Origin of the sequence: Amycolatopsis ponsaeliensis (genome assembly GCF_030182635.1) — a bacterium.
In the GTDB taxonomy this organism is placed as follows: Bacteria; Actinomycetota; Actinomycetes; order Mycobacteriales; family Pseudonocardiaceae; genus Amycolatopsis; species Amycolatopsis ponsaeliensis.
In genome coordinates, this window is record NZ_JAPZLD010000003.1 from 279,294 (window position 1) to 334,774 (window position 55,481).

Genomic DNA, 55,481 nt, shown 5'->3' on the forward strand with positions numbered 1-55,481 from the left:
GAGACGGCTTCGCTGTCCCCGGGCGACAACCAGGCATTGGTGGACCCGGCGGCGACTGCTGCTGTTTCTTCCGAGGTGAGCGACGCGGTGAAGTCGGTGTTCTCGTACGACTACGCGAACCTGGCTCGTACCGAGCGGGCGGCGTCGGAGGTGCTGACGGGCGAGGCGGTCGGCCAGTACCGCGCCCAGTTCGCCTCGGCACGGACCCGGGCCACTTCGGAGAAGCTGGTCCGGACGACGACTGTGCGGGCGGTCGGGGTGCGGACGTTGGTGGGTGATGATGCTTCGCTGTTGTTGTTCCTGGACCAGCAGACGGTGACCCAGGGCGGGGGAGCGCCGTCGTCTTCCGTGGCTCAGCTGGCGGTGACGGCGAAGCGGATCGACGGTCACTGGAAACTTGCGACGCTCACGGCGCTTTAGGACGTTCAGGTTCCTCGGTTTTCAAGATACGGCTTCGCCGGGGCGCGGGAAATCGGCGCTTCGTGTTGTTGCTTACCGCTCGGTGCGGGAGCGCCGATTCCCCACGCAACGGTGCCCCTGCCGCGCCGCCGCTTCCACCTGATCGTGTGATGAACATGCGTGCGACTGCCGGTAATCTTGTTGTGTGGACAGCGAAACGGTGTGGAAAGCAGATGCGGTGGCCCTGGCCGACCGCATCTCCGCGCTGCTCACTGTTGTGCGGTCTGCCGAGGCTGAGATCGGTTCTCTGCTTGTGGAGATCGAGTCTCGCGGTGTGATGGAACTCTTCGGATATCGCTCTGTTGCTCGGCTTTTCGAGCACCTCGCCGACGTTCCCAAGTCTGCCGCGGAGAACGTGGTCAAACGAGCCCGAGCCCTCACTCCTGGCCGCAACCTAGACGGAACCCCCATCCCCGCTGTTGCTCCCGCCACCGGCGCTGCTGCCCTGGATGGCCGGTTGAGCACGCCGATGATCGACACCATTGTTGGTGTAGTGACTCAACTTCCGCCCGCGCACCGCGACGAAGCCGAGCAGCACCTGCTGTCGTTCGCCGAGGATGCCGGGCACAAGCAGGTCGCGGCGTTGGGTGCCCGGATCGTGGCCCATCTCGACCCCGACGGTGCCGAACCCGACGAGGCTGAACCGGCCACTCCCAGCCGTGAACTGTCGTTGCGGCGCAAGAGAACCGGGTTCTGGGAGCTGAACGGCCGGTTCGACGACGAGACCGGCGCTCGCGCCAGCGCTCTGCTCGACTCACTCGCGCAACGTCGCACCAGTGACGAGGGCCCGGACTTGCGCTCCCCGCTGGAACGCTACGGCGACGCCTTCTCCGACGCGATCGACCTGGCCCTCAACTCCCCGGAGTTGCCGCTGCAGGCCGGCGAACGAGCCCACGTGATGATCGCGGTGTCGCTGGAGGACTTGAAGTCCGGCATCGGCACGACAATCCTCGGCAACACCGGCACCACGCCCAAGGCCGGTGCCGGCCGGGCCATGTTCGGCGAATCCGAGGCCATGGCCAAGGCTGGTGCCGGCCGGGCCACCCTCGGCGACCCCCAGACCACGTCCAAGCCCAGCTTCGGCACGGCCGCCCTCGGCAGCACCGGCACCATGCCCAAGACCGGTACCGGTTGGGCCACCCTCGGCGACCTCGGCACCATCTCCGCAGCCGAAGCCCGCATCCACGCCTGCGACTGCATGCTCATCCCCGCAGTCCTCGGCACCAACAGCGAACCCCTCGACCTCGGTCGCCAACGCCGCCTCATCTCCACCCCACTCCGCCGCGCCCTCTACCTCCGCGACCGCGGCTGCGCCTTCCCCGGCTGCCACCGCCCACCCCGCCACTGTCACGGCGACCACGTCCGGCATTGGGCCGACGGCGGCCCCACCGAGCTGGGCAACCTGGTCCTGATGTGCGCCCACCACCACCGACTCCTGCACCGCTCCGGCTGGCAAGTCCGCATCGCCACCGACGGCCTACCCGAATTCCTCCCACCGGCATTCCTGGACAAACGCCGAAAACCCAGGCGTAACAACCTCCACCAACCCCTGCCATTCGCAGCATGAAACGGGAAAGGCCCGCAGCCCACCGGCTACGGGCCTATACCCACGTCCGGATCCGCGGCAGGCAAGTCTGCCAACGCATTGGTCCAGATCGCGCCGTTGCGGTGCCCGACCTGATCGGCAGGCTCAGGGGATCGCCCTGGAGGAGCAGGCCACGGCGCCGCCCACCCGGTCGGGCCGGGTGCGAGCGGGCCGGCAGGGCGACCCGGCTGGATGAGCTGAGGGAACATCGGTGCTGGGTCGGGTGGAACGAACACCTCGTCGACCGGGACGGCCCAGACGATCCGCCCGGGCGTGTCCGCGGTGGTCAGCGGGCGTTGCCGCACGGAGTCATCAGCCGTCCCAGACCGCCGCGCCCTGCCTCAGCACCTCGACGTCCGACTCCGACGCGACCGGCCACATCTCCACCACGTACCGGTAGTGCTCCCCGTACTCATGGTCGTTCCAGTCGACCGGCGGCGGCCCGGCCGGTACGTACGAAACCCGCGCCCGGTACCGCCCCGGCAGCACCGAAAAGAACTTTTCCTGCGACGGATAGTCCGCAGGCCCGGAAATCACGACCTTCCCGCTCGGAACCGGAAGATCCGCTTCCACGACGTGCTCGGCGTCGGCCGCCAACACCGGTGGCGACGGAAGCAGCGTGATCGACGACTCCACCAGGTCCGAACGCGCCGTGGCGATCGCCAGGCCGCCCGGTTCCGCCCCGATCCGGTGGGATTCCACGGCGCTCGCGGTCCAGCCGCTGCCGTCCAGCCGGGAACCGGAGTCGCGCAACGAGAACTGACGCTGGTCGGCGTGGACTACCAAGTGCATTCCAACCACCCTAGCCAGGCCCCGCCCCGAAATGGTATCGACGCCGGGTTTAGCGTTGACGCCATGACCACTGCTTCCGTCGACGTCGACACGGCCCGCCGCGACTACGCGGCCCTGGTCGACCGCGGCCTCTCCCTCGACATCACCCGCGGCAAGCCCTCCCCGGAGCAGCTCGACCTCGCGAACGGCCTGCTGACCCTCCCCGGCGACGGCACCTTCAAGGCCGAGGACGGCACCGACGTCCGCAACTACGGCGGCCTCAAGGGCCTGCCGGAGCTGCGCCGCATCTTCGCCGGCGCCCTGCAGGTCCCGGCCGAGCAGCTGCTCGCCGCGGGCAACTCCAGCCTCGAACTGATGCACGACGCCGTCGTCCAGGCGCTGCTGTCGAAGCTCCCCGGCGCCGAGCGCCGCTGGGCCGACGAGCCGACCCTGAAGTTCCTCGCCCCCGTCCCGGGCTACGACCGCCACTTCGCGCTCACCGAGCGCTTCGGCGTCGAGCTGGTCCCGGTGCCGATGGCCGACGACGGCCCCGACATGGACGTCGTCGAGCGGCTGGTCGCCGAGGACAGCGCCGTCAAGGGCATCTGGTGCGTGCCGAAGTACAGCAACCCGACCGGCGTCACGTTCAGTGACGACGTCGTCCGGCGGCTCGCCACCATGACCACCGCGGCGCCCGACTTCCGGATCTTCTGGGACAACGCCTACGCCGTGCACCACCTGACCGACGACGAGCCGGCGCTGGCCGACGTCCTCGCGCTGGCCACCGGGGCCGGCCACGCCGACCGCGTCTTCGTCTTCGGCTCGACCTCGAAGATCACCTACGCCGGTGCCGGCGTCGGCTTCTTCGGCGCGTCCGAGGCCAACCTCGCCTGGTGGGTCGGCAACATCGGCAAGCGCACCATCGGCCCGGACAAGGTCAACCAGCTGCGCCACGCCCACTTCCTGAAGGACGAGGACGGCGTCCGCGCGCACATGCGCAAGCACGCCGAGGTCATCGGCCCGAAGTTCGCGGCCGTCGACCGCATCCTCACCGAAGAGCTCAGTGACCTCGCCTCCTGGACCAAGCCGACCGGCGGGTACTTCGTGTCGCTGACCGTGCCCGAGGGCACCGCGAAGGAGGTCGTGCGGCTGGCGAAGGAAGCCGGTGTCGCGCTGACCCCCGCCGGGGCGACCCACCCGCACGGCGACGACCCGGCCGACGCGGTCATCCGCATCGCGCCGACCTTCCCGGTGCTCGCCGACGTCGAGGAGGCCGTCCGCGCGCTCGCCGTCTGCGTCCGGCTCGCCGCGGCCGAACAAGCCTGACCTGCGGAAACGAAATCGGGAAGAACTTTTTTCCGATTTGACCGAGCCGGGGGCCGTCCAGGTACGTATGACCGTTGGGTGAGGTGGACGAACTCGTCACGAGAGGACGTCCCCCGGTGTTCGGAAAATGCTACACACAGCAGCTCGTCGAGCGCAGCGCGGAGAACGCGACCGACCGCCGCCGCTTCCTCAAGGCTGCGGGAGCGGCGGGGCTCGGCGTCGCGGGTGCCGGCGCGCTCGGTACCGCGCTCTCGCTGGGCCTCGGCTCGGCGGGCGCGACTTCGCAGTACCCGGAACAGAACGCGCAGGACGCCGCCGCCAGCGACGCCGCGGTGCTGAACTTCGCGCTCAACCTGGAGTACCTCGAGGCGAACCTGTACTCGTTCGCCGTCTACGGCTACGGGCTGAACGAGAAGTACGTCAACGGCGTCGGCAACCTCGGCAAGGTCTCCGGCGGGCACGCCGTGAAGTTCAAGAGCGAGCACACCAAGCAGATCGTCCAGGAGATCGCCGGCGACGAGGTCGCCCACGTCACCTTCCTGCGCAAGGCGCTCGACAAAGCCGCCGTCGCGCAGCCCGAGATCGACTTCCAGAACAGCTTCACCGCCGCCATGCAGGCCGCGGGCGTGATCAAGGAAGGCCAGACCTTCGACCCGTTCGCGAGCGAGAACAACTTCCTGCTCGCCGCGTTCCTGTTCGAAGACGTCGGCGTGTCCGCCTACAAGGGCGCGGCGCCGCTGGTGAACAACAAGACGTTCCTCGACGCGGCGGCGGGCATCCTCGCGGTCGAGGCCTACCACGCGGGCATCGTGCGCGGGCAGCTGTTCGAACGCGGCCTCGGTGACATCACGAACAAGATCTCCGACGCCCGTGACAGCCTCGATGGCAAGGCCGACGACGACGAAGGCGTGCTCAAGGACGGCAAGGCGAACCTCGTCCCGGCGGACGCCAACGGCATCGCGTTCGGCCGGTCCGCCGACCGCGTGCTCAACATCGCCTACCTCAACCCGGACAAGGTCTCCTCCGGCGGGTTCTACCCCCGCGGCCTCAACGGCGACATCGCCACCAGTGGCGCCAAGGAGTGAGCGCCGCGTGCCGCCGTCACGGTAACGTCGGGGACGGCGGCACGCGGAGTTCACGAGGGGGCACGGGGTGCGAGTTCTGGTCGCGGGTGGCGGCATTTCCGGCACGGTCACGGCGATGGCGCTGAAGCTGGCCGGACACGATCCGGTGGTCTTCGAGGCCTACCCGGCCGGCGGGGACGACATCGGCGCGTTCCTCACGATCATGCACAACGGCATGGACGCCCTGCGCGCGATCGGCGCCGACCGGCCGGTGATCGACAGTTCGTTCGCCGCCCACGGCGTCGAGCTGGTCCTCCCGACCGGGGAGACCGCCGGAAGCCGTGAGTTCGGCACCGAAGGCCTCGACGGGCCCCGCACGATGACCCGAGCGGCGCTCTACCGCGTCCTGCAAGCCGAATCCGCGCGCCGGGGTGTTCCGATCGAACGCGGCAAGCGCTTGGTCGGCGCGAAGCCGGACGGTACCGGCGTTGCCGTCGAATTCGCCGATGGCACCGCCGAAACGGGTGACGTGGTGGTCGGCGCGGACGGGTTGCACTCGGTGGTCCGGAAGCTGATCGACCCGGACGCCGACGCACCGCGCTACACCGGCCAGACCGTCGTCTGGGGTTACACACGTGCGCCGGGGCTGCCGTCGGCGGCCGGGATCTACCGCATGGTCCGCGGGAGCAAAGCGGCCTTCGGGTTCACGACCGCCCCGGACGGCGCGACGTTCTGGTTCGCCCGCATCCCCGACGCCGAGCGCTCCCGCGAGGCGATCGCGGCGGTGACCCCCGAGGGGTGGCGCGAGTTCGCGCACGCGGCGTTCGCCGGGGAACCGTTGCCCTGCGCGGACATCATCGCCGCCACCGGCGACGAGGTGTTCGGAGGCCACTCCTACGACGTCCCGCGGACGCGAATCTGGTCGACGCCGGAAATGGTGCTCGCCGGCGACGCCGCGCACGCCGCGGCCCCGGCCGACGCGCAGGGTGCGTCGATGGCGATCGAAGACAGCGTCGTCCTCGCGCAGTGCCTGCGCGACCTGCCGGACCCGGCATCGGCGTTTGCGGCGTACGAAGGACTTCGGCGCGAGCGCGTCGAGAAGCTGGTCGCATCGAGTTCGGGCCAGGACGTCGGCGAAAAGCCGGGCTGGATCTACTTGCACCACATCGACTGGAACGCGAAGGTCACCGCCTAGCGCTGGGTGCCGCACGAGTCGCGGACGACCAGTTTCGTCGGCAGGCGCACCGGGTCCGGCGCCGTCCCGGTTTCGATCATCGCCAGCAGCGCGCCCGCCGCCGCGGTGCCGAAGCCCGGCTTGTCCTGGGCCACCGTCGTCAGCGCCGGGTCGACCAGGGAGGCCACCTCGATGTCGTCGAACCCCACCACGGCCAGGTCGGCCGGTACCCGCAGCCCGGCGACGCGGGCCGCCAGCAGGGCGCCGACCGCCATCTCGTCGCTGGCGGCGAACACCGCCGTCGGCGGGTCCTTGCGGGCCAGCAGCCGCCGCATGCCGACGAACCCGCTCTCGCGGTAGAAGTCCCCGGTGACCACGAAATCCTCGCGCGGCGGCAGCCCGGCCTCGGCCAGCCCGCGCCGGTAGCCCTCGGTGCGGGCCACGGCGGGCGCGTTGCCGCGCGGGCCGGTGATCGTCGCGATCCGGTCGTGGCCGAGCGCGGCCAGGTGCCGGACGGCTTCCGCCGCGCCCGCCGCGTTGTCCGAGGTCACGTAGGTCGCCCGTGGCCCCGACAACGCCACGTCCAGTGCGACGCACGGCAGCCCGGACTGGGCGAACGCGGTGAACGCCTCGGCGTCGGTGCCGCTGTCGATCAGCACCAGCCCGGCCAGGTGGTGGCGCCGGGTCATGCTCACGTACGCGATCGGGTCGGCCAGCGACACGCCGGGGTTGCGGTCGCGGGCGTCGTCGCTCGTCGCGAGCATCAGCAGGTGGTAGCCGTGCGAGCTGAGCGCGGACTTGAGGCCCAGCAACAGGTCCTGCAGGAACGGGTGCCGCCAGCCGGGCCGCCGGTGGTCGGTGTCCCAGACCAGCCCGACCATCGCCGATCGCTGCCGCGACAGGGCCCGCGCCGACTCGTTCGGCGAGAAGTCGAGCTCCCGCGCGACGCGCTCGACGTTCTCGCGGGTCGCCGGGCTGACCGTCGCGGGGCGGTTGAAGACGCGCGACACCGTCGCGACCGAAACCCCGCAGAGCTGGGCGATCTCGCGCGCGGTGACCATGGGGACCTCCGATGCTGTAACCGGTTACATTCCTAGCACATGATCTCTGGCTGGGAAAACCTGTAAGTACGTTATCTTTTCGTTACTTGACGAAACCCTACTGGGAGCGCTCTCATAGGTCCCGCGTTTTCCGATCGGCCCGCAGAACAACGGAGATCTCATGCGCCCGAAAACGACAACCCGCCGTTTCCGCCTGATCGCCGGGGCGGTGTGCGCCGGCTTGGCCGCGGTCACCGCGTTGAGCGCCTGCGGGAGCGGCGACGCCGGCGCCGGCGGCAAGGTCAAGCTCAGCCTCGGCCTGTTCGGCAACTTCGGCTACACCGACCTGATCAAGGAGTACCAGGCGGCGCACCCGGACATCGAGATCACCGAGCGCACCGCGGCCTACTCCGACCACCACAAGAACCTCGCCGCGCACCTGGCCACCGGAGGCGGCGCCGCGGACATCGAAGCGATCGACACGGGGTACGTCGCCCAGTTCAAGGCGACGCCGGACAAGTTCGTCGACCTGAACACCGTCGGCGGCGACAAGCTCAAGGACCGCTGGCTGGGCTGGAAGTGGTCGGCCTCGCTCGCCAAGGGCGGGCAGCAGATCGGCTACGGCACCGACGTCGGCGGCCTGGCCATCTGCTACCGCCGTGACCTGCTCCAGGACGCCGGCCTGCCCGCCGACCGCGACGCCGTCTCCGCGCTCTGGCCGACCTGGCAGGCGTACTTCGAGGCGGGCAAGCGCTTCCAGGCCAAGGCGCCGAACGGCGTCAAGTGGATGGACGGCGGCCCGACCGTGCTCAACGCGATCTTCGGCCAGGCACCGGTCGGCTACTACGACCAGAGCGACCAGCTCGTCGTCGACAGCAACCCGGCGCTGCGCACCGGCTGGGACCAGGTCGTCGACGCCGTCAAGGCGAACCTCTCCGCGGGCCTGCTCTACAGCACGCCCACCTGGAACACCGGCTTCACCCAGGGCCAGTTCGCCACCGTCACCTGCCCCGCCTGGATGATGACCAAGATCAAGGACCAGGCGCCGGACACCTCGGGCAAGTGGGACGTCGCGAGCGTGCCCGGCGGGGGCGGCAACTGGGGCGGCTCGTACCTGACCGTGCCCAAGCAGGGCAAGCACACCAAGGAAGCCGCCGAGCTCGCCGCCTGGCTGACCGCGCCCGAGCAGCAGGCGAAGGTCTTCACCAGCGAGGGCCTGCTGCCCTCGACGCCGTCGCTCTACACCGACCCGAAGATCACCGCCTACACCAACCCGTTCTTCAACAACGCGCCGGTCGGCAAGCTCTTCACCGACGCCGCCAAGAAGCTGAACCCGCAGTACCAGGGCCCGAAGGCGGGCGACGTCCAGACGGAGTTCGGCAACGCGATGCAGCGCGTCGAGCAGGGCAAGCAGGACGGCGCGGCGGCCTGGCAGCAGCTGGTCGGTGACGTCGCGAAGATCAAGTGATGGCAGCGGTCAAAACGCTGTCCTTCGCCGACCGGCGGCACAAGTGGGACGTCAAGCTGTCGCCGTTCGGCTTCATCAGCCCGTACTTCCTGATCTTCGGCGTCTTCGGGTTGTTCCCGCTGCTCTACACGGCTTTCGTGTCGCTGCAGAAGCGCAACCTGCTCGACGCCGAGGGCGCGACGTTCATCGGGTTCGGCAACTACGAGCAGTTGCTGTTCCACGACCCGTACTTCTGGAACGCGATGGGGAACACGGTCAGCCTGTGGCTGCTGACCACGATCCCGCAGATCCTGTTCGCGCTCGGCATCGCGCACCTGCTCAACCGCAGGCTGCGCGGGCGGACGCTGTTCCGGATGGGGATGATCCTGCCGAACATCACCTCGGTGGCGGCGGTGACGATCATCTTCGCGCAACTGTTCGGCCGGGACTTCGGGCTGGTGAACTGGGCGCTGAGCTGGTTCGGCGGCGGGCACGTCGACTGGCAGGCCGGCACGGCCAGCTCGCACACCGCCATCGCGGCGATGGTGGTGTGGCGCTGGACCGGCTACCACGCGCTGATCTTCCTGGCGTCGATGCAGGCGATCCCGTCGACCATGTACGAGGCCGCCACCCTCGACGGCGCGCGCGGGTGGCAGCAGTTCTGGCGGATCACCGTGCCGTTGCTGCGGCCGCAGATCATCTTCTCGACGGTGATCGCGACGACCGGGAACATGCGGCTGCTCGCCGAGCCGCTGCTGTTCAACCCCGGCACGGCCGCGGCCACCGGCGGCTCGGACCGGCAGTTCCAGACCGCCGCGCTCTACCTCTACGAGCAGGGCTTCACCAAGTACGACTTCGGCTACAGCTCGGCGATCGCGCTGATCCTGGCCGTGGTCACGATGCTCGTCGCGGGCCTGTCGTACCTGGTGACCCGGCGCATCCAAACGGACTGAGGAGCGGACATGACCACCGTGCTGACCCCGGCCGCACCCGCGCCGCCGGCGGCCCCCGGGCGGGCGCGGCGCATCGCGCGCCGGGTCGCGAGCCCGTGGACCTACGCCGCGCTGATCGCGATCCTGGCCGGCTCGGCGTTCCCCGTGTACTGGTCGTTCGTCGTGTCTTCGCAGACGACGGAAGCGGTCGGCAGCGTGCCCCCGGTGCTCGTGCCCGGCGGGCACCTGTTCGAGAACATCGCCCGCGTCTTCGACGAGTCGGAGTTCGCGCTGGCGCTGGGGAACTCGATGATCGTCGCGGGCACGATCACCGTGTCCGTGGTGCTGTTCTCGACGCTGGCCGGGTTCGCCTTCGCCAAGCTGCGCTTCCGCGGGCGGACCGTGCTGCTGCTCGTCGTGGTCGCCACCCAGGCGATCCCGACCGAGCTGGGCGTCGTGCCGCTCTACATGATGATGGCCGACTTCGGCTGGGCCGGGCAGCTGCAGGCCGTGATCGTGCCCGGCCTGGTCACCGCGTTCGGCGTGTTCTTCATGCGCCAGTACTTCGAGCGGGCGCTGCCGCTGGAACTGCTGGAAGCCGGGCGGATGGACGGCTGCAACTCGCTGCGGCTGTTCTGGCACGTCGCGCTGCCGGCCGCCCGCCCGGCCGCGGCGGTGCTCGGGCTGTTCACGTTCATGCAGGCGTGGAACGACTTCTTCTGGCCGCTGGTCGTGCTGGTGCCGGAGAACCCCACCGTCCAAACCGCACTGTCCACCCTGGCCAGTGGCTACACCACCGACTACACCCTCGTGCTCACCGCCGCCACCATCGGCACCGTCCCCGTCCTGCTCGTGTTCCTGCTGTTCGGCCGCCAGATCGTCGGCGGCATCATGCAGGGCGCGCTCAAGGGCTGACCCCCGGAGTTGACCGTGACCACCAGTTTCCCGCCCGGCTTCCGCTGGGGCGTCGCCACCTCGGCGTTCCAGATCGAAGGAGCGACCACCGCCGACGGCCGTGGACCGTCCATTTGGGACACGTTCGCGGCGGTCCCCGGCGCGGTGGCCGGGGGTGACACCGGCGAGCCGGCGGCGGACCACTACCACCGCTGGCCCCGCGACGTCGCCCTGCTCGCCGCGCTCGGCGTCGACTCCTACCGGTTCTCGGTGTCTTGGCCGCGGATCCAGCCGTCCGGCCGCGGCGCCGTCTCCGCGAAGGGCATCGGCTTCTACCGGCAGCTGGTGGAAGCGGTGCGGGAGCAGGGGATCGAGCCGTTCCTGACGCTGTACCACTGGGACCTGCCGCAGGCCCTGGAGGACGACGGCGGCTGGCGGTCCCGCGATACGGCAGCGCGCTTCGCCGAGTACGCGGCGCTGGTGCACGAGGAGCTCGGCGACGTCGTCGACAACTGGACGACGCTGAACGAGCCGTACCCGTGCGCGGTCGCGGGCTACGGCGAAGGTCGCCACGCGCCCGGCGCGAGGGAGGGACACGGCGCCCTCGCCGCCGCCCACCACCTGCTGCTCGGGCACGGCCTGGCGGTGCGGGCGATGCGCGAGCAGGCACCGCCGCAGCACCAGTTCGGGATCGTGCTCAACCAGTCGCCGGCGGTGCCGGTGACGGACTCGGCCGCGGACGCCGCGGCCGCGGCCCGCCAGGACACGCTGCTGCGGCGCCAGTTCACCGACCCGCTGTTCGGCGGCCGGTACGCGCCGGGCCTGGCGGCGATGTTCGACGGCGTCTCGGACTTCTCGTTCCGCCACGACGGCGACCTGGAGACGATCGGCGCGCCGCTGGACTACCTGGGCGTGAACTACTACTACCGGATCCACGTCGCGGACGCGCCCCACCGCGAGCCGGACCCGGCGCTGCGCACGGTGACCGACATCGGCGTGGACACTTCACGGCTGCCGGCCGTCCCGCGCACGGGCATGGGCTGGCCGGTGGAGCCGGAGGGTCTCACGGAAGCCCTGGTGAGCCTGCACAACCGCTACCCGGCGCTGCCACCGCTGTACCTCACCGAGAACGGCTGCGTGTACGCGGACCGGAGCGATTTCGCCGACTACGAGCGCATCTCGTTCCTGAGCGAGCACATCGAGGCGGCGCGCACCGCCGCGGCGGCGGGGGTGGACCTGCGGGGGTACTTCTGCTGGTCACTGCTGGACAACTTCGAGTGGGCCCACGGGTACAAGCACCGGTTCGGCCTGGTGCACGTGGACTACGCGACGCAGGAGCGCACGCCGAGAGCGAGCTTCCGTTGGTACCGCGACCACATCGCCACCCAGCGGTCCGGCTGACAGACTCTCCCCATGGACGGCGTGCTGACCGGCGTGATCGCGATCTCCGGAACCTTGGCCGGCTCGAGCCTCACCTACCTGTTCGGGCTGCTGGCCACCCGGCGAACGGAGCGCGTGGCTCGTGAGGAGCGGCTTCGCCAGGAGCGGATCAGCGCGTACGTGGCCTTCGCGGGAGCGATGACCGAACTTCGGCAGTCCGTGATCGCGAAGTGGTTCCTCAAGCAACGAGACGACGAGGAGAAGAAGCGGGCGGCGTACACGGAGTCGGACAAGCGCGGTGCCGCGGCCGATCACGCGCGGCTCAGGATGCAGATGCTCACCGACGACGCCGAGCTTCTCCGGCTCACCGACGACGCCGAGCTTCTCCGGCTCGCCGACGTCGCCTTCCGACCGATCAAAGACCTCCACGATTCTCCGGACGTCACCACCCTGCGCGAGCACGAAGAGCACAGCCAAGAGGTCCTGTCCGCGTTCATCCAGGCCGCGGGTCGGCAGGTCCGGGCACTGCCGGGCCGAGCGCCGGCGAGCGGCCGGCCCGAAACGCCGTGAGGGGCACCTTCCGGGCTGCAAAGTCCCTGAAGGTGCCCCTCACGGCATTCGGCTACTTCTTGTACAGGCCTTCGATGTCGTTGGCGTAGTTCTTCGACACCACGTTGCGCTTCAGCTTCAAGCTCGGCGTGATCTCGCCACCGGCTTCGGTGAAGTCGTTGGACAGCACCGTGAACTTCTTGATCGCCTCGGCCTTCGACACCTGCTTGTTCGCCTCGTCGACCGCCGCCTGGATCTCGGCCAGCAGGTCGGGGTCGGCGGCAAGCTCGGCCACCGAAGCGCCGGCGGGCTTGTTGTGCTGGGACTTCCAGGACGGGAAGTACTCCTCGTCCACCGTCACCAGGGCCGCGATGAACGGGCGCTGGTCGCCGACCACCATCGCCTGGCTCACCAGCGGGGCCGCCTTGATCGTGTCCTCGAGGCCGGACGGGGCGACGTTCTTGCCGCCCGCCGTGACGATGATCTCCTTCTTGCGGCCGGTGATCTTGAGGAAGCCGTCGGCGTCGAGCTCGCCCAGGTCGCCGGTGTGGAACCAGCCGTCGGTGAGGGACTCGGCCGTCGCCTGGGGGTTGTTGTAGTACGCCCCGAACACGACGTCGCCCTTGAGCATGACCTCGCCGTCGTCGGCGATGCGGACCGACGTGCCGTTGACCGGCTTGCCGACCGTGCCGACGCGGAACGCCGTCTGCGTGTTGACGTTCGCCGCCGCGGACGTCTCGGTCAGGCCGTAGCCCTCGAACACCGGGACGCCGATGCCGCGGAAGAAGTGCGCCAGCCGCGCGCCGAGCGGGGCACCGCCGGACACCGCCGCCACGCAGCGGCCGCCGAGGGCCGCGCGCAGCTTGCCGTAGACCAGCTTGTCGAACACCAGGTGCTTGAGCTTCAGGGCAACGCCGGCGCCACCCTTGTCCTGCGCCTGGCTGTACTCGACGGCGACCGCCTCGGCGGCGTCGAAGATCTTGCCCTTGCCGTCGCCGTGGGCCTTCTGCTTCGCCGAGTTGTAGACCTTCTCGAACACGCGCGGCACCGCGACCACGAACGTCGGCCGGAAGGTACCCAGGTCGGCGACGAGGTTCTTGACGTCCGGGGTGTGCCCGAGGGTGACGCGGGCGGTCAGCGCGGTGACGGCGATCGCGCGGGCCAGCACGTGCGCCAGCGGCAGGAAGCACAGCAGCGAGTTGCCCTGCTCCATGAGCTGCGGGAACGCCTCGATGTCGGCGCGGATCTCGGCCAGCAGGTTGCGGTGGGTCAGCTCGACGCCCTTGGGGCGGCCGGTGGTGCCCGAGGTGTAGACGATCGTGGCGAGCTCGCCCGCGCTCACCTCGCGGCGGCGTTCGTGCAGCTCGTCGTCCGACAGCGAAGCGCCGATCGCGGCCAGCTCTTCGACGGCGGGGGAATCACCCTCGATCTGCCAGGTGTGGTCCAGCTCGGTGAGCCGGTCCCGGATCTCGTCGACCGCCGCGGCGTGGCCGTTCGTCTCGACGAAGATGCCTTTGGCGGCCGAGTCGGAGAGGATCCAGTACACCTGCTCGGGGGAGGAGGTGTCGTAGATCGGCACCGTGACCGCGCCCGCCGCCCAGATCGCGAAGTCGATCAGCGTCCACTCGTAGCGGGTCTTGGACATGATGGCGACGCGGTCGCCGCGGCCGATGCCGGCCTGGGCCAGGCCCTTGGCCACCGCCAGCACCTGGCCGGCGAACTCCTTGGCCGTGACGTCCAGCCAGGTCCCGTCGACCTGGCGGCGGAAGCTCACCACGTCGGAGAACCGCTCGGCGTTCGCCCAGACGACATCGGACATGTTCTCGTCGTCGGCCACCGGCTTGCCGGCGGGAGCGCTGTATTCGCGCACGTGGACCTCCGTGTTCAACGCGTGCGGCGGGCGACACCGCTGTTACCCGCCAGTCAACTTAGCGTGGTGAGCACCTTAAGACCATGCTGATCGCCGTCGCACGGCGAGGGCGTGACATTCTTCGCACGTGAACGCGCCACCCTCACTCGACATCGTCGACGAGACGTTCCTCGCCGTTCCGCCGGCCACCGTGGCCGCGGTCTTCGCCGCACCGGCGTCCTGGCGGCGCTACTGGCCCGACCTGGTCCTCGAGGTCTACACCGACCGGGGGGACAAGGGCCTGCGCTGGACCGTGCGGGGCGCGCTCGTCGGTACGATGGAGGTCTGGCTCGAGCCGGTGCTCGACGGCACCCTGCTGCACTACTTCCTGCGGGCGACCCCCGCCGACGCGGCCGGGACGCCCCGGGAACTGGCACCACGCGGCCTGCGCCGGGAGTTCGACCGGCGGGCCCGCGCGGCGAAGGAGATCGCGCTCGGGCTCAAGGAGATCCTGGAGGACGGGCGCGAGCCCGGTGTTCCTCCGCGCGAGGGCTAGAAGGGGGTCAGGGGTGCGGGTACACGTCGTCTCGGACGTGCACGGCAACGCGGACGCGCTGAAGCGGGCGGGGGACGGGGCCGACGCGCTGGTCGTGCTCGGCGACCTGCTGGACTTCGTCGACTACCGGGAGCACGACAAGGGCATCATGGGCGCCCTGTTCGGCGCCGAGAAGGTGGGCGAGTTCGCCCGCCTGCGCCGTGAAGGCACCCGTGACGAAACCGTTGCCTACTCGCGGACGCTCTGGGCGAGCCTCGACGACCCCGTCGGCGCCGTCGACGAGGCCATCCGCACCCAGTACGCGGCGCTCTTCGCGGCGATGACCGCGCCCACCTACGCCACCCCCGGCAACGTCGACACCCCGGCGCTGTGGCCCGAGTTCGCCGGCGAGGGCATCCGGGTGCTCGACGGCGAGGTGGCCGAGATCGGCGGCCTGCGGTTCGGGTTCGTCGGCGGCGCGCTGCTGCCCGACGGCGTCGTCCCGCGCCGCCGCAAGGGTGCTGCCTGGCGCCCCTACCTGCGGGATCGCGAGGACTACGACCGCAGTGTGGCGGCGCTCACCGAGGTCGACGTCCTCTGCACGCACGGCCCGCCCGCGCTGCCGGAGCTGACCTACGACGTCGTGGCGCGCCGCAGCGAGATCGGCTCGGCGGCGCTGCTGGAGCTGATCCGCGCCCAGCGGCCGCGCTGGTCGGTGTTCGGGCACGTGCACCAGCCCCTGGCGCCCCGCGCCCGGGTCGGCCTGACCGAGTGCCGTAACGTCGGTCACTTCAAGGAGACCGGGCAGCCGTACGTGCTGCGCTGGTGACCGACTGCGGCGGCTACGCTTCGTCCCATGGCCGAGCAGTCCACACAGTCCATCGAGGTCGACGCCGAGCCCAGCCGGGTGATGGCTGTGATCGCCGACTTCCCCGCGTACCCGGAATGGGCCAAGGCCGTCCGGCAGACCGAGGTCCTCGACACCGACGGTGACGGGCGCGCCAAGCAGGTCAAGCTCACCCTCGACGCGGGCCCGATCAAGGACGTCTACACCCTCGAGTACGACTGGGACGGCGACGGCCTGGGCGTCAGCTGGCACCTGGTCAAGGGGCAGATGCAGAAGGCGCAGAACGGCCGGTACGCGCTGGAGGACCTCGGCGGCCGCACCCGCGTCACCTACACGCTGTCGGTCGAGCTGGCGCTGCCGATGATCGGCCTGCTGCGCCGCAAGGCCGAGAAGATGGTCATGGACACCGCGCTCAAGGAGCTCAAGAAGCGGGCCGAGGGGTAACCGGGTGCGGATCCTGCTGTTCACCGGCAAGGGGGGTGTCGGGAAGACCACGCTGGCCGCGGCGACCGGCGCCGCCCTGGCCGCCCGCGGCAGGAAGACCCTCGTCGTGTCCACCGACCCGGCGCACTCGCTCGGCGACGCCTTCGGCCACACCCTTGGCGCCGAGCCGTCCGAAGTGGACGCTCTCCTGTCCGCCGTGCAGATCGACTCGCGCACCCTGGTCGACACCTCCTGGCACCGGCTGCGGGCCGAGCTGCAGAGTGCCCTGGCCGGCGCGGGACTCGACACCCTGGACGCCGAAGAGCTCACCGTGCTGCCCGGCGTCGACGAGCTGCTCGCCCTCACCGAGGTCCGCCGGCTGGCCGAAGACGGGCCGTGGGAGACCATCGTCGTCGACTGCGGGCCGACGGCCGAGACACTGCGGCTGCTCGCCCTGCCCGAAGCCTTCTCCGGCTACCTGACCCGCTTGTTCAGTCGCCGGGTCACGGAGTCCGTGCGCCGCCTCGGCACGCACCTCGACGGCCTGCGCGCGCTGCTGACCGAGCCGTCGGTCACCACGGTCCGGCTGGTGCTGACACCGGAGCGGGTGGTCGTCGCCGAAGCGCGGCGCACGCTCAGTTCCCTGGCCCTGCGCGGGATCGCCGTCGACGGCCTGATCGCCAACCGGCTGATGCCCGCGCCCGGGTTCTGGCGCGGCGGCGCCGGGTCGTGGCTGCGCACCCGCCGGACGCAGCAGGACGCCGTGCTGGCCGAACTTTCCGCCGCCGGGTTCACGGCGGTCTCGTGCGTCGAGCACCGCGCCGTCGAGCCGGTCGGGCTGCCCGCGCTGCTGGAGATCGCCGACGGGCTCTACCGCGACGGCGACCCCCTCGACGGCAACGGCACCCCGGTCACCCCGCTGCTGCGGGTCCGCCCGGCGCCGGACGGGTACACGCTGCGCATCGCGATCCCGCTCACCCGGGACGCCGAGGTCGACCTCGCCCGCGTCGACGACGACCTGGCGATCACCGTGGACGGCTTCCGCAGGCTCATCGCCCTGCCGGAGTCGCTGCGGCCGTGCCGGATCACCGGCGCGGAATCCGACGCCGACGGCCTGGTCGTGAGCCTGGCCGGGAACCGGGGACGCGGGTGAGCGAAGAGGACGAGGCGGCCGGGCCGAAGCTCGTGGAGGAGATCCGCCTGCTCCTGGAGATGGTCGTGGAGAAGGCGGCGCCGTGGCTCGAAGGGGTCGTCGCCGCCGGGCACGGGGACCCTGACCAGGCGAAACCGGACGCCTCGGCGTGCGGCTGGTGCCCGCTGTGTGCGATCGTCGCCGTTGTGCGAGGTGAGCGCCCTGAATTCGTGGCCCGCTTGCTGGAACAGCTGGCACAGCTCGTGGCGTTGCTCCGGGCGGTGCTCGCGGACCGCTGGGAGCCGGACGAGGGCGTGCACATGCCCGGGTTCCGGCCCGCGCCGCGGCCACCGGCGGACGCTTCGGTGTCGGTGCGGGTGCAGCACATCGCCGTCCGCCGGCGCGACGAGTGGGAGAGCTGAGTGCGGACGATAGGGGTGGACGTCGGCGGGACGAGCGTCCGGGCCGGCGTGGTGGACGAGCGCGGTTCCCTGCTCGACACGGCACGCGTCGCGACGCCGAGCGAGGAGGGCGCCCTCGAGGACGCCATCGCCGGTGTCGTCGAGGGCCTGCGCAACCGGCACGAGGTGGCGGGCGTCGGGCTGGCCGTGGCCGGGTTCGTGGCGCGCGACCGCCGGTCGGTGATGTTCGCGCCGCACCTGGCGTGGCGCGGCGCGCCGGTCGCCGACCGGATCGAGAAGCGCGTCGGCCTGCCGGTGCTGCTGGAGCACGACGTCAACTCGGCGATCGTGGGCGAGCACCGCTTCGGCGCGGCCCGCGGCGCCCAGGTCGCGGCGCTGGTGGCCCTGGGCACCGGCATCGGCGCGGGCCTGCTGCTGGACGGCAAGCTGTTCCGCGGCGCGTACGGCGTGGCGCCGGAGCTGGGGCACCTGACGGTGGTCCGCGGCGGGCGGCCGTGCCCGTGCGGCAAGTACGGCTGCTGGGAGCGCTACTGCAGCGGAACGGCTTTGGCGGCGACGGCGGTGGAGCTGCTGGCGCGCCACCCGGGACGCTCGACGGTGCTGGCCCAGCAGGTGGCGGGCGACCCGGGCTCGGTGACGGGCAGGCGAGTGGCCGGCGCGGCCCGCGACGGCGACCCGATCGCCCAGCTGGCGATGGCGGAGCTGGCCAAGTGGCTCGGCGAAGGCCTGGCGCTGGTGGCGGACGTGTTCGACCCGGAGATCATCGTGATCGGCGGGGGAGTGTCGGAGTCGGCACCACTGTTCCTGGACGAGGCCCGCGAGCACTACGCGGGCGCGATCACGGGGGCCCGGCACCGCCCGCTGGCCCGGATCCGCACGGCCCACCTGGGCGACGACACGGCGATCGTCGGCGCGGCGGCCCTGGCGTTGGAAGCGGCGAAGACCCCGGTCTGACTCACTCCTCCGGGAAGCTCCCCGACGGCACCAGCCCCTCGAGGAACGCCCGGAACGTCGGCGCCAGGGCCAGCTCGGACTCCAGCTCCACGTCGAACCACGTGACCGACGGCTCCGCCGACCGGCGGTAGTCCAGCGCGACCCACGTGTGGCCGTCGCCGGACAGCACCACCACCCGCGGCGGCAGGTCCCACTCCGTGCTCAGGTACGGCGAATCCAGGATCGACAACCGGCCGCCGACGCCGAGCAGCTGGTCGAACGGCACGTGCGTGTCGCTGTACGACGTCGGCGCGCTCGTCGGGAACGCGTCGCAGTGGTCGGCGACCGTGCCGCCGTTGCGCAGGCCCAGCAGTTCTCCCAGCTCGATGGGCAGCCGGACGCCCAGCTCGCGGCCGGCGTGGGCGAACTCGCGGCCGGACAGCGGCTCACCCGGGCCGTGGTCCCAGAACGTGGGCTTGAGCTGATCGAACCGGGTCACGCCGGAGAGTGTGACAGGCTGGCCGGGTGAGTGCCCTCTCCGCGAGCGTCTTCGTCAAATGTTCCTGCGGGCACCTGCACTGGGGCCGTTACGGCGCCGCCGGCCTGCTGCTCGTCGACCCCGCGCGCGGGGTCCTCCTGCAGCGCCGGGCCTGGTGGGTGCACCACGGCCGCACCTGGGCGCTGCCCGGCGGAGCCATCGAAGCCGGGGAGACCGCCGTGACAGCGGCCGCGCGCGAAGCGTTCGAAGAGGCCTCCGTCCCCGCCGAGTCCTTCCGCGCGGTATCGGCGTCCGTGGTGGACCATGGGGACTGGAGCTACACGACCGTCCTCGCGCTGGCCGCCAGTGTGGAAGCGAAGGTCGCCAACACCGAAAGTGCGGAGGTGCGCTGGGTGGACCCCGAGGACGTGCCCACCTACCGGCTGCACCGCGACTTCGCCGCAGCCTGGCCGGACCTGCGCGACCGCGTCGGGCAGGAGCTGGTGCTCGTCGTCGACGCCGCCAACGTCGTCGGCTCGCGGCCGGACGGCTGGTGGCGCGACCGGCACGGCGCCGGCGAGCGCCTGCGCGACCAGCTCGCGAAGCTCGCCGAAGCCGGCGTGCCGGACCCCGGCGACACCACCGTGACCTGGTGGCCGCGGATCGTCCTGGTCGTCGAAGGCAAGGCCAAGCACGTCGCCGGCGTCCCGGGCGTGGAGGTCGTCGCGGCCGACACCGACGGCGACTCGAAGATCGTCGAGGTCGTCGCGCAGCAGCAGGCGCGGGTCCTGGTGGCGACGGCCGACCGCGAACTGCGCGGCCGGGTGACCGCGCTCGGCGCGTCGATCCTCGGCCCGGGCACGCTGCGCAGCCGGCTCGACGAGCTCTAACCCCTCGGGATCCCGTCGCGCATCTCGGCGACCAGCGACGCCATCACGGCCTTGAGGCTGCCCTTGTGCCGCTGCGCGACCGCGCGCTGGCGCTGGTAGCTCGGCCCGTACCGCAGGATCGTCTCGACGTCGCGCAGCTCGGCGACGCAGTCCAGGCGCCGCGCCACCGGTTCGAGCCGGTCCAGCAGGTCGGCGATGTCGTCGGTGACGAGCCGCTCGCGCCCGGCCGCGTCCAGGATGACGATCGCGTCCGTGCCGTAGCGGGCCGCGCGCCACTTGTTCTCCTGGACGTGCCACGGCGGCAGCGTCGGCAGGATCTCGCCGTCGTCGAGGCGCTCGCTGAAGTCGTCGACCAGGCACTGCGTCAGCGCCGAGATCGCGCCGACCTCCTCCAGCGTCGGCAGCCCGTCGCAGACGCGCATCTCGATCGTGCCCAGGTGCGGCGCCGGCCGGATGTCCCAGCGGATCTCCGAGAAGTGGTCGATCACGCCGGTGGTGAACATGTCCTCGGTGTAGCTCTCCAGCTCGGCCCACTTCCGGAACTGGAACGGCAGCCCGGCCGTCGGCAGCTGCTGGAACATCAGCGCCCGGTTCGACGCGTACCCGGTGTCCTCGGCGCCCCAGTACGGCGACGACGCCGAGAGCGCCTGCAGGTGCGGCGCGTAGTTCAGGAGCGCGTCGAGGATCGGCAGGACTTTGTCGCGGTGGTCGACCCCGACGTGGACGTGCACGCCGTAGATCAGCATCTGCCCGGCCCCACCACTGGGTGCGGTCGATCAGCTTGGCGTAGCGCTCCTTGTCGGTGACCTTCTGCTGGTACCAGTTCGAGAAGGGGTGCGTGCCGGCCGAGAACATCTCGACGCCGAGCGGGTCGGCGACGCCGTGCACGACGTCGAGGGACTCCGCGAGGTCCGCCTTGACCTCGGCGATCGTGTCGCAGACGCCGGTGATGATCTCGATGGTGTTGAGCAGCAGCTCCTGCTTGATCTTCGGGTGCTCGCCCTGCCCGTCGGGCCGGACGGCCTCGAGGATCCGCTCGGCGACCGACGACAGCTCGCCGCTGCGCCGGTCGACCAGGCCGAGCTCCCATTCCGCGCCGACGGTCGACCGCCGCGAAGGGCTGAACTCGATGTTCATCGCGCTTGTGTCAGACCTGGGCGCCGTTGCTGGGGTCGGCGCCGGGCGGCGGGCCCTGCCGGACGCGCAGCAGCAGCAACGCGATCGACGTCGCGAGCGCGAGGATGCCCAGCGGCGTCGCCACCGTCGGCCCGACCCCGATCGCACCGGGCAGGATCAGCAGGAACAGCCCGGCCAGGAACAGCAGCAGGATGAGGAACGCGCCCATCTTCGGCCGCGGCAGCGGCGGCGGCTCGGGCGGGACGTAGTGCTCGTCGTCGCCGGCCGGGTCGTCGGAGAACATCGTCGTGTCCCACGACGTGCCCCCGGAGCGCCAGCCGGGTTCCGGCGGGGTTTCCGCGGCCGGCGGCTCGGCGGGCCGGTCCGGCGTCCGGCGCGACTCGCTCTCGACGCCGAAGCCGGTGCTGGAAGCATCTGCGGCGCCTGCCTTGTCGGCTTTGTCCGCGGTGTCCGCCGCGTCTTCTTCGGGGAGCCCGAATCCGTCGGCCCGCAGGTCGGCGACGATCTCGGCGAACGTCGCGTCGACGTCCTCCGGCCCGTCCTTCCCCCGGCTCATGCGGTCTCCTCAGGCTGTGCGGCGTGCGCCTTCGCGAACTCGACGCTACGCGTGAAGATGACCTCGGCGTCGTTGTCCTGCGTCGCGACGTGGTAGCTGTTCTCCAGCACCACCTCGGTGACGTCGGTGCTCGAGACGCCCTGCAGCACCAGCCGCGAGTTCTCCGGCTCCACGACGTGGTCGACCGACGAGTGCAGCAGCAGCACCGGCTGCGTCACCTTCGGCAGGTCCGCGCGCACGAGCGCCCAGAGCTTCGCCAGGCTCGCCGCGGCCCGCACCGGCGTGCGCGGATAGGCCAGCTCTGTCTCGCCCGGCTTCTTGATGTCGTTCGCGATCGCCGGCACCGAAGGCACGATCTTGCCCAGCACCGGCAGCAGCTTCGTGTCCCACTTCAGCCGCGTCACCGACGGGTTGACCAGGACGATCCCGGCGATCCGGTCGCCGAACTCCTCGGCCAGCCGCAGGGTGAGCGTGCCGCCCATCGAGAGACCGCCGACGAACACGGTCTTGCAGGTCGACAGCAGCGCGAGCAGCGCCTCGCGGACGGCGCCGTACCAGTCTTCCCACGTCGTGCGGTTGAGGTCCGGCCAGCGGGTGCCGTGCCCCGGCAGCAGCGGGCAGCGCACCGTGAACCCGGCCCCGGCCAGGTGGTCACCCCAGGCCCGCATGCTCGCCGGGGTACCGGTGAACCCGTGGCAGAGCAGGAACCCGGTCTCGGCCGAACCGGTGTGGCCGAACGGTTCCGCGCCGGCGAGCACGCCCATGCGATCGCCTTCCGTGTGAGCGGTGGATTCGTCCATGCTCTCACGGCTCGCGGACCTTGTGGGGCTCCGCCCGGACCCGGAATTCCCTGTGAGATCGATCGCTGCCGGGTGGTAACCGGGTGGTCTCCGTTGTGCGGCGGCCACCGGGCTTCGTAGGCTGGCCGTCGCGGGTGACAGGGGCTGAGCTGCGATGGAGGACTGAGGCACCGGTGCTGTACTGGCTCATGAAGTGGGTATTCATCGGACCGCTGCTCAAGACGCTGTGGCCGACCAAGGTCGTCGGCGCGGAGAACATCCCCGAGAGTGGCGGCGCGATCCTCGCCGGCAACCACCTGGCGGTCGCGGACTCGTTCTTCATGCCGCTGCGGGTCAAGCGCAAGGTCACCTTCCCGGCCAAGTCCGAGTACTTCACCGAACCCGGCTTCAAGGGCCTGCTCAAGAAGTGGTTCTTCACCGGCGTCGGCCAGTTCCCGATCGACCGCTCCGGCGGCAACGCCGCCCAGGCCGCGCTCGACACCGCGACCCGCCTGGTCAAGGACGGCCACCTGCTCGGCATCTACCCCGAGGGCACCCGCTCCCCGGACGGCCGCCTGTACAAGGGCAAGACCGGCGTCGCCCGGATCGCCCTGGACTCCGGCGGCGTCGTCGTCCCGGTGGCGATGATCGGCACGGACAAGGTCAACCCCATCGGCTCCAAGATGTGGTGGCCGCGCCGCCTCGAGGTCCGCTTCGGCAAGCCTCTCGACTTTTCGCGCTACGAAGGCCTTGCCGGTGACCGGTTCATCGAGCGGTCCATCACCGACGAGATCATGTACGCGCTGATGGAGCTGTCCGGCCAGGAGTACGTCGACATCTACGCGGCGAAGGCGAAGGAACTGCTGGCCGCCGAAGCCGCCGGGGTGAAGCCGAAGGTGCCTTCCCAGCCCTCGGCGCACGACGCGGCACGGGTGCCGGATTCGAAGGTCGGCTGACCCACTAGGGTTCACCGGTGCGTTTCTTCTACGACACCGAATTCATCGAAGACGGCGTGACCATCGACCTGGTGTCCATCGGTGTCGTCGACGAGCGGGGCCGCGAGTTCTACGCGGTTTCGACCGAGTTCGACCCGTCGAAAGCCGGCCAGTGGGTCCGGGACAACGTCCTGGACAAGCTGCCGTCACCGGCCGACCGGGCGTGGCGCAGCCGCGAGAAGATCCGCGCCGACCTGCTGGAGTTCTTCGGCAAGCCGCCGGGCGGGATCGAGCTGTGGGCGTGGTTCGCCGCGTACGACCACGTCGCGCTCGCCCAGCTGTGGGGCCCGATGCCGGCCTTGCCGCGGCAGCTGCCGCGCTTCACCCGCGACCTGCGTCAGCGGTGGGAGGACGCGGGCAAGCCGAAGCTCCCGTCGGCCCCCACCGACCAGCACGACGCCCTCGCGGACGCGAAGCACAACCTCGCCCGCTGGGAGATCATCGAGGAGTACTTCCGGCGCCGCTGACGCTCACGCGTCGGGCGCCACCGGCGTGACCACAGTCCGGCGGAAGTGGTTGAAGATCACCGAAGTCCGGACGTCGACGATCTCCTTGCGCTGGGTCAGCCGGTCGAGGACGAACCCGCTCAGGTGGTCGTTGTCGGCGACCGCGATGTGCAGCAGGAAGTCGTCGCTGCCGGACATCACGAACACCGACAGCACCTCGGGCAGCCCCGCCACGAAGGCCCGGAACGACTCGATCACGGCGCGGTCGGGCGGTCGCAGCCGCACCGCGACCATCGCCTGCACCGGCCGGCCGATCTTCTTCAGGTCGACCTCGACGTGGTGCCCGCGCACGATCCCGCGCCGGGTCAGCTCCCGCACCCGTTCGAGGCACGTCGACTGCGCGATGTGCAGCCGGCGGGCGAGCTCCTTGTTGGTCTGCTTGGCGTCCTCCTGCAGCAAGGTCAGCAGCGCCGAATCCAGTTCGTCCATCGAGGGGTCCCGCCTCCCGTCGGCGAGCAGAATTCGAGGTTCTGCCCGGGTTGCCGAATCTAACACGGCGTTCGCCGGGGTCTCTCCGCTCGCTGTTTAGGGTCGGGCCATGATCACGGAAACCCGTACCGGCCGCGGCTTTGCGGTGGCCGCCGTCCTGGCCGCCGCGCTGATCTGGAGCAGCTCGTTCGCGGTGACGAAGGTGGCGCTGGCGGAGATCCCGCCGATGACGCTCGGCGCGCTGCGGTTCGCCGTCGCCGCGGCCGTCCTCGGCGTGGTGGTGCACACGGGCCGGCATCGGCTCCCGTCCCCGAGGCAACGGCTGGCCATCGGGTTCGCCGGCCTGCTCGGGATCACGGCGTACTTCGCGCTGGAGAACGCCGGCGTCGACCTGGCCACGGCATCCGACGCGACGCTGATCGTCGCTGCCTACCCGATCATCACCCTGGCGCTCTCCGGCCGCGCCGCGTTCTCCCCGGTGCGCCTGACCGGCATGCTGGTGGCGGTCGCCGGGGTCTGGCTGGTGGTGCGAGGGCAGACCGGCGGCGCGAGCGACCACCGCCTGTGGGGTGACGTGCTCCTCGTCGCCGGCGGCGTCGCCTGGGCGGCCTACAACCTGGTCGTGCGGCGGGACGGCTCCGGCGCGTCGCCGATCGTGGTCACGTACTACCAGACGCTGGCGGGCGCGGGCGGTTTCGTCCTGCTGTCGCTGACGGAGGCCGACCGCTGGAGCGTCCCGGCCGGGGGAGACCTGCTGCGGATCGCGTTCCTCGCGGCTTTCTGTTCAGTGGCGGCGTTCCTGCTCTACAACTTCGGCCTTCGCGGGCTCGAGCCGAGTGTGGCGGTCACCCTGCTCACGATCGTCCCGGTGGCCGGGCTCGGCTGGGCGGTGGTGCTGGCGGGGGAGACGTTGACCGTCTCGCAGCTGCTCGGCGGGGCCATCGTGATCGCCGGCGTGTCGCTGGGCAGCCTCCGGAAGGAAGCGTGATGGCGGACAAGTGTGTGGTGGTGGTCGGCGACGAGCTGCCCACCGGCCTGGCGACCAACGCGACGGGCGTCCTCTCGGCGACCCTCGGGCACCGGATCGGCGGCCTCGTCGGCGCCGACGTCGAGGACGCCGACGGCGTCACGCACCCCGGAATCATCCACGTGCCGCTGCCGATCCTGACGGCCCCGCGCGAAGCGGTCACCGCCATCGTCCGGGCGGCCGCCGAAGACGACGAGATCTTCTTCGTCGCCTTCAGCGCGCTCGCCCAGAGCTGCCGGACCTACGCGGAGTACACGGCCAAGCTGGCGGCCACGGCCACCGCGGACCTCGACAGCGTCGGCGTCGCCCTGCACGGTCCGCGCAAGCGCGTCGACCGGCTGGTCGGGTCGCTGCCGCTGCTGCGCTGACCTCCGCGGCGCCCGAAACTGTCGGGGTCCCCCGGTAATGTGAAAACCGGGGGACCCCAGGCCGGGGACCTCTCAGCGGCGAGCCCGCACCGCCGAAGCCAGCTCGTCCAGCAGCGGGGCCGTGTCGTCCCAAGCGAGGCACGCGTCGGTGATCGACTGCCCGTACGTCAGCTTCTCCGGGTGCCCCAGGTCGAGGTCCTGCCGGCCGGCCGCCAGGAAGCTCTCCATCATCAGCCCGGAGATCCCGCGCTCACCGGCCGAAATCCGCGAAGCCAGCTCGCGCACCACCTCGCCCTGCCGCACGTGGTCCTTGCCGCTGTTGCCGTGGCTCGCGTCGATGATCACGCGCTCCGGCAGGCCCGACTTCGCCAGCCGCGCCAGGGTGTCGGTCACGGTCCCGGCGTCGTAGTTCGGGCCGCCGTTGTGGCCGCGCAGGATCACGTGGCAGTCCGGGTTGCCCGACGTCGTCAGCAGCGCAGCCAGGCCGTCGGTGTTGATGCCCGGGAACACGTGGCTCGCCGCGGCCGCGCGGGTCGCGTCGACCGCCACCTGGACGTCGCCCTCGGTCGAGTTCTTGATGCCCACCGGCATCGACAGCGCGCTGCACAGCTGGCGGTGCACCTGGCTCGCCGCGGTCCGCGCGCCGATCGACCCCCACGTCACGATGTCTGCGATGAACTGCGGCGTGATCGGGTCGAGGAACTCGCACCCGACGGGCAGGCCGAGCCCGGAGACGTCGAGCAGCAGCTTCCGCGCCATCCGCAGGCCCTTGTTGACGGCGAACGTGCCGTCGAGGTCCGGGTCGTTGATCAGGCCCTTCCAGCCCAGCGTGGTGCGCGGCTTCTCGAAGTACACGCGCATCACGACGTGCAGTTCGCCGCGCAGTTCCTCGGCCTTCGCGGCCAGCCGGCGGCCGTAGTCGAGGGCGGCTTCCGGGTCGTGCACCGAGCACGGGCCGACGACCACGAGCAGCCGGTCGTCCCGGCCTTCGAGGATGTCGACCGTTTCGGCGCGGCCCTGCCGCACCACCTTGGCGACGGCGGCGTCGACGGGATGGTCTTCGCGCAGCATCGCGGGCGAAATGAGCGGACTGATCGACGTGGTGCGCGCGGCGTCGAGGTCACCGATGGTGGCCGGTCCGGCGGAGAGCGTCATCGCGGGGGTGTTCCTTCCTGGTGGACACCGACCCGCGCGGGGGACCCTCGCCGAGCCGGTTTCGAAATCCGGCTCGGGGGTGGAGGTCAGCGCAGGTTCACGCCGCCGTGCCCACCCGGGGCCGGCTTCGTAAACCAGTAATAGCGCTGCACGTGGTCAAGTTAGCACACACCGGAGCCGGACCGATTCGGCAGGTGGTACGGGCTGCACCGATCAAGACGTGAGCCGCTACTCTGGCGGGCGACGAAATGTGACTGTCATCTCCAGAGAACAGACGGAGGCTTCTCATGCGTGTCGGTGTGCTGACCGGCGGCGGCGACTGCCCGGGACTCAACGCGGTGATCCGCGCCGTGGTGCGCAAGGGCATCGAGGTGCACGGCTGGGACTTCGTGGGCTTCCGCAACGGCTGGAACGGCCCGCTGACCGGGGACAGCCGCCCGCTCGGCCTCAACGACGTCGAGGACATCCTCACCCGCGGCGGCACCATCCTGCGGTCCTCGCGCACCAACCCGTACAAGGTCGAGGGCGGCGTCGAGAAGATCAAGCAGGTCCTGGCCGACCAGGGCGTCGACGCGCTGATCGCGATCGGCGGCGAGGACACCCTCGGCGTCGCGAAGCGCCTGACCGACGACGGCGTCGGCGTCGTGGGCGTGCCCAAGACGATCGACAACGACCTGGGCGCCACCGACTACACCTTCGGCTTCGACACCGCGGTCTCCATCGCGACCGAAGCGATCGACCGGCTGCACACCACCGCCGAGTCGCACCACCGGGCGCTGGTCGTCGAGGTCATGGGCCGCCACGCCGGCTGGATCGCGCTGCACTCCGGCCTGGCCGGCGGCGCGAGCGTGATCCTGGTGCCGGAGCGGGCGTTCAACGTCGACCAGGTCGTCTCCTGGGTCGAGCGCCGCTTCGAGAAGGAGTTCGCGCCGATCATCGTCGTCGCCGAGGGCGCGCTGCCCGAGGGCGGCGAGGAGAAGCTGCTCACCGGCGAGAAGGACGCCTTCGGGCACGTCCGCCTCGGCGGCATCGGCACCTGGCTGGCCGACGAGATCGCCCACCGCACCGGCAAGGAGTCCCGCGCGGTGGTCCTGGGCCACGTCCAGCGCGGCGGCACCCCGACGGCGTACGACCGCGTCCTCGCGACGCGCTTCGGCCTGCAGGCGGTGGACGCGGTGGCCGACGGCGACTTCGGTGTGATGGTGGCGCTGAAGGGCACGGACATCGTCCGCGTGAAGCTGGCCGAGGCGACGGCCGAGCTGAAGACGGTCCCGGACGAGCGCTACCAGGAAGCCGAAGTCTTCTTCGGCTGAGCCTTCGCCCATGAGGGGCACCTTCATGGCTTTAAACGCCATGAAGGTGCCCCTCATGGCATTTCAGATCCGGGCGAGGGTGTCCAGGACGCCGACCGCGGCGGCGATGTCGCCGGTGAGCGGCCGGTCGTCGACGCTGTGGTCCAGCACCGCCGACGCGGCTTCGAACGCGTCGCGCACCGGCAGGTCCACCAGGTCGGCATCACGCATCCGCAGCGCCCGGACCGCCGCGACCAGCTCGCAGCCGAGCACCTGCTGGTAGGCCGAACACGCCGCCGTCGCCGCGCGGGCCGCCTGCGTCGAGAAGCTCGCGTGGTCCTCGAGGCCGCGGGAGACGACCGCCGTGCCGAGCGTCGCGGGCAGGGCCGCCTGCCGCAGTTCGGTGAGCGCGTCGTGGGCGACGTACTCCAGGATCATCACGCCGGAGCTGCCCGCCGGACCCGCCGCGAGGAACGGCCGCAGCCCGGTGAACTCCGGCTCGACCAGGTCGCCGAGCCGGGCCACCGACAGCTCCGCCACCTGGTGCACGGTCGCCCGGGCCTGGTCCAGTGCCGTCGACACGTACGCCGTGTGGAAGTGCGCGTGGTGGTAGGCGTCGCCGTGGACCGTCGAGATCATCGGGTTCTCGGTGCTGGCGTTGATCTCCACGGCGAGGACGTCGCGCAGGTAGTGGATCGCGTCCAGCGCCGGGCCCTGCACCTGCGGGAACGCCCGCAGCCCGAACGGGTCCTGGATCCGCCGCCCCGGCTTCGGCGTCTGGTGCATGCCGAGCAGCCGCCGCATCTCCGCCGCGCACGCGACCTGCCCGGCGTGCGGCCGCGCTTCGTGCACCGGCGTCGCGTACGCCTCGGGGTTGCCGTCGAGCGCGACGTACGTCAGCGCCGCGACGGCGTGGCTCGCCCGGGTCAGCGCGTCGAGCCGCATCGTGGCGAGGGTCGCTTCGGCGAGCGTCGCGGCGTTGCTGCTCATGAACGCCAGCGCGTCGCCCGCGTGCACCGGCACCGGCGGGACGTGCCGCTCGACCCACGCGCGTTCCCCGGTGAGGGCGAGCGCCGTCTCGGCCAGCGGCGCGAGGTCGCCGGTGCCGATCGCGCCGAGCCAGTGCACCAGCGGCAGCGCGCCGGCGCGGACCGCCTCGGCCAGCGCGCCGATCAGCTCGGTGCTGATCCCCGACCGGCCGGCCAGGAGCTGGTTCAGGCGGATCAGCATCATGGCGCGGACCTGGCCGGGCGGCATCGGGTCGCCGCTGCCGCCCGCGTGACTGCGCAGCAGGCGCAGGCCGTGCTCCCGCGAGCTCTCGACGGTGTCGTCCTTGTTGGCCCCGACGCCGGTCGTCCGGCCGTAGACCCGCCGCCGGGTGCTCAGTTCCCCGGCGAGCTTCCACGCGTTCTCGGCGCCGCGCAGCGCGGCGATCGAGACGTCGATGCCCAGCGGGCCCTCGGTGCGCGCCGCCGTCACGACGTCCGCGCAGCGCAGGGTCCGGCCGTCGACCCGGATCACGGGCAGCCTCCTTTCCGGCTGCCCTCACTATGCGGCTAGGACGCGGGTGGCTGCCAGGGCGGCATCGGCCAGTCCCAGTGCGGCACCGGTTCGTGCGGGTTCGGCTCGGCGCCGGGGGCCGAGAAGATGACCGCCAGCCGGCTGCCCCACTCGAGGTAGCCGGCGAAGGCGGCGCGGAACTCGGGATCGGCGGGCAGGCCGGCCTCGTCGGCGGCGTCGAGCAGGAGGTTCACCCATCGGCGCCGCTGTGGTTCGGTGATGCCGCGCCCGAGGTGGCGCCCGACCATGTGGGCGTGGCCGCCGTGGCTCGCGGAGTAGGCGGCCGGGCCGCCGAAGACCTCGCCGAGCCAGACCGCGACGTGCTTCGGGTGGTCCGGGTCCATGCCGCGGAACACGGGTTCGAGCAGCGGGTCTTCCAGGACGTGGCCGTAGAAGATCGTCAGCAGCTTCACGAGGGCTTCGTGGCCGCCGGCCCAGTCGTACAGGGTCGGGGTGGCCGGTGGGTTTTCTGGCACGATCACCCGGTCAGCGAACCAGTGGTGCTCGGGCCGGGCAACCACGTACTTTCCGGTGCGTAGGGGGAATGGGATGAAGCGGTACCACTGCGCGGTGGAGCTGGCGGTCGACCTCATCGGCGGCAAGTGGAAGCCGGTGATCCTGGCGCACCTGAAGGAGGGCGCCCACCGCTACGGCGAACTGCGGCGGCGGATGCCGGGGGTGAGCGAGAAGATGCTGACCCAGCAGCTGCGCGAGCTGGCCGCGGACGGGATCGTCCGGCGCCTCGAGCTCGACGGCCGCGTCCCGCACGTCGAGTACCACCTGACGGAGGTGGGGGAGGAGCTCCGCCCGGCGTTGACGGCGCTGTACGAGTGGGGCGAGCGCCGCGCGGCGGCCGCGGGCATCGCGTTCGAGCCGGCTCCGGAGGCCCGGACGTAACCGGTCAGCGCGGGTCGGTCTCGTCCAGGCGGCGCTCCAGCGCGTCGAGCCGGCCCGACCAGAACGCGCGGTAGGGCGCGAGCCAAGCGTCCACTTCGGCCAGAGGCTCCGGCCGCAGCGCGTAGCACCTCCGCTGGGCCGCCACCCGCACCGTCACGAGCCCGGCCTCCCGCAGCACCCGCAGGTGCTTCGACACCGCGGGCTGGCTGAGGGAAAGCTCGTCGACCAGCTCGCCGACCGACCGCTCGCCGTCGCGCAGCAGGTCCAGGATCGTGCGGCGGCGGGGTTCGGCCAGCACCTCGAACGTCTGCATCACCCCTGAAATGTGCTCCGGACGGCATATTCCTGTCAAGGCATGCGCAACCGGCCCACTGGGCTTCTTGGTCTGAACCATTGACCTAATGGTCTAGTCCACTTACGGTGGTGTGGTCCCCACCACTCCGGCACCGGCGCCGTGAGTAATTCTCCGGAGGGAGAAGACATGTCCCGTTTCCGCAGGAAGAGCTACTCGGCACTGCTGACCGCGGCGGCCGCCGCGGGCCTGGTGGCGGGTGCCGCCGCGGCCCCGGTCGCCACCGCCGCGCCCGCGTCCGCCGAAGCCTCCGTCGGCAAGGTCGTCGGCTACTTCACCGACTGGGGGGTCTACGACCGCAACTACCACGTCAAGAACATCGAGACGTCGGGCTCGGCGAGCAAGCTGACCCACATCAACTACGCGTTCGGCAACGTGACGAACGGCGGCTGCGCGATCGGCGACGCCTACGCCGACTACCAGAAGACCTACGACGCCGCGGGCAGCGTCGACGGTGTCGCCGACACCTGGGACCAGCCCCTCGCCGGCAGCTTCAACCAGCTCAAGAAGCTCAAGGCCGCGCACCCCGGTCTCAAGGTGATCTGGTCGTTCGGCGGCTGGACCTGGTCGGGCGGGTTCACGCAGGCCGCGCAGAACCCCGCCGCCTTCGCCGACTCCTGCTACAACCTGGTCAACGACCCGCGGTGGGCCGGGGTCTTCGACGGCATCGACATCGACTGGGAGTACCCCAACTCCTGCGGTCTCTCCTGCGACACCAGCGGCGCCGACGCGTACAAGAACCTGATGTCCGCGCTGCGCGCCAAGTTCGGCTCGCAGCTGGTCACCTCGGCGATCACGGCCGACGGCACCGACGGCGGCAAGATCGACGCGGCCGACTACGCGGGCGCCGCCCAGTACGTCGACTGGTACAACGTGATGACCTACGACTACTTCGGCGCCTGGGCCGCGCAGGGCCCGACGGCCCCGCACTCGCCGCTGACCACCTTCGACGGCATCCCGACGCCGGGCTTCTACTCCGACGCGGCGATCCAGAAGCTCAAGGGCAAGGGCGTTCCGTCGAACAAGCTGCTGCTGGGCATCGGCTTCTACGGCCGCGGCTGGACCGGCGTCACGCAGGACGCCCCGGGTGGCACCGCGACCGGTCCGGCGGCCGGCATCGAGCCGGGCATCCAGGACTACAAGGTGCTCAAGACGTCCTGCCCGTCGACCGGCACCGTCGCGGGCACGGCCTACGCCAAGTGCGGCAGCGACTGGTGGAGCTACGACACCCCGTCGACGATCGGCGGCAAGATCGGCTACGCCGAGCAGCAGGGCCTCGGCGGCGCGATGGTGTGGGACCTCTCGGGCGACACCACCGACGGCGAGCTGATCACGGCCGTCGCGAAGTAGCAGCAACGATCTCCCGGTGCGGCCGGTCGTGCGCGGAACGCCGGCCGCACCGGGTTTCACACCGCCCCGGCGGCCGGCGTCTCCGCCGCGGCGCGCAGCAGTTCCCCGAGCACGCCGATGTCCACGTCGGACAGGCGCTTGAACCGGACGCAGCTCTTCCCGACCGACGCCCCGGTCAGCCGGTCGGCGAACAGCTCCGGCAGGTACCGGTCGCCGACCACGCACGAAACGTAGAGCGAGATGGAGTTCTTGCGGCTCGCCAAGGACACGGTCGCCGCATCGCCTTCCCGGCCCGACGCGTACCGGTAGTGGTAGCGGCCGTACCCGGGCACGCCGAACTCCATCGTCGGCGCCAGGTCCGGCGCCGACTCGCGGATCAGCGCGTGCAGCGCCCGCACCTCGGCCTGCCGCGGCTCCGCGAGCGCGGCGAAGTACTCCTCGTGCGTCATGTCCGCGGACGCTACGCCGGGGCACCGACGATTCTTGTCGGTGCGCGCGATTAGGGTCCTCACCGTGAAGTTCAGCGGATTCGGCGAGTACGCCGTCGACTTCTACGACGGCCTCGTGGAAGACAACTCGAAGCCTTACTGGGACGACCACGTCGAGACCTACAAGACCGACGTCCGCGCCCCGATGGAGGCGCTGCTCGCGGAGCTGGCGCCGGAGTTCTCCGACGGCTTCGGCGAGCCCAAGGTGTTCCGCCCCTACCGCGACGTCCGGTTCGCCAAGGACAAGACGCCGTACAAGACCCACTGCGGCGCGGTGGTCGAGCAGGGCCGCGGCGGCGGCGCGTACTACGTCGAGGTCGGCCCGGAGGGGCTGCGTGCCGGCGGCGGCTGCTTCCACCTCGCGGCCGACCAGATCGCCCGCTTCCGCAAGGCCGTCGACACCGAGTTGCACGGCGAAGCGCTCGAGAAGATCCTCAAGAAGCTCGAGAAGGCCGGCTGGGAGATCCGGGGCGACCGGCTGAAGTCGAAGCCGCGGGGCTTCGACGCCGATCACCCCCGCCTCGACCTGCTGCGTTACCGCTCGGTGTACGCGGTCCGCGTCTGGGAGCCGGACGACGTCCTGCACGAACGAGGGGCGCTCGATCGGGTGAAGAAGGCCTGGCGGCAGCTGCGCGAGTTCAACGAGTGGGCGCGCGACCGCGTCGGGCCCAGTGAGCTGCCCCGGCGCTGACCAGCCGGACCGGACAGTTTCTGAACAGTTTTCTTGAACTTTCGGGATCGGTACAGACGAACGCGCGGCGAGGGACTACGCTGTGCGAACGTGAGCCGACGCGCGAAGATCGTTTGTACCCTGGGCCCTGCCACCGCAACGCCGGAGAAGATGCGGGCCCTCGTCGACGCTGGCATGGACGTGGCCAGGATGAACTTCAGCCACGGCAGCCACGGCGACCACAAGGAGGTCTACGACCTCATCCGGGCCGCCGCCGCGGAGAGCGGCCGGGCGGTCGGCATCCTCGCCGACCTGCAGGGCCCGAAGATCCGCCTCGGCACGTTCGCCGGCGGGCCGGTCGAGTGGCACAACGGCGACATCGTCCGGATCACCGTCGAGGACGTCGCCGGCACCCACGACCGGGTCTCGACGACCTACAAGGGCCTGGCCAAGGACGCCAAGCCCGGTGACCGCCTGCTCGTCGACGACGGCAAGGTCGGCCTGGTGGTCAAGGAGGTCGACGGCCAGGACGTGGTGTGCGAGGTCACCGAAGGCGGCCCGGTCAGCAACAACAAGGGCGTCTCGCTGCCCGGCATGGACGTCTCCGTGCCGGCGATGTCCGAGAAGGACATCGAGGATCTCGAGTTCGCGCTCGAGCTGGGTGTCGACTTCATCGCCCTGTCCTTCGTCCGCTCGCCCGCCGACATCGACCTGGTCCACCAGGTGATGGACCGGGTCGGCAAGGGCCGGCTGCCGGTCGTCGCCAAGATCGAGAAGCCCGAGGCGGTCTACAACCTCGAGGCCATCGTGCTGGCCTTCGACGCGGTCATGGTCGCCCGTGGCGACCTCGGCGTCGAGCTGCCGCTCGAGCAGGTCCCGCTGGTGCAGAAGCGCGCCATCCAGATCTGCCGCGAGAACGCGAAGCCGGTCATCGTCGCGACGCAGATGCTCGAGTCGATGATCAACAACTCCCGGCCGACCCGCGCCGAAGCCTCCGACGTCGCGAACGCGGTGCTCGACGGTGCCGACGCGCTGATGCTGTCCGGCGAGACCTCGGTCGGCCGGTACGCGATCGAGGTCGTCCAGACGATGGGCCGGATCATCGAGGCGGTCGAAACCGACTCGCCGGTCGTCCCGCCGCTGACGCACGTCCCGCGCACCAAGCGCGGCGTGATCTCCTACGCCGCCCGTGACATCGGCGAGCGGCTCAACGCGAAGGCGCTGGTCGCCTTCACGCAGTCCGGCGACACCGTCCGCCGCCTGGCCCGGCTGCACACGCGGCTGCCGCTGCTGGCGTTCACGCCCGAGGAGTGCGTGCGCAGCCAGCTGTCGATGACCTGGGGCACCAACACCCAGATCGTGCCGCGCGTGGAGTCGACCGACCAGATGATCCAGCAGGTCGACCACTCGATGCTGGAGATGGGCAAGTACCAGAAGGGTGACCTGGTCGTCATCGTGGCCGGCTCCCCGCCGGGCACCGTGGGCTCGACCAACCTCATCCACGTGCACCGCCTCGGTGAAGACGACCACGCATAAGGGACGTCCCACCCCCGCAGCACATAAGGTCTGGCCATGACTGAAATGGCCAGGACGGCCGCCACCGAACTGGAGATCCCGGGTGGCGGCCAGCCGGTGCTGGACCGCCTGATCGCGCTGCTCGACCTGGAGAAGATCGAAGAGAACATCTTCCGGGGCGTTTCGCCCGCCCACTCGCCGGTGCGGGTGTTCGGCGGGCAGGTCGCCGGCCAGGCGCTGGTCGCGGCCGGGCGCACGGTCCCCGAGGAACGCCGGGTCCACTCGCTGCACGCGTACTTCATCCGCGGCGGCGACCCGAGCGTCCCGATCATCTACGAGGTCGACCGGATCCGCGACGGCCGGTCGTTCACCACCCGCCGGGTCATCGCGATCCAGCACGGCAAGGCGATCTTCTCGCTCTCGGCGTCGTTCCAGAAGGACGAACCGGGCATCGAGCACGCCGAAGAGATGCCCGAGGGCGTGCCGGCCCCCGAGACGCTGCCGACGCTGATGGAACGCGCCGAGGGCTACGCGATCGGCGCCCACAGCAGGCCGCGGCCGATCGACGTCCGCTACGTCAACGAGCCGCCGTGGGTCACCCGCGAGACGGGGGAGCGGCCCGCGCGCAACCAGGTGTGGATGCGTGCCGACGGGAAGCTGCCCGACCAGCAGCTGCTGCACGTCTGCGTGCTGACCTACGCCTCGGACATGACCCTGCTGGACTCGGTGCTGGCGCGCCACGGCGTCTACTGGGACACCGACAAGGTGCTCGGCGCGAGCCTGGACCACGCGCTCTGGTTCCACCGGCCCTTCCGCGCCGACGAGTGGTTCCTCTACGACAGCGCGTCACCGACCGCCTCCGGCGCGCGCGGTCTCGCCACGGGCCGGTTCTTCGGCGCGGACGGCACGCTCATCGCGACGGTCGTCCAAGAAGGACTCCTGCGCGTTCTGTGACCCTGACGGAAATCACCCTTACGGGCGACGAATAGCGGAATAATCGTTCTGCCAATAAGGCGCGGGAACAGTGGAAGAGGGCCGGGGCCGATCGGGGGACGGCCCCGGACCTCTTCTCCCGATGATCACGCGGCGCGCCGCGGAGTCATCGTCTACGCTGATCACCGGCCCTGAGTGGGGCTGGGGGAGCTGGCCCGCGGTGCCCTTGTCACGTCCTGCCTCAGTGCAGGATGCGAGCATACAGAAGCATTCTGCAAATTGCAGAGACGGCGCGGGTTCGGCTCGGGTAATCGGTGCCGTGCGATTACCCGCCCGTTCATGTTGGATACTGGCAGCGAGCGGACGGCTACGGCGCCGTCGACATCCGGAGGTGCGCGATGGCAAGGGGACAGAGCCCCACGGTTCGCCGCCGGCGGCTCGCGGGAGAGCTGCGCAGGCTGCGCGAAGCCGCGGACCTCACCATCGACGAGGTGGGCGAGAAGCTCGAGTGCTCCGCGTCGAAGGTCAGCCGCATCGAGACCGGCCACGTCGGGGTCACCCCGCGTGACGCGCGGGACATGCTGGCCCTCTACGGCATCGTCGGCGACGAGCAGGAGGCGCTCGTCCAGCTGGCGAGGGAGGCCCGCAAACGCGGCTGGTGGCACGCCTACAACGAAGTCTTCACCGGCACGTTCGTCGGGCTCGAAGCCGACGCCAGCTCGCTGCGCGCGTTCCAGGCGCTGCTGGTTCCCGGCCTGCTGCAGACCGAGCGCTACGCCCGCGCGGTGATCCGGGCGCTGCGGCCGGACGCCGAGGACGACGAGACCCGCCGTCGCGTCGCCGCCCGGATGGCGCGCCAGGAGCTGCTGTCCGACACCCCGCCGCCGGAGTACTGGGCGGTGATGGACGAAGCCGTGCTGCGCCGCGTCGTCGACGGCCCCGAGGTGATGGCCGAGCAGCTCTACCGCATGGTCGCTCTCGCCGAGAAGCCGAACGTGACCATCCAGGTCGTGCCGTTCGGCGCCGGCGCGCACCCGGGGATGGAGGGCCCCTTCCTGATCATGGGCTTCCCCGAGCAGGCCGACCCGGACGTCGTCTACGTCGACGACAGCACGTCCAGCGGTCTCTACCTGGAGGAACCCACAGACGTCCGGCGCTACGGGCTGATGTTCGACCATCTGCGCGCGGCCGCACTGAAGCCGGACGACTCGGTGGAGCTGATCGCCGAGGCGGCCGGGCGGTTCGCCGAACAGGCGGCCGCACCGGCTCCGGTGCACCAACTGGAACCGAGGACACAGTAAGGAGTGGGGACCATGGAAGCTGAACTCTCCGGAGCGCGGTGGCGCAAGAGCAGCCACAGCGGCGGCGGGAACGACTGCGTCGAGGTCGCGTTCGTCGCCGGGGGCGCGGCGCTGCGCGACTCGAAGGACCCCGAAGGTGGTGCGTTCCGCCTGCCCGCATCGGGCTGGCGGGGGCTGCTGGCCGCGGTGCGGCCCGGCGGCCCGGCTCACGACTGAGGCGCTTTCGAAGACCCCTTACCCCCGCCGAGCTGGGCTCGGCCGGGAGTAAGGGGTCTTTTCACGCCCAGGGCTGCGTGATCACCCGATGCCTGAGGTGCCCCCTCAGGACGAACCTGAGTGCTACCAACCGGAGAACTCGGGAACAAGGGGAACACGATGCACAGCGATCTGATGCTCGACGCGGTCCGGGCCGAAGCGGCCTACCGGGCCGAGGAACTGCGGAAGGCCGGGCGCAGCGCCTGGGCCGCCCGCGCCCGCCGCGCCGTCCGCCACCTGCGGGCCGTGCGGACCGACGTCGACGTGCCGGCGCAGGAGCGCCGGGAGGCCGCGCGGGAGACCGCGGGCGTCGGCGAGACCGCCCGGTAGGGCGTGGTGAAGGTGTCCAAGGCGATAAGCGGTCGGAAACTGTCGGTGGGGTAGGCAAGAATGCACCTTGTGCCCCGACTCGGCTCCGGAATCCCGCTCGTCGCCCGTACCCACGAGATGCGGCGGCTCCGCGCCGCCTTCGCCCGGGCAGAACGTGGCGAAGCCGGCGCGGTGCTGCTCTCGGGGGACGCCGGGGTCGGCAAGACCCGGCTGCTGACCGCGCTCGGCGAGCACGTCGAGGCGTGCGGTGGGCTGTTGCTCACCGGCCGCTGCATCGACGTCCGCGAAGGCGGTCTTCCTTATCTTCCGTTCGCCGAAGCGCTCGCCCCGCTGGGCAGCTCGGCGGACCAGGCGGTGGCCGCCGCGGTGCGGCTCCGGCCCGCGCTCGGGCGGCTGCTGCCGCAGGGCCAGGGCGTCGAGGAGCCCCGCGCGGCCGAACACCCGCCGATGACCTCGAACGACCGGGAGACCATGGTGCGTCCCCGGCCCGAGCAGGATCTCGGTCAGCTGCAGTTGTTCGACGCGGTACTGGGGGTGCTGACCGAGGTCTCGGAGTCGCGCCCGGTGGTGATCCTCCTGGAGGATCTCCACTGGGCCGACGCCTCGACCCGCAACCTGCTGTCCTTCCTGCTCAGCAGGCTGCGGGCGCAGCGGCTGCTGGTCGTGGGCAGCTACCGCGAGGAGGACGTCCACCGGCGCCACCCGCTGCGGGGCCTGCTGTCGGAGCTGGTCCGGCTCGCCACCGTCGAGCGCGTCGACCTGCATCCCTTCGGGGCCGCCGACGCCCGGAAGTTCGTCGAGGCGCTGGCCGACGAGCCGATGCCGGCGGACGTCGTGTCCGACATCGTCGCCCGGTCCGAGGGCAACCCGTTCTTCGCCGAGGAGCTGCTCGCCACCCAGACCGAGTGCAACGACCTGCCCGCCGGGCTCGCCGAGGTGCTGCTGTCGCGGCTCGAGCGGCTCTCGCCCGACACCCGCCGGGTGGCCCGGGTCATCTCGGTGGCGAACGAGCCGGTGATGCACGCCGCGCTCGCCGAGGTCTCCGGGCTGGGGGAGCTGGAGCTCGACGAGGCACTGCGCGAAGCCGTCCAGCACCACGTCCTGGTGGTGCTTTCGGACGGTTCCTACACGTTCCGGCACGCTTTGCTGCAGGAAGCGGTGTACGGCGACCTGCTGCCGGGGGAGCGGTCGCGCACGCACGCGGCGTACGCGGCCCGGATCAAGGCGCGGCCGCAGGGCCGCGGTCACGACGCGAAGCTGGCCTACCACTCGATGCAGAGCAGCGACCTGGTCACCGCGCTGCCGGCGCTGCTGCGCGCGATGGACGAGGCCGAGAAGCTCGGCGCGCCCGGGTCGGCGCTGCAGCACGTCGAGCAGGCACTGTCCATCTGGGACGCCGTCGCCCCGGCCGACCGGCCCGAGGGGTTCGACGAGCTGCGGCTGCTGCACGAAGCGTCCTACTTCGCGGGCACGTCCGGCGAGCCCGAGCGCGCCGCGGCCTTCGCCCGGTCGGCCACGCAAGCCCTGAAACCGGACACGGCGGCCGACCGCGCGGCGAAGACGTGGCGCCGGCTGGCGGAGGCGCTGCTCGCGCTGGAAGGCACCCTCGACGAGGCGACCGTGGCCATCGACCGGGCCTGGGAGCTGGTGAAGGACGCCGAGCCGAGCGGGACGCGTGCCTGGGTGCTGGCCAGCCGGGCCGGGTTCCTGCGGATCCTCGACCAGCCCGACGCGGCGCTGGACAGCGCGCGGGCCGCGGTCGCCGACGCGCAGGCGGTCGGGGCGGCGGGCGCGGAGGCCGCGGCGCTGGTCACCCTGGGCACGCTCGCCGACTCGGCGGGCGATTCGGCCGAGGCGCGCGAGTGGCTGCGCAAGGCCCAGCGGACGGCGCGCGGCGCCGGCGCGCCGAACACCGAGATCCGCGCGACCTACTTCCTCGCGTTGAGCTATGACGACTACGCCGAGTTCGCCGAGGCGCTGGAGCACACCGCGACCGGCGTCGCCCGGGCCGAAGAGGCCGGGCTGAGCTGGAGTTCGTTCGGGATCGAGCTGCGCGCGCGGCAGCTGACCCTGCGCTACCTGATGGGCGACTGGCCGGACGAGAGCGCCGGCCGCGCGGGGCGCGGGGTGTCGAGCGCGGTCGCCGCACGGATCCAGGCCATCTGGTCGCTCTTCGTCGTCTCGCGCGGGCGGTTCGACGAAGCCGCGAAGCTCATCGCCGGGCTGCGGCAGCACTGGGCGGCGGACATGGCGATCCCGCTGGCCGCCGGGGACGCCGGCATCGAGCTGGCCTACTGGCGCGGCGAGCACGCCGAAGCGGTGCGCCGCGCCGAAGACCTGATCGGCTGGCTGGAGCGGATCGAACCCGGCCTGCTGGCCGGAATCCGCGTCGCCGCGCTGGGTGTGTCCGCCGCGGCCGCGCAGGCCGCAGCGGCCCGGGTGCGCGGCGACCAGGCCGCGGCCGGCGCCGCGGTGGCGGCGGGCGAGCGGCTGCTGGCCCACGGCCGGATGTGCTCGATCGTCGGGCAGCCGCGGTCGGGGACGCTCGGGCCGGAGGGCCGGGCGTGGCTGGCCCGGCTGGAAGCAGCGGCGTCCTGCCTGACCGGCCGGGGTGACGCGGAGAAGTGGGCGGCCGCGGCGGCGGCGTTCGGCTACGGCGCCGTGTACGAGCAGGCGGTCTGCCGCTGGCACGAGGCCGAAGCCCTGCTGGCGGCGGACGGGAGCGCGAACGCCGCCCTCGAAGCGGCCCACGTGGTGGCACTGCGCCTGGGCGCGGTCCCCCTGCGCGACGCCGTCCGCGACCTGGCGCACCGCGCCCGCGTCGAGCTGGACGGAGTGGAGCAGGCGGCCCCGGTCCGCGCGATCACCGACCCCCTGACCGACCGCGAGCGCGACGTCCTCGAGCGCGTCGCGCTGGGCCGCACGAACCGCCAGGTCGGCGAAGAGCTCTACATCAGCGAAAAAACGGTCAGCGTCCACCTGTCCCGCGTGATGGCGAAGCTCGGCGCGAGCCGCCGCGCGGAAGCGGTCGCGATCGCCTACGACAGAGGCCTCCTGACGGCCCCCACCGCCGAACACGCGTGATCAGACCCGTAACTCGCGTGATCGAAGCCGGAACTCACGTGATCAGAGCCGTGACGGCTTCAATCACACGAGATCCGGCCCGGATCACGTGAGTTACGGGTTACGTCAGCGGGGGAGACGGCGGAGGGCCTTGAGGCCCAGCGTCATGCCCTTCGCCCAGAGCGAACCCGGGACGCGCTTCGGCGGGCGGAGGGCCAGCCCGCGCTGCAGCGCGATCGACTGGGACTCCGTGTACTTCAGCAGGCCTTCGGCGCCGTTGCGGCGGCCGACGCCGGAGTCCTTCATGCCGCCCATCGGGACGCCGACGCTGCCGAACGTCGCCGCGTAGCCCTCGTTGACGTTGACCGTGCCGGCCTTGAGCCGCGCCGCGACCTCCCAGCCCGCGCGGCCGTTGCGCGACCAGACGCTGGCGTTGAGCCCGAACGGCGTGTCGTTGGCCTGGTCGATGGCCTCGGTGACGTCGGTGTAGCCGTAGATCGAGACGACCGGCCCGAACGTCTCCTCCGCGAACGGCACCATGTCCGGCGTGACGTCCGCGAGCACGGTCGGCTCGTAGAACAGCGGCCCGAGGTCGGGCCGGGCGCGGCCGCCGGTGAGCACCGAAGCGCCCTTCGCGCGGGCGTCCTCGACGTGCGCGGACACCGTCTTGAGCTGGTCGTCCGAGGTCAGGGACCCCATCTGGGCCTGGTAGTCGAGCGCGCCGCCGAGCTTCACCGCGGCGGTCCGCGCGACGAACGCCCGCGTGAACTCCTCGCGGATCGACTCGTGGACGTAGATCCGCTCGACCGACACGCACAGCTGACCGGCCGAGGAGAAGCACGCGGTCACCGCGCCCGTCGCGGCCTTCGCGACGTCGGCGTCGGGCAGCACGATCATCGGGTTCTTGCCGCCGAGCTCCAGCGAGTACGACGTCAGCCGCTTCGCCACCTGCCCGGCCAGCTCCTTGCCGGTCGGCGTGGACCCGGTGAAGCACAGGTAGTCCGACTCCTCGACCAGCGCGGTGCCGATCTTCGAACCGCGGCCGAGCACGATCTGCCAGGTCCCGGCCGGCAGCCCGGCCTCCTCGGCGAGCTCCTGCAGCCACAGCGCCGAGAGCGCGGTCTGGTTGTCCGGTTTCTGCACCACGGAGTTGCCGGCCGCGAGCGCGGGGAGGACGTCCATCGCGGTGAGGGCCAGGGGGTAGTTCCACGGCGAGATGACCCCGACGACGCCCTTCGGGTGCCGGATCTCGCCCGCGCGGGTCAAGCCTGGGATGACGCCGGCGACGCGGCGCGGGGCGAGGATCTTCGCGGCGTGCTTGCCGTAGTAGGCCGCGACCAGCGCGGTCGCGCTGACCTCGTCGAACGCGTCGAGCCGGGCCTTGCCCGCCTCGACCTGGACCAGGTCGAGCACCTCGTCCTGGCGGGCGAGCACCAGGTCGTGCAGCCGGGTGAGGACGCGGGCGCGCTCGGCGGGGGAGCGTTCCGCCCAGGCGCGCTGGGCGGTCCGCGCGCCGGCGAACACCGCGCGGACGTCGGCGTCGGTGGCCTGGGGCAGCGTCGCGATCGGCTGGCCCGTGAAGGGGGCGTGCATGCGGATCGGCGCCGAGTCCGCGCCACCGGCCACGCGGGCGACGAGCTGGGCCGCCCGCGCCGAGCCGGGCGCCCCGGCGACGCCGCCGACGTTCGGCGGCAAAGGGGTGTCTTCGACTGCGTTCGCGGGGGTCGTGCTGGTCATGACGTCTCCGTTCCGCGGCGTCCGGAGTCCGCGCGACGCCGCGCAGGGGTTACCGACGAGTACACCATACCGTCGGTACGTCAGTTGTCCAGTTCGACGTGAATAATTTTCACGTATTGGGTGGGTTCAGCGGCGGGAGCTGGTAGTTCGGTTCGGTCGGCGACGGCGGTTCCTGACCGGGATGCTGCTGGGCCTGCGTCGCGCCGCCGTAGGGGTCGTCGAGCCGCGGGGACAGCCCGCTGGGCGGCGACACCTCGCCGGACTGCGCCGGGAACGGCTGCGAAGGGGGCCCGTTCTGCGCCGGGAAGGGCTGGGAAACCGGTCCGCCCTGCACGGGGAACGGCTGCGAAACCGGCCCGCTCTGCACGGGGAACGGCTGGGACGACGGCGCACCCGGGTACGGCTGCGGCCCGCCGGGGTAGGGCTGGCCGCCCGGATAGCCCCCGTATTGCTGCGGCGGCACCGGATACGGCCTCGACTGCTGCTGGTACGGCCCGCCGTACGCCCCCGGTGGGAGCCCCACCGGGCCGGTGGCCGGCGCCCGCCGTCCGGCGAGCGTCGCGAGAACGAGCGTCACCGCGCCCAGCGCGCCGCCGCCGAGCAGGATCCAGAACCCGATGCCGGTCGAGTAGGTCGACGTGAGCGACCCGTCCTCGGACTCGTAGCTCAAGGTCGCCGAGACGTCCATGCCGAGCATCCACACGGCCGCGGCCACGCCCGCGCCGCCGGCCACCAGGGCCGTCCGGGCACCCGAGCGCACCCCGGTCCCCGCCGAACGCCGGGCGCCCGCGAACGCCAGGCCGGCCCCGGCCAGCAGCACCAGCGCGCCGGCGGAGAGCGGGATCCCGTAGCGCGCGACGTGGGTGTTCTCGTAGAACTTCTTGGCGTCCTCGCTGGGTTCGACGCCGAACGAGCGCGTCCAGGCGCTGATCGTCTGGCTGCTCTCGGCCTTGCCGCCGACGATCTGCTCGAACTTCGTCTGCGGGAGGAACGACCCGGCCAGCACGAGCACGGCGGCGACGGCGCCGACGATGCCGGCGATCAGCCGGAACCGCCCGGCGACGTCGGCGGGCGGCCGTGGCGGCTGTCCCGGGGGAGGGCCGTACGGGTTCTGGTACGGGCTGGTGGTCATCGGAGCTCCCCTCTTCCGGGGGGATTGGACCACGAATCCGCCTGGGGGATAAGGGGTAGCGCAGCCCTGGCGCGCGCAAGGGTGCCGGTGCTAGTCAGGTCGGCCCAGCGGTGGCGTCCTGGTAGAGCAGGACCGCGATCCGCTTCCACTCCTCGAGCAGCTGCCGCCGCCGGTTCGGGTCGCCGCCGAGCTCGGCGTCCAGGGCCAGCCCGCGGGTCAGGTTCACGGTGAGCCAGAACAGCATTTCCGCGCGTTCGGGCGGGAGCTCGCCGGCGACCTGGGTGACGTGCTCGAGCGTCGCGCGGCCGAGCGCGCGATCGACCGGGCGGATGGCCGCGCGCAGCTCGGGGTCGGTCCGGGCGGCGACCCACAGTTCGGTGACGGCGGTCGAGAGCGTGCCCGAATAACCGGTCCAGAGCAGGTCGATCGCTGCGGCGACGCCGGTGCCGCCGCCGGGCAGCTCGTCCAGCGACGCCGCGAGCTGGTGACGCAGCTTCGTCGTCAGGTGCTCGACGGCGGCCGCCATCAGCTCGGCCTTCGCGGTGAAGTGGTGCTGCACCGCGCCCTTCGAGACGCCGGCGCGGGCGCAGATCTCCTGCACCGACGTGCGCGCGTAGCCGACGTCCACCAGGCAGTCGATGGTGGCGTCGAGCAGCGCCGTGCGGGTCTGTTCGCGCCGCTGCGCCTGGGTTCGGTGCGCCGTCGAAGTCACTTCGGCCTCCTGCTTTACCTACAGGCCGGTACGGATGTACATTCCGATGAGAACTTACATGCTGACCGTCATGTTTTCCAGCAGGAGGTCCCGTGCCGCTGAAACTCCCGAAGAGCTCCTGGAGCACGACCGAGCTCGACGACCTCCGCGAGCTGTCGCGGTCGTTCCTGCAGAAGGAGGCCGTCCCGCACCAGGAACGCTGGGCGGCGGAGAAGAAGGTCGACCGCGAGCTGTGGACCAAGGCCGGCGACGTCGGCCTGCTCTGCCTCTCCATCCCCGAGGAGTACGGCGGGGGCGGCGGCACCTTCGCCCACGAGGCCGTGCTCTACGAAGAGCAGGCCCGCTCCGGCGACAGCGCGTGGGGCGTGACCGTCCACAACGGAATCGTCGCGCACTACCTGAGCGCGTACGCCTCCGAAGAGAAGAAGCGCGAGTGGCTGCCGAAGATGGCCAGTGGCGAGCTGGTCGGCGCCATCGCGATGACCGAGCCCGGCACCGGCTCCGACCTGCAGGGCATCAAGACCCGCGCGGTGCGCGACGGTGACCACTACGTCATCAACGGCGCGAAGACCTTCATCACCAACGGTTTGCACGCCGGACTGGTGGTCGTCGCGTGCAAGACCGACCCGGACGCGGGCGCGCAGGGCGTCTCGCTGATCGTGGTCGAGACCGACACCCCGGGCTTCCGCCGCGGCCGTGTCCTCGACAAGGTCGGCCTCAAGGGCCAGGACACCGCCGAGCTGTTCTTCGACGACGTCCGCGTGCCCGCCGCCAACCTGCTCGGCGATGCCGAGGGCCAGGGCTTCATCCAGCTGATGCTGCAGCTGCCGCAGGAACGGCTGATCATCGCCGTCACCGCGGTGGCCGGGCTGGAGGCCGCGGTCGACCTCACGCTGGAGTACACAAAGGAGCGCACGGCGTTCGGCCGGCCGATCTTTTCCTTCCAGAACACCAAGTTCAAGCTCGCCGAGGCGGCGACCGAGGCTGCCGTCGCGCGCGCGTTCCTCGACCAGTGCATCGAACGCCACCTCAAGGGCGAGCTCGACGTCCAGGGCGCGGCGATGGCGAAGCTGTGGACCACCGAGCGGGTCAACAAGGTGATCGACGACTGCGTGCAGCTCTTCGGCGGCTACGGCTACATGACCGAGTACCCGATCGCGCGTGCCTGGGCCGACGTCCGGATCTCGCGGATCTTCGGTGGCACCAGCGAAATCATGAAGGAAATCATCTCCCGCTCGCTCTGAAAGGACCCGTCATGAAAGCAGGTCCGCTCAGCGGCCTGAAGGTGGTGGAGCTCGCGGGCCTGGCCCCCGGGCCCTTCGCCACGATGATCCTCGCCGACCTCGGCGCCGACGTCGTCCGCGTCGACCGCGCGACCCCGGGGGAGGACGTGATCGGCCTGCAGACCGACCCGCTCGCCCGCGGCCGCCGCTCGGTGGGCATCAACACCAAGACGCCCGAAGGCGTCGAACTGGTTTTGAAGCTGTGCGACACCGCCGATGTCCTCATCGAGGGCTTCCGCCCCGGTGTCGCCGAGCGGATCGGGCTCGGACCCGACGTCGTGCACGCCCGCAACCCGCGGCTGGTCTACGGCCGGATGACCGGCTGGGGCCAGGACGGCCCGCTCGCCTCGGCGGCCGGCCACGACATCAACTACATCGGCATCGCCGGCGCGCTCGAGCCGATCGGGCGCGCGGGTGAGCGGCCGGTGCCGCCGCTCAACCTCGTCGGCGACTTCGGCGGCGGCGGGCTGCTGCTGGCGATGGGCATCCTCGCGGCGCTGTACGAACGGAACACGTCGGGCCGCGGCCAGGTCGTCGACGCGTCGATGGTCGACGGCGCCGCGCTGCTCACCACGAGCTTGCACGGCATGGCCGCGGCCGGGCTTTGGGGCGGCGGCCGCGGGGACAACATGCTCGACGGGGGCGCCCCGTTCTACGACACCTACGAGACCGCGGACGGCAAGTACGTCGCCGTCGGCGCGATCGAGATGCGGTTCTGGGGCGACCTGGTCAAGGTCCTCGAGCTGGACCCGGATTCGCTGCCGCTGCACGTGGACAAGACGCAGTGGCCCCGCCTTCGCGAGATCCTCGCGGCGGCGATCGGCAAGTACACGCGCGACGACCTCGTCGCCCGCGCCGAAGGCACCGACGCGTGCCTGACGCCGGTGCTCGCGCCGGGCGAAGCCGCGTCGCACCCGCACAACGCGGCGCGCGGCACGTTCGTCGAGATCGGCGGCATGGTGCAGCCCGCACCGGCGCCGCGGTTCGGCCGCACCCCGCCGGAGACGCCGGAAGCCCCGCACGCCAAGGGATCCGACACCGAAGCCGTGCTCGCCGAGCTCGGCGTCACGGACTTCGACGCGTTGCGTTCGGCGGGCGCGATCGCCTAGTTCTTCGCGAGGTCGGAGCGCACGACCGAGTACATGACGCTGTCGCGCCACTCGCCGTCACGGAAGCAGAAGCCGCGAAGGACTCCTTCGCGGGTGAAGCCGGCTTTCTCGAGCGAGCGTTGTTCGGCGCGGTTGCCGACCTCGGTCGTCGCTTCGACCCGGTTGAGCTGGGTGTGGGCGAAGAGGTACTCGGCGAGCAGGCGCTGGGCTTCGGTGCCGTAGCCGTGGCCGCGTGCTTCCGGCGCCAGGACGAGGCCCACGTTCCAGCAGTAGGACGTCGGCCCGGTGCGGCTGCGGTGCCAGGAGACGAGACCGAGGATCCGGCCGCCGAGGGTCGGCACGAGCATGCCGGTTTCGGCGGTGAGCATGCCGGTTTCCTGCCAGCGGCGGCGCAGGTAGCCGGGATCGTGCCAGCCGAACCACTGGTGCTCCCCGGCGGCGACGGGATCGTTGGTCAGCCGTTCCAGGAGGTCGAGATCGCCTTCGGCCACGGGCCGGAGCACGACTCTGGGAACATCGTCGTCCATCGGGCGACCCTATCGGCCGCCCGACCGGAACCGCCCCGGTATTCCGGGATCCACCCGGTCGAGGCATCGGCCGTGACCGAGCGGGCATCACCCGTGATCAGGCAGGCATCACCCGTGATCGAAGGGGCATCACTCGTGACTGGAGGGACGACACGGCCGGGCCGCGCGGCTTCGCCGTGTCGACCTCCCAAGCACACGAGTCGACCCTCCAATCACCCGTGATGCCTCTCTGATCACGGGTGATGCCCCTCCAGTCACGGGTGATGCCTCGCTGATCACGCGAAACTGCCGTGCCGGCCTTCGCCGCCGGCGAACCGGGCTGCGCCGTCGACCGCCTCCGCCGCCAGCACGCCCGTGCCCATCGCCGCCCGGAACTCCGCCGCGAGCGCGTCCTCTTCGGACTTGCCCCACTGCTCGAGCGCCGAGAGCCGGTCGCCGCGCAGGCACGCCTGCGGGAACGCCGCGATCTGCCGTGCCAGCTCCTGCGCCACGGAAACCGCCTCGCCGGCCGGAACGAGCCGGTTCGCCAGGCCGATCTCCAGCGCCTCGGGCGCTTCGACCGGCCGTCCGGTCAGGATCAGGTCCATCGCCCGCGACTGGCCGATCAGCCGCGGCAGCCGGACCGTGCCGCCGTCGATCAGCGGCACTCCCCAGCGGCGGCAGAAGACCCCGAACACCGCCGTGGCGTCCGCGACCCGCAGGTCGCACCACAGCGCCAGCTCCAGCCCGCCCGCGACGGCGTGCCCGTGCACCGCCGCGATCACCGGCTTGCCGAGCCGCATTCGGGTCGGGCCCATCGGGCCGTCCCCGTCCGGGTGGGTGCGGTTCACCCGGTCGGTGCCGATCGCCTTGAGGTCCGCGCCCGCGCAGAACGCGCCACCCGATCCGGTGAGGACCGCGACGGCGGCGCCGGGGTCCGCGTCGAACTCGCGGAACGCGTCGGCGAGTTCGGTCGCCGTCGGTCCGTCGACGGCGTTGCGGGCGGCCGGGCGGTCGATGGTGATCGTCGTCACTTCGCCGTCCCGCTCGACCAGCACGTTCCGGGTCATCGCCGCTCCTCGGGGCCAGTCGGGGTGATCGGAGGTTGATCGGGGTGTCTTCGGGCCACGCCTTCCCTAGAGTATTGGCGTGGCCACTCCCAGGACGGGGACGGCGAGCCGGGGAGGAAGCACATGTCGAGCGGCATGAAGAAAGTTCTCATCGTCGGTGTCGTCGCGCTCGTGCTCTTCTTCCTGATCACCCAGCCCACCCAGTCCGCCGACTTCGTGCACCGCGTCCTCGGCTGGCTCAAGGACGGCGCCGAAGCGATCGTGACGTTCTTCCGCTCGCTCTTCTCCTGACCACCGGAAACGCTCTGACCGGCACCGCAACGGGCGGCGGCCGGCTGTCACCCTGTGTGTTAGCGGACGGTAAATCACTGAGTGTCACGAATCTCGGATTTCGGACCGAACGCTCGACCATCCGGGTGGATTGCGGTCGAAAACGCGCAGGTCGGCGAATTCATGCCTGCCGGGGTCTGGCGAAGGAGACCACCCCGGCCCTACGGTGCTCACATTGCGTGATCGGGTGGTTCGCCATCCCCCCGGAGAACCCCGGTACGCAGGCAGTTTCCACTCAGCAAGGTGCAGGTTGGTGCGTGCGGCACCACCGCGTGGGACAGGTGTCAGGGCCTGTCCGTCGGGGACCTACAAGGAGGCAGGGATGACCGGAGATCCCGGAGTGGACGCGCTGATCCGGCAATGGGCCGCGGAGCGCGAGCAGACCCCCGAAGAGCAGGAGGTCGACCGCATCGCGTCCGCGTGGCTGGCCGACGCTCCGCCGCAGGCCCCGGGCATTCCCGGCCAGCGTGCTCGGACCGGGCAGTCGCGGTTCGTCCCGGTCGAGTCGGCCGACCCCGGCTACCTCGACGCCATGCGCCGCCGCCTCCCGGAGGTGCCCGAAGAGCTTCTCACGGCCGCCGCGGGTTGGTGGCAGATGGTCGGCGGCGTCGCCGAGGCCGAGGAGTGGTGGGACGCCGGACTCAGCCCGCTCGACCAGCGGGCCCTCGACTACCGGGCGGCCGGGCTCGCGCCGTCCGACCTGAGCCGCCGGCTCGGGCCGATGACCGTTCTGCAGCACCTCCGCCGCGGCAGTGCCCCGGCCTGGTGCGTCGCGCGCCTCGCGCGGCAGCAGAAGTCCGCCTGACGAGACGCTTTCCACTCGGCCGGGTGAACCGGTGTGGTGAGACGATCGGGACGACCCGCGTAACGCTAACCTGCGCGGGCTCGTTGACACTTCGTCGACACCACGCTGGAGGACCGGAGTTTCGTGCGCACCAGGACCGGAAAGAACGAGGACGACCCCATCGACGTGAGCGTCGAGGAAGCCGCCCCCGCCGAACCGGCACCGGCGCCGCGCTCCGCAAGTGTCGCGGTGCTCACCCGGCTGATCGTGGTCCTCGCCGTGCTGGCCGTGGCCGGCGGCGGGATCTGGCTCGTCACCCGCGCGTCGACGCCGGAGGCGAGCCCGCTCACCACCGAAATCCCCGCCCTGCAGGTCAAGGCGGCCGACGTCCGCCCGGGGTCGGTCGCACCGGCCGGCGGTGCCGTCGCGGGCGGGGCCGAGCAGCAGACTTCTCCCCAGCAGGCCCGCAGCACGGGCCCGGCGACGCTGTCGCAGTGGGCGAGCCAGGTCGCCGGGGCGACCGGCGTTCCGGCGCGGGCACTGCAGGCCTACGGCAACGCCGAGCTGGCGATGCGCGCCGACCAGCCGAAGTGTCAGATCTCGTGGGCGACGCTCGCCGGCATCGGCCGCATCGAGTCCAACCACGGCCAGTACGCGGGCGCGGTGCTGGGCGCGGACGGCCGCCCGTCCAAGCCGATCATCGGCGTCCCGCTCGACGGTTCGGCGGGCGTCCAGGCGATCGGCGACACCGACGGCGGCCGCTACGACGGCGACGCGGGGGTCGACCGGGCGGTCGGGCCGATGCAGTTCATCCCGAGCACGTGGCGCAAGTGGGCATCCGACGGCAACGGCGACGGCCTCGGCGACCCCCAGCAGATCGACGACGCGGCGTTGGCGGCGGCGCGCTACCTGTGCGCGGGCGGGCGCGACATGGCCGGCCCGAGCGGGTGGTGGGCCGGGATCCTGTCGTACAACAACTCGACGGAGTACGCGCAGAAGGTGTTCGGCTTGGCGGACGGGTACGCCAAGGGCGCCCAGTCGGTGCGCAAGCAAGGCTGACGAGCCTGGCCGCAGCCCCGCCCTTCCCGAGTAGCGGCGCGGCAAGGTCGGATTCCCGGCGAATGTCTTCGGCGGCGCGGGTTGGTGGCCGCTCCAGCGATGTCTTGAATGAGTCATTCAGGTCTTGCGAGGTCCTGAATGACTCATTCAAGACGTTTGCCGACAGTCACCCGGCACCCGGCCGGCGAGGGCGGTCGAGGGAAAGTCCAGTGGTACACCGAGCGCAGGCGGCCCAGTCGGTGCGCAAGCAAGGCTGAGCCCACCGGCCGGTAAAGGGCCGCCGACCTGGGCTGAGAGCCGGGCCACGCGGATCACACTCGGCCGCCGGCCCTCAGCGGGCCAGTGCTAGCGTCGATCCCGTGCCAGCTTCTCCTCCGCCGGCCGCTTCCCCCTGGGGACGCCGGATCGCGATCGTCGCGACGTGCCTGGTGAGCCTGCTCGTCTGCTGCGGGCTCGCCTGGTGGCAGTGGGACCGCTTCACCTCGGCGAACGGCACCTTCCAGAACCTCGGCTACGTCCTGCAGTGGCCGCTCTTCGGGCTCTTCCCGGCCTTCATGTTCTGGCGCATCCGCCAGCTGAAGCACAAGGCCGAAGCCCAGCCCGAAGAGCCCGTGCGCGAACAGCCCGAGGTGCCCGCCCCTCGTCTCCGCCCCGACGCCGTGAAGGCGGTTCAGGACGAGGACGAGGAGCTGGCCGCGTACAACCGTTACCTGCGCGAGCTGAACGCCCGCGACCAGCAGGCCGCAGAGTGAGGACGTCCCGATGACCACCAGCACCGAAGGTGCCGCCCAGACCGCGGTGCCGCTCACCGGCCCCCTGGTCCGGTTCCGCACCGCCGCCTACGTCACCGGCGTCGGCCTGCTCGGCCTCTGCTTCGTGATGGTGCTGCGGTACGGCTTCGACAACCCCACGCCGTCGGCGGTCTACTCGCCGATCCACGGCGTGCTGTACATGATCTACCTGGTGCTGACCATCGACCTGGCGATCAAGGCCCGCTGGTCGATCAAGGGCACCGTGCTCGTGCTGCTGGCCGGCTGCGTCCCGTTCGTCTCGTTCCTCGTCGAGCGCCGGGTGACGCACAAGGTCAAGGCCGGGCAGAAGCTGTAACCCGCCGGAACGTCAGCGCCACCAGGAACGTGCACGCCGCGAACCCGGCGGCGGTGGCGAACGCGGCGGTCATGCCGTCGACCGTGAGCTGAGCTCCGGTCGTGCCCGCCGAACGGGTCACCGCACCGAACACCGTGACCAGCACGGCCAGCCCCAGCGTGCTGCCGACCTGCTGCATCGTCTGCAGCACGCCGCCCGCCGCGCCCGCGTCCTCGTTCGGCACGGTCGCCATCACGATCACGTTGAGCGGCGCGAACGCCAGCCCGCCGCCGAGCCCCATGAGCAGCAGCGGCCCGAACAACGCCGGGAAGTACGTGCTTTCCGTCGTGAGCTGGGCGAGCCAGACGACGCCGGAGACCATGAGCAGCGACCCCGTGATCGCCAGCGGCTTCGGGCCGTAGCGCGGGAGCAGCCGCGGCACGAGCCGGCTCATCGTGAAGATCAGCACCGCCATCGGCAGGAACGCGAACCCGGTGGCCAGCGCGGCGAAGTGCCGGATGTCCTGCATGAACTGGGTGAGGAAGAAGAACATCGACATCATGGCCATCGGGCCGAGGAAGAAGCTGACGTAGGCCGCGCTGCGGTTGCGGTCGGCGAACAGCCGGAGCGGGACCAGCGGCATCGCGGTGCGGGCCTCGATCGCGACGAACGCGGCCAGCAGCGCCAGGCCGCCGGCGAGCGCGCCGATCGTCACGGGGTTGCCCCAGCCGTCGGACGCCGCGTGGGTGAAGGCGAACACGAGCGAGCCGACGCCCAAGGTGCCGGTGATCGCGCCGGGCAGGTCGAGGTGCGCGCGCCGCCGCTGGGGTTCCGGCACGAACCGCGGCGCGAGCAGCACGATCGCCAGGCCGAACGGGACGTTGATGAACAGCGCCGCGCGCCACGAGATCCACTCGGTGAGCAGGCCGCCGACGATCAGGCCGATCGCGAACCCGCCGCTGGACATGGCGGAGAACAGCGCCAGCGCCCGGACGCGGGCCTTGGTCTCGGAGAACGTGGTCGTGACCAGGGCCAGGGTGCTCGGCCCGGCCATGGCGGCGCCGACGCCCTGCAGGACGCGGGCGGCGATGAGCAGCGTGGCCGAGCCGGCGAGGCCGCCGGCCAGCGACGCGAGGGTGAACAGGGCGGTACCCGCGACGAACATCCGGCGCCGGCCGAAGAGGTCGCCGGCGCGCCCGCCGAGCAGCAGGAGGCCGCCGAAGACCAGGCTGTAGGCCGTCATCACCCACGACAGGCCGGTGGCCGAAAACCCCAGGTCGGCCTGGATGCGCGGGAGCGCGACGTTCATCACGGTCGCGTCGAGGATGAGCATGAGCTGGCAGGTCAGGATGATCGCGAGGATCAGCCCGCTGCGGCGGGCCGGGGCAGGCTCGACCGCACGATGGATCGTTTGCTGGGACAAGGGATACTCCCCCGAGGAGTAAGAGAAGAAGCGGAGATGTTCTCCACTTGGGTGCGATCCGATAATATGGAGACTGTCTCCGGATGCGCAAGTTAATTCGGAGAATCTCTCCGGTTACGTGGCGAGGAGGCCGGGATGCCGGACACGGGGCGTCCGATGCGCGCGGACGCGCGGCGCAACTACGAGCGCATCGTCGCGACGGCGAACGAGCTCTTCACCGCGCACGGCGCCGACGTGCCGCTCGACGACGTCGCCAAGAAGGCGGGCGTCGGAGCGGGCACGCTCTACCGGCACTTCCCGACCCGCGAGAAGCTGTTCGAAGCGGTCTACCGCGACGAGATCGCCGTGCTCGCCGACCGCGCGTTCGAGCTGCACGACGAGCTGCCGCCGTGGGAAGCCCTCGAAGGGTGGCTGCGCGCGCAGGTCACCTGGGTCGTCGAGCGGCACAAGCTCGCGACGATCCTCAAGGAGTCCATCGACTCCGGCTCGGAGACCTTCCAGTACTGCCAGAAACGGCTGCGCGAGGCGACGGGAGTGCTCGTCGAAGCGGCGCAGGAGGCCGGGCTGGTCCGGCCGGACGTGGTCGGCGCGGACGTCCTGCGGCTGGGCCACGGCGCCGGCATGGCCGTGCGCAACTGCAGCCCGGAAGACGGGAAACGCGTGCTGGACGTGATCCTGGACGGCCTGCGCGCGTGACGCAGGCCGCCTGAGGGGATCAGCTGCCGATCCCGGTGAGGGACCGGACCTCCATCTCGGCCTGCTTTTCGGCGTCCGCCTTCGGCTTGCCGAAGAGGGTGCCGACGAACCCGCAGAGGAACGAGAACGGGATCGACACCAGGCCCGGGTTCTTGAGCGGGAACCAGGCGAAGTCGATGCTCTTGAAGATCGCGTCCGGGGCGCCCGAGACGACCGGCGAGAAGAGCACCAGCACGAGGCTCGCGGCCAGGCCGCCGTAGATGCCCCACAGCGTGCCGGTCGTGTTGAACCGCTTCCAGAACAGCGAGTACAGCAGCGTCGACAGGTTCGCCGACGCCGCCACCGCGAACGCCAGGGCGACGAGGAACGCGATGTTCTGCCCGTTCGCCAGGACGCCGCCGACGATGGCCAGCGCCCCGACCGCGATCGCGGTCAGCCGCGCCACCCGGACCTCGTCCGCCGGCTCCGCCTTGCCCCGCTTGAAGATGTTGGCGTAGACGTCGTGGGCGAAGGACGCCGACGCGGTGATGGTCAACCCGGCCACGACCGCGAGGATCGTCGCGAACGCCACCGCGGCGATGATGCCCAGCAGCAGCGTCCCGCCGACGTGCAGGGCCAGCAGCGGCGCCGCCGAGTTCTCCCCGCCGGGGGCGGCCTTGATCTCGTCCGCGCCGACGAGCGCGGCCGCGCCGAAGCCGATGACCAGCGTGCACAGGTAGAACAGGAACATGCACGCCGTCGCCCAGACCACCGAGCGGCGGGCTTCGCGCGAGTTCGGCACCGTGTAGAAGCGCATCAGCACGTGCGGCAACGCCGCCGCGCCGAGCACCAGCGCCAGTGCCAGCGACACGAAGTCGAGCTTGGTGGTGCTGTTCTTGCCGTACGAGCCGCCCGGCTCGAGGAGCTTGTCGCCGAGCGGGCTGTTCTCGGCGGCCGAGGAGAGCAGGTTCGAGAACGAGAACCCGAACTTGCCGAACAGGAACACCGTGAGCAGCGCGCCGCACAGCAGCAGGATGGTCGCCTTGATGATCTGCACCCACGTGGTGCCCTTCATCCCGCCGACCAGCACGTACAGCACCATGACCAGGCCGACGACGCCGATCACCAGCGCCTGGCCGAGCTTGGAGTGGACGTTCAGCAGCAACGCCACCAGGCCGCCGGCGCCGGCCATCTGCGCCAGCATGTAGAAGAACGAGATCACCAGCGTCGACGTCGCCGCCGCCGCGCGGACCGGGCGCTGCTTCATCCGGAAGCTCAGGACGTCGCCCATCGTGAAGCGGCCGGTGTTGCGCAGCAGCTCGGCGATCAGCAGCAGGTCGACCAGCCAGGCGACGAGGAAGCCGATCGAGTAGAGGAAGCCGTCGTAGCCGTGCATCGCGATCGCGCCGGCGATGCCGAGGAACGACGCCGCCGACAAGAAGTCGCCGGAGAGCGCGATGCCGTTCTGGCGGCCGGTGAACGCGCTG

Annotated in this window: 58 protein-coding genes and 1 pseudogene (2 of these 59 cut by a window edge); 39 read left to right on the top strand and 20 right to left on the bottom strand. The window is 71.2% G+C overall.

Translation table 11 applies throughout. The features are described from left to right. Window positions 1-420, top strand: the 3' portion of a protein-coding gene (locus QQ657_RS06575) for a hypothetical protein (RefSeq protein ID WP_284741154.1). Its footprint begins 63 nt before the window's first position; 420 of the gene's 483 nt are visible here — the last part of the coding sequence; its start codon lies beyond the left edge, outside the window; its stop codon occupies window positions 418-420. A 184-nt stretch (window positions 421-604) separates the two neighbouring features. Beyond that, window positions 605-2,026 (top strand): HNH endonuclease signature motif containing protein, encoded by a 1,422-nt coding sequence (locus tag QQ657_RS06580; RefSeq protein ID WP_284741155.1) that lies wholly within the window; start codon window positions 605-607, stop codon window positions 2,024-2,026. Window positions 2,027-2,356: 330 nt separating this feature from the next. Here QQ657_RS06580 and QQ657_RS06585 read toward each other — a convergent pair whose 3' ends face one another. After that, window positions 2,357-2,836 (bottom strand): hypothetical protein, encoded by a 480-nt coding sequence (locus QQ657_RS06585; RefSeq protein WP_284741156.1) that lies wholly within the window; start codon window positions 2,834-2,836, stop codon window positions 2,357-2,359. Window positions 2,837-2,899: 63 nt separating this feature from the next. Here QQ657_RS06585 and QQ657_RS06590 point away from each other — a divergent pair, with 63 nt between their 5' ends. The 3 genes from QQ657_RS06590 to QQ657_RS06600 all read left to right on the top strand — a co-directional run bounded on the left by QQ657_RS06590 (window position 2,900) and on the right by QQ657_RS06600 (window position 6,400). Next, the gene (locus QQ657_RS06590) at window positions 2,900-4,141 is read left to right on the top strand and encodes an aspartate aminotransferase type Ic (protein ID WP_284741157.1); all 1,242 of its coding nucleotides are present in this window, start codon (window positions 2,900-2,902) and stop codon (window positions 4,139-4,141) included. A 116-nt stretch (window positions 4,142-4,257) separates the two neighbouring features. Further along, window positions 4,258-5,226 (top strand): ferritin-like domain-containing protein, encoded by a 969-nt coding sequence (locus QQ657_RS06595; protein ID WP_284741158.1) that lies wholly within the window; start codon window positions 4,258-4,260, stop codon window positions 5,224-5,226. A gap of 67 nt (window positions 5,227-5,293) precedes the next feature. Next, window positions 5,294-6,400: an FAD-dependent monooxygenase gene (locus QQ657_RS06600; RefSeq protein WP_284741159.1), complete on the top strand. Its 1,107-nt coding sequence runs from the start codon at window positions 5,294-5,296 to the stop codon at window positions 6,398-6,400. On the opposite strand, the gene QQ657_RS06605 is transcribed toward QQ657_RS06600, so the two are convergent. Beyond that, window positions 6,397-7,440, bottom strand: coding sequence for a LacI family DNA-binding transcriptional regulator (locus QQ657_RS06605; RefSeq protein ID WP_284741160.1), 1,044 nt, complete (start codon window positions 7,438-7,440; stop codon window positions 6,397-6,399). The genes QQ657_RS06600 and QQ657_RS06605 overlap by 4 nt on opposite strands. A gap of 160 nt (window positions 7,441-7,600) precedes the next feature. On the opposite strand from QQ657_RS06605, the gene QQ657_RS06610 reads away from it, so the two are divergent. Genes QQ657_RS06610 through kilB form a run of 5 tightly spaced genes read left to right on the top strand, consistent with a single transcriptional unit; the run spans window position 7,601 to window position 12,642 of the window. Further along, a complete protein-coding gene (locus QQ657_RS06610) occupies window positions 7,601-8,887 on the top strand; it encodes an ABC transporter substrate-binding protein (RefSeq protein ID WP_284741161.1) in 1,287 nt (428 codons plus the stop codon). Beyond that, window positions 8,887-9,819 (top strand): carbohydrate ABC transporter permease, encoded by a 933-nt coding sequence (locus tag QQ657_RS06615; RefSeq protein ID WP_284741162.1) that lies wholly within the window; start codon window positions 8,887-8,889, stop codon window positions 9,817-9,819. The genes QQ657_RS06610 and QQ657_RS06615 overlap by 1 nt, the downstream gene beginning before the upstream one ends. 9 nt (window positions 9,820-9,828) lie before the next feature. Beyond that, complete coding sequence (locus tag QQ657_RS06620; protein ID WP_284741163.1) at window positions 9,829-10,713, top strand: carbohydrate ABC transporter permease; 885 nt, start codon at window positions 9,829-9,831, stop codon at window positions 10,711-10,713. A gap of 15 nt (window positions 10,714-10,728) precedes the next feature. Further along, window positions 10,729-12,093, top strand: a complete 1,365-nt coding sequence (locus tag QQ657_RS06625) for a GH1 family beta-glucosidase (RefSeq protein WP_284741164.1) — start codon at window positions 10,729-10,731, stop codon at window positions 12,091-12,093. Window positions 12,094-12,105: 12 nt separating this feature from the next. Continuing rightward, complete coding sequence (gene kilB, locus QQ657_RS06630; protein ID WP_284741165.1) at window positions 12,106-12,642, top strand: plasmid transfer protein KilB; 537 nt, start codon at window positions 12,106-12,108, stop codon at window positions 12,640-12,642. 52 nt (window positions 12,643-12,694) lie between these two features. Here the strand turns inward: kilB and QQ657_RS06635 are convergent, their stop codons facing one another. Next, complete coding sequence (locus tag QQ657_RS06635; RefSeq protein WP_284741166.1) at window positions 12,695-14,491, bottom strand: AMP-dependent synthetase/ligase; 1,797 nt, start codon at window positions 14,489-14,491, stop codon at window positions 12,695-12,697. Window positions 14,492-14,618: 127 nt separating this feature from the next. Between QQ657_RS06635 and QQ657_RS06640 the strand changes: the two genes are divergently transcribed. From QQ657_RS06640 to QQ657_RS06665, 6 genes are read left to right on the top strand one after another with little or no spacing between them, the layout of a single operon-like run. Beyond that, window positions 14,619-15,026, top strand: a complete 408-nt coding sequence (locus tag QQ657_RS06640) for a polyketide cyclase / dehydrase and lipid transport (RefSeq protein WP_284741167.1) — start codon at window positions 14,619-14,621, stop codon at window positions 15,024-15,026. A gap of 13 nt (window positions 15,027-15,039) precedes the next feature. Beyond that, entirely contained in the window at window positions 15,040-15,834 is a 795-nt protein-coding gene (locus QQ657_RS06645; RefSeq protein ID WP_284741168.1) for a metallophosphoesterase family protein, read from the top strand. A 27-nt stretch (window positions 15,835-15,861) separates the two neighbouring features. Then, the gene (locus tag QQ657_RS06650; RefSeq protein WP_086678751.1) at window positions 15,862-16,296 is read left to right on the top strand and encodes an SRPBCC family protein; all 435 of its coding nucleotides are present in this window, start codon (window positions 15,862-15,864) and stop codon (window positions 16,294-16,296) included. Window positions 16,297-16,300: 4 nt separating this feature from the next. Then, window positions 16,301-17,428, top strand: a complete 1,128-nt coding sequence (locus QQ657_RS06655; RefSeq protein WP_284741169.1) for an ArsA family ATPase — start codon at window positions 16,301-16,303, stop codon at window positions 17,426-17,428. Continuing rightward, complete coding sequence (locus QQ657_RS06660) at window positions 17,425-17,829, top strand: hypothetical protein (protein WP_284741170.1); 405 nt, start codon at window positions 17,425-17,427, stop codon at window positions 17,827-17,829. Before QQ657_RS06655 ends, QQ657_RS06660 begins: the two co-directional genes overlap by 4 nt. A 15-nt stretch (window positions 17,830-17,844) precedes the next feature. Beyond that, a complete protein-coding gene (locus QQ657_RS06665; RefSeq protein WP_284741293.1) occupies window positions 17,845-18,783 on the top strand; it encodes an ROK family protein in 939 nt (312 codons plus the stop codon). Window position 18,784: 1 nt separating this feature from the next. Here QQ657_RS06665 and QQ657_RS06670 read toward each other — a convergent pair whose 3' ends face one another. Then, window positions 18,785-19,261: an SMI1/KNR4 family protein gene (locus QQ657_RS06670; protein WP_284741171.1), complete on the bottom strand. Its 477-nt coding sequence runs from the start codon at window positions 19,259-19,261 to the stop codon at window positions 18,785-18,787. A 26-nt stretch (window positions 19,262-19,287) separates the two neighbouring features. On the opposite strand from QQ657_RS06670, the gene QQ657_RS06675 reads away from it, so the two are divergent. Continuing rightward, entirely contained in the window at window positions 19,288-20,130 is an 843-nt protein-coding gene (locus tag QQ657_RS06675) for an NUDIX hydrolase (protein ID WP_284741172.1), read from the top strand. On the opposite strand, the pseudogene QQ657_RS06680 reads toward QQ657_RS06675, so the two are convergent. The 3 genes and pseudogenes from QQ657_RS06680 to QQ657_RS06690 form a co-directional block, all read right to left on the bottom strand. Continuing rightward, window positions 20,127-21,267 (bottom strand): annotated as a pseudogene (locus QQ657_RS06680) (glutamate--cysteine ligase). The gene QQ657_RS06675 and the pseudogene QQ657_RS06680 sit on opposite strands and share 4 nt — an antisense overlap. A gap of 10 nt (window positions 21,268-21,277) precedes the next feature. After that, on the bottom strand, window positions 21,278-21,823 hold the full coding sequence (locus QQ657_RS06685; RefSeq protein WP_284741173.1) for a hypothetical protein: 546 nt from the start codon (window positions 21,821-21,823) through the stop codon (window positions 21,278-21,280). Then, window positions 21,820-22,587, bottom strand: a complete 768-nt coding sequence (locus QQ657_RS06690; RefSeq protein ID WP_284741174.1) for an alpha/beta hydrolase — start codon at window positions 22,585-22,587, stop codon at window positions 21,820-21,822. The genes QQ657_RS06685 and QQ657_RS06690 overlap by 4 nt, the downstream gene beginning before the upstream one ends. Before the next feature lie 209 nt (window positions 22,588-22,796). On the opposite strand from QQ657_RS06690, the gene QQ657_RS06695 reads away from it, so the two are divergent. Together QQ657_RS06695 and QQ657_RS06700 are read left to right on the top strand one after the other, a co-directional pair. Next, window positions 22,797-23,558 carry a lysophospholipid acyltransferase family protein gene (locus QQ657_RS06695; protein ID WP_284741175.1) on the top strand — a complete coding sequence of 254 codons (762 nt, stop codon included), beginning with the start codon at window positions 22,797-22,799 and terminating at the stop codon, window positions 23,556-23,558. A 17-nt stretch (window positions 23,559-23,575) separates the two neighbouring features. Further along, window positions 23,576-24,064, top strand: a complete 489-nt coding sequence (locus tag QQ657_RS06700; protein ID WP_284741176.1) for a polyadenylate-specific 3'-exoribonuclease AS — start codon at window positions 23,576-23,578, stop codon at window positions 24,062-24,064. 3 nt (window positions 24,065-24,067) lie between these two features. Here QQ657_RS06700 and QQ657_RS06705 read toward each other — a convergent pair whose 3' ends face one another. Continuing rightward, entirely contained in the window at window positions 24,068-24,532 is a 465-nt protein-coding gene (locus QQ657_RS06705) for an Lrp/AsnC family transcriptional regulator (protein ID WP_284741177.1), read from the bottom strand. 109 nt (window positions 24,533-24,641) lie between these two features. Between QQ657_RS06705 and QQ657_RS06710 the strand changes: the two genes are divergently transcribed. After that, window positions 24,642-25,520, top strand: coding sequence for a DMT family transporter (locus tag QQ657_RS06710; protein ID WP_284741178.1), 879 nt, complete (start codon window positions 24,642-24,644; stop codon window positions 25,518-25,520). Then, window positions 25,520-25,927 carry a DUF2000 domain-containing protein gene (locus QQ657_RS06715; RefSeq protein WP_284741179.1) on the top strand — a complete coding sequence of 136 codons (408 nt, stop codon included), beginning with the start codon at window positions 25,520-25,522 and terminating at the stop codon, window positions 25,925-25,927. Before QQ657_RS06710 ends, QQ657_RS06715 begins: the two co-directional genes overlap by 1 nt. A 72-nt stretch (window positions 25,928-25,999) precedes the next feature. Here QQ657_RS06715 and QQ657_RS06720 read toward each other — a convergent pair whose 3' ends face one another. Then, a complete protein-coding gene (locus QQ657_RS06720; RefSeq protein WP_284741180.1) occupies window positions 26,000-27,082 on the bottom strand; it encodes a 3-deoxy-7-phosphoheptulonate synthase in 1,083 nt (360 codons plus the stop codon). Window positions 27,083-27,369: 287 nt separating this feature from the next. Between QQ657_RS06720 and QQ657_RS06725 the strand changes: the two genes are divergently transcribed. Further along, on the top strand, window positions 27,370-28,395 hold the full coding sequence (locus QQ657_RS06725) for a 6-phosphofructokinase (RefSeq protein WP_284741181.1): 1,026 nt from the start codon (window positions 27,370-27,372) through the stop codon (window positions 28,393-28,395). A gap of 63 nt (window positions 28,396-28,458) precedes the next feature. On the opposite strand, the gene QQ657_RS06730 is transcribed toward QQ657_RS06725, so the two are convergent. Together QQ657_RS06730 and QQ657_RS06735 are read right to left on the bottom strand one after the other, a co-directional pair. Then, entirely contained in the window at window positions 28,459-29,895 is a 1,437-nt protein-coding gene (locus QQ657_RS06730; protein ID WP_284741182.1) for an aromatic amino acid ammonia-lyase, read from the bottom strand. Between the two features lie 35 nt (window positions 29,896-29,930). Next, window positions 29,931-30,416, bottom strand: coding sequence for a group II truncated hemoglobin (locus QQ657_RS06735; protein WP_284741183.1), 486 nt, complete (start codon window positions 30,414-30,416; stop codon window positions 29,931-29,933). Window positions 30,417-30,483: 67 nt separating this feature from the next. Here QQ657_RS06735 and QQ657_RS06740 point away from each other — a divergent pair, with 67 nt between their 5' ends. Further along, entirely contained in the window at window positions 30,484-30,831 is a 348-nt protein-coding gene (locus QQ657_RS06740; RefSeq protein WP_284741184.1) for a winged helix-turn-helix transcriptional regulator, read from the top strand. 4 nt (window positions 30,832-30,835) lie between these two features. Here the strand turns inward: QQ657_RS06740 and QQ657_RS06745 are convergent, their stop codons facing one another. Continuing rightward, window positions 30,836-31,144: an ArsR/SmtB family transcription factor gene (locus QQ657_RS06745; protein ID WP_434056724.1), complete on the bottom strand. Its 309-nt coding sequence runs from the start codon at window positions 31,142-31,144 to the stop codon at window positions 30,836-30,838. Between the two features lie 168 nt (window positions 31,145-31,312). Here QQ657_RS06745 and QQ657_RS06750 point away from each other — a divergent pair, with 168 nt between their 5' ends. Then, window positions 31,313-32,533 carry a glycoside hydrolase family 18 protein gene (locus tag QQ657_RS06750; protein ID WP_284741186.1) on the top strand — a complete coding sequence of 407 codons (1,221 nt, stop codon included), beginning with the start codon at window positions 31,313-31,315 and terminating at the stop codon, window positions 32,531-32,533. A gap of 56 nt (window positions 32,534-32,589) precedes the next feature. On the opposite strand, the gene QQ657_RS06755 is transcribed toward QQ657_RS06750, so the two are convergent. Continuing rightward, window positions 32,590-32,982, bottom strand: coding sequence for a DUF1801 domain-containing protein (locus QQ657_RS06755; RefSeq protein ID WP_284741187.1), 393 nt, complete (start codon window positions 32,980-32,982; stop codon window positions 32,590-32,592). 64 nt (window positions 32,983-33,046) lie between these two features. Here QQ657_RS06755 and QQ657_RS06760 point away from each other — a divergent pair, with 64 nt between their 5' ends. From QQ657_RS06760 to QQ657_RS06790, 7 genes are all read left to right on the top strand, one after another. Continuing rightward, a complete protein-coding gene (locus QQ657_RS06760; RefSeq protein ID WP_284741188.1) occupies window positions 33,047-33,712 on the top strand; it encodes a DUF2461 domain-containing protein in 666 nt (221 codons plus the stop codon). 90 nt (window positions 33,713-33,802) lie between these two features. Next, on the top strand, window positions 33,803-35,227 hold the full coding sequence (gene pyk, locus QQ657_RS06765; protein ID WP_284741189.1) for a pyruvate kinase: 1,425 nt from the start codon (window positions 33,803-33,805) through the stop codon (window positions 35,225-35,227). A 36-nt stretch (window positions 35,228-35,263) separates the two neighbouring features. After that, window positions 35,264-36,160: an acyl-CoA thioesterase gene (locus QQ657_RS06770; RefSeq protein WP_284741190.1), complete on the top strand. Its 897-nt coding sequence runs from the start codon at window positions 35,264-35,266 to the stop codon at window positions 36,158-36,160. A gap of 377 nt (window positions 36,161-36,537) precedes the next feature. Next, window positions 36,538-37,440 (top strand): helix-turn-helix domain-containing protein, encoded by a 903-nt coding sequence (locus QQ657_RS06775; protein ID WP_284741191.1) that lies wholly within the window; start codon window positions 36,538-36,540, stop codon window positions 37,438-37,440. Between the two features lie 12 nt (window positions 37,441-37,452). Then, complete coding sequence (locus QQ657_RS06780; protein ID WP_284741192.1) at window positions 37,453-37,656, top strand: DUF397 domain-containing protein; 204 nt, start codon at window positions 37,453-37,455, stop codon at window positions 37,654-37,656. Between the two features lie 159 nt (window positions 37,657-37,815). Continuing rightward, entirely contained in the window at window positions 37,816-38,025 is a 210-nt protein-coding gene (locus tag QQ657_RS06785; RefSeq protein WP_284741193.1) for a hypothetical protein, read from the top strand. 60 nt (window positions 38,026-38,085) lie between these two features. Continuing rightward, window positions 38,086-41,109 carry a helix-turn-helix transcriptional regulator gene (locus tag QQ657_RS06790; protein ID WP_284741194.1) on the top strand — a complete coding sequence of 1,008 codons (3,024 nt, stop codon included), beginning with the start codon at window positions 38,086-38,088 and terminating at the stop codon, window positions 41,107-41,109. A gap of 105 nt (window positions 41,110-41,214) precedes the next feature. Here QQ657_RS06790 and QQ657_RS06795 read toward each other — a convergent pair whose 3' ends face one another. From QQ657_RS06795 to QQ657_RS06805, 3 genes are all read right to left on the bottom strand, one after another. Next, window positions 41,215-42,825 (bottom strand): succinic semialdehyde dehydrogenase, encoded by a 1,611-nt coding sequence (locus tag QQ657_RS06795; protein WP_284741195.1) that lies wholly within the window; start codon window positions 42,823-42,825, stop codon window positions 41,215-41,217. Between the two features lie 109 nt (window positions 42,826-42,934). Further along, window positions 42,935-43,957, bottom strand: coding sequence for a hypothetical protein (locus QQ657_RS06800; protein WP_284741196.1), 1,023 nt, complete (start codon window positions 43,955-43,957; stop codon window positions 42,935-42,937). A gap of 94 nt (window positions 43,958-44,051) precedes the next feature. Continuing rightward, the gene (locus QQ657_RS06805) at window positions 44,052-44,669 is read right to left on the bottom strand and encodes a TetR/AcrR family transcriptional regulator (protein WP_284741197.1); all 618 of its coding nucleotides are present in this window, start codon (window positions 44,667-44,669) and stop codon (window positions 44,052-44,054) included. 92 nt (window positions 44,670-44,761) lie between these two features. Between QQ657_RS06805 and QQ657_RS06810 the strand changes: the two genes are divergently transcribed. Both QQ657_RS06810 and QQ657_RS06815 read left to right on the top strand, forming a co-directional pair. Further along, the gene (locus QQ657_RS06810) at window positions 44,762-45,913 is read left to right on the top strand and encodes an acyl-CoA dehydrogenase family protein (protein ID WP_284741198.1); all 1,152 of its coding nucleotides are present in this window, start codon (window positions 44,762-44,764) and stop codon (window positions 45,911-45,913) included. An 11-nt stretch (window positions 45,914-45,924) separates the two neighbouring features. After that, entirely contained in the window at window positions 45,925-47,061 is a 1,137-nt protein-coding gene (locus tag QQ657_RS06815; protein ID WP_284741199.1) for a CaiB/BaiF CoA transferase family protein, read from the top strand. Here the strand turns inward: QQ657_RS06815 and QQ657_RS06820 are convergent. Next, on the bottom strand, window positions 47,058-47,588 hold the full coding sequence (locus QQ657_RS06820) for a GNAT family N-acetyltransferase (RefSeq protein WP_284741200.1): 531 nt from the start codon (window positions 47,586-47,588) through the stop codon (window positions 47,058-47,060). The two genes, QQ657_RS06815 and QQ657_RS06820, sit on opposite strands and share 4 nt — an antisense overlap. 275 nt (window positions 47,589-47,863) lie before the next feature. Beyond that, a complete protein-coding gene (locus QQ657_RS06825; RefSeq protein WP_284741201.1) occupies window positions 47,864-48,637 on the bottom strand; it encodes a crotonase/enoyl-CoA hydratase family protein in 774 nt (257 codons plus the stop codon). A gap of 123 nt (window positions 48,638-48,760) precedes the next feature. Here QQ657_RS06825 and QQ657_RS06830 point away from each other — a divergent pair, with 123 nt between their 5' ends. The 5 genes from QQ657_RS06830 to QQ657_RS06850 all read left to right on the top strand — a co-directional run bounded on the left by QQ657_RS06830 (window position 48,761) and on the right by QQ657_RS06850 (window position 51,917). Beyond that, a complete protein-coding gene (locus QQ657_RS06830; protein ID WP_196425248.1) occupies window positions 48,761-48,928 on the top strand; it encodes a hypothetical protein in 168 nt (55 codons plus the stop codon). A 361-nt stretch (window positions 48,929-49,289) separates the two neighbouring features. Next, window positions 49,290-49,772 (top strand): helix-turn-helix transcriptional regulator, encoded by a 483-nt coding sequence (locus tag QQ657_RS06835; RefSeq protein ID WP_284741202.1) that lies wholly within the window; start codon window positions 49,290-49,292, stop codon window positions 49,770-49,772. A 123-nt stretch (window positions 49,773-49,895) separates the two neighbouring features. Next, entirely contained in the window at window positions 49,896-50,810 is a 915-nt protein-coding gene (locus QQ657_RS06840) for a lytic transglycosylase domain-containing protein (protein WP_284741203.1), read from the top strand. A gap of 359 nt (window positions 50,811-51,169) precedes the next feature. After that, window positions 51,170-51,562 carry a hypothetical protein gene (locus tag QQ657_RS06845; protein ID WP_434056722.1) on the top strand — a complete coding sequence of 131 codons (393 nt, stop codon included), beginning with the start codon at window positions 51,170-51,172 and terminating at the stop codon, window positions 51,560-51,562. Between the two features lie 10 nt (window positions 51,563-51,572). After that, window positions 51,573-51,917 (top strand): DUF3817 domain-containing protein, encoded by a 345-nt coding sequence (locus QQ657_RS06850; RefSeq protein ID WP_284741204.1) that lies wholly within the window; start codon window positions 51,573-51,575, stop codon window positions 51,915-51,917. Here QQ657_RS06850 and QQ657_RS06855 read toward each other — a convergent pair. Further along, on the bottom strand, window positions 51,895-53,319 hold the full coding sequence (locus tag QQ657_RS06855) for an MFS transporter (RefSeq protein ID WP_284741205.1): 1,425 nt from the start codon (window positions 53,317-53,319) through the stop codon (window positions 51,895-51,897). The two genes, QQ657_RS06850 and QQ657_RS06855, sit on opposite strands and share 23 nt — an antisense overlap. Before the next feature lie 135 nt (window positions 53,320-53,454). Between QQ657_RS06855 and QQ657_RS06860 the strand changes: the two genes are divergently transcribed. Further along, window positions 53,455-54,015, top strand: a complete 561-nt coding sequence (locus QQ657_RS06860; RefSeq protein WP_284741206.1) for a TetR/AcrR family transcriptional regulator — start codon at window positions 53,455-53,457, stop codon at window positions 54,013-54,015. A 19-nt stretch (window positions 54,016-54,034) separates the two neighbouring features. On the opposite strand, the gene QQ657_RS06865 is transcribed toward QQ657_RS06860, so the two are convergent. Continuing rightward, window positions 54,035-55,481 carry the 3' portion of a monocarboxylic acid transporter gene (locus QQ657_RS06865; RefSeq protein WP_284741207.1) on the bottom strand. The gene runs 146 nt beyond the window's last position, so the window shows 1,447 of its 1,593 coding nt (coding positions 147-1,593); its start codon lies beyond the right edge, outside the window — the gene reads right to left on this strand; its stop codon occupies window positions 54,035-54,037.

Excerpts from the sequence above, each read along its gene's own strand:
- QQ657_RS06745 (WP_434056724.1), bottom strand. The coding sequence starts at position 31,144 with ATGCAGACGTTCGAGGTGCTGGCCGAACCCCGCCGCCGCACGATCCTG.
- QQ657_RS06590 (WP_284741157.1), top strand. The coding sequence starts at position 2,900 with ATGACCACTGCTTCCGTCGACGTCGACACGGCCCGCCGCGACTACGCG.
- QQ657_RS06685 (WP_284741173.1), bottom strand. The coding sequence starts at position 21,823 with ATGAGCCGGGGGAAGGACGGGCCGGAGGACGTCGACGCGACGTTCGCC.
- QQ657_RS06800 (WP_284741196.1), bottom strand. The coding sequence starts at position 43,957 with ATGACCACCAGCCCGTACCAGAACCCGTACGGCCCTCCCCCGGGACAG.
- QQ657_RS06775 (WP_284741191.1), top strand. The coding sequence starts at position 36,538 with ATGGCAAGGGGACAGAGCCCCACGGTTCGCCGCCGGCGGCTCGCGGGA.
- QQ657_RS06795 (WP_284741195.1), bottom strand. The coding sequence starts at position 42,825 with ATGACCAGCACGACCCCCGCGAACGCAGTCGAAGACACCCCTTTGCCG.
- QQ657_RS06605 (WP_284741160.1), bottom strand. The coding sequence starts at position 7,440 with ATGGTCACCGCGCGCGAGATCGCCCAGCTCTGCGGGGTTTCGGTCGCG.
- QQ657_RS06720 (WP_284741180.1), bottom strand. The coding sequence starts at position 27,082 with ATGACGCTCTCCGCCGGACCGGCCACCATCGGTGACCTCGACGCCGCG.
- QQ657_RS06825 (WP_284741201.1), bottom strand. The coding sequence starts at position 48,637 with ATGACCCGGAACGTGCTGGTCGAGCGGGACGGCGAAGTGACGACGATC.
- QQ657_RS06690 (WP_284741174.1), bottom strand. The coding sequence starts at position 22,587 with ATGGGCGTGCTCGCCGGCGCGGAACCGTTCGGCCACACCGGTTCGGCC.
- QQ657_RS06650 (WP_086678751.1), top strand. The coding sequence starts at position 15,862 with ATGGCCGAGCAGTCCACACAGTCCATCGAGGTCGACGCCGAGCCCAGC.
- QQ657_RS06725 (WP_284741181.1), top strand. The coding sequence starts at position 27,370 with ATGCGTGTCGGTGTGCTGACCGGCGGCGGCGACTGCCCGGGACTCAAC.
- QQ657_RS06780 (WP_284741192.1), top strand. The coding sequence starts at position 37,453 with ATGGAAGCTGAACTCTCCGGAGCGCGGTGGCGCAAGAGCAGCCACAGC.
- kilB (WP_284741165.1), top strand. The coding sequence starts at position 12,106 with ATGGACGGCGTGCTGACCGGCGTGATCGCGATCTCCGGAACCTTGGCC.
- QQ657_RS06710 (WP_284741178.1), top strand. The coding sequence starts at position 24,642 with ATGATCACGGAAACCCGTACCGGCCGCGGCTTTGCGGTGGCCGCCGTC.
- QQ657_RS06785 (WP_284741193.1), top strand. The coding sequence starts at position 37,816 with ATGCACAGCGATCTGATGCTCGACGCGGTCCGGGCCGAAGCGGCCTAC.
- QQ657_RS06835 (WP_284741202.1), top strand. The coding sequence starts at position 49,290 with ATGACCGGAGATCCCGGAGTGGACGCGCTGATCCGGCAATGGGCCGCG.
- QQ657_RS06815 (WP_284741199.1), top strand. The coding sequence starts at position 45,925 with ATGAAAGCAGGTCCGCTCAGCGGCCTGAAGGTGGTGGAGCTCGCGGGC.
- QQ657_RS06750 (WP_284741186.1), top strand. The coding sequence starts at position 31,313 with ATGTCCCGTTTCCGCAGGAAGAGCTACTCGGCACTGCTGACCGCGGCG.
- QQ657_RS06770 (WP_284741190.1), top strand. The coding sequence starts at position 35,264 with ATGACTGAAATGGCCAGGACGGCCGCCACCGAACTGGAGATCCCGGGT.
- QQ657_RS06790 (WP_284741194.1), top strand. The coding sequence starts at position 38,086 with ATGCACCTTGTGCCCCGACTCGGCTCCGGAATCCCGCTCGTCGCCCGT.
- QQ657_RS06860 (WP_284741206.1), top strand. The coding sequence starts at position 53,455 with ATGCCGGACACGGGGCGTCCGATGCGCGCGGACGCGCGGCGCAACTAC.
- QQ657_RS06610 (WP_284741161.1), top strand. The coding sequence starts at position 7,601 with ATGCGCCCGAAAACGACAACCCGCCGTTTCCGCCTGATCGCCGGGGCG.
- QQ657_RS06585 (WP_284741156.1), bottom strand. The coding sequence starts at position 2,836 with ATGCACTTGGTAGTCCACGCCGACCAGCGTCAGTTCTCGTTGCGCGAC.
- QQ657_RS06755 (WP_284741187.1), bottom strand. The coding sequence starts at position 32,982 with ATGACGCACGAGGAGTACTTCGCCGCGCTCGCGGAGCCGCGGCAGGCC.
- QQ657_RS06740 (WP_284741184.1), top strand. The coding sequence starts at position 30,484 with ATGAAGCGGTACCACTGCGCGGTGGAGCTGGCGGTCGACCTCATCGGC.
- QQ657_RS06830 (WP_196425248.1), top strand. The coding sequence starts at position 48,761 with ATGTCGAGCGGCATGAAGAAAGTTCTCATCGTCGGTGTCGTCGCGCTC.
- QQ657_RS06620 (WP_284741163.1), top strand. The coding sequence starts at position 9,829 with ATGACCACCGTGCTGACCCCGGCCGCACCCGCGCCGCCGGCGGCCCCC.
- QQ657_RS06705 (WP_284741177.1), bottom strand. The coding sequence starts at position 24,532 with ATGGACGAACTGGATTCGGCGCTGCTGACCTTGCTGCAGGAGGACGCC.
- QQ657_RS06850 (WP_284741204.1), top strand. The coding sequence starts at position 51,573 with ATGACCACCAGCACCGAAGGTGCCGCCCAGACCGCGGTGCCGCTCACC.
- QQ657_RS06820 (WP_284741200.1), bottom strand. The coding sequence starts at position 47,588 with ATGGACGACGATGTTCCCAGAGTCGTGCTCCGGCCCGTGGCCGAAGGC.
- QQ657_RS06615 (WP_284741162.1), top strand. The coding sequence starts at position 8,887 with ATGGCAGCGGTCAAAACGCTGTCCTTCGCCGACCGGCGGCACAAGTGG.
- QQ657_RS06715 (WP_284741179.1), top strand. The coding sequence starts at position 25,520 with ATGGCGGACAAGTGTGTGGTGGTGGTCGGCGACGAGCTGCCCACCGGC.